Here is a 54,600-nt window from a genome sequence, read left to right as displayed (position 1 = left end):
CGGACAGGGTCGACCTCGACGACGGGACGAGCCTGCCGACGCGGACCGTCATCTGGGCGGGCGGCGAGTCGGCCTCGGCCATCGCGCAGGACGCGGGGCCCAGCACCGGCCGCGGCGGCAGGATCGACGTCCGGTCGGACCTGGGCGTCGAGGGCTTCGCCGGGGTGTGGGCCGTCGGCGACGTGGCGAACATCCCCTCGGGACCGCAGGCCGGGGAGGCGACGCTCCCCCAGCTCGGGTCGGTCGCGCAGCAGTCCGGCCGCTGGGCCGCGCAGAACATCCTGCGCTCCGAGCAGGGCGACGACGTGGCGCCGTTCCACTACAAGGACAAGGGCATCATGGCGATGATCGGCCGCAACGCCGCCGTCGCCGAGGTCGGTGCGCACCGCCACGAGGTGGACGGTCCGCTCGCGTTCGCCGCCTGGCTCGGGGTCCACGCGATGCTGCTCAGCGGCGTGCACAGCCGCACCGACGCGTTCCTCAGCTGGGCGTGGGACTACTTCGACCGCGACCATGCCGCGACCGTCGAGTCGCACGACTCGCCGCGCCGGATCGCGTGGGGCGACGACACCGACGACGTCCCGCACATCGACCTGGCTGCCCCCACGCCGGACTGACCGGGAGCCGCCTCCTTGTGCGTAGGGTGCCCGGGGGTAGCGTGACCCGGTGTGGGGGAACGTCACGTTTGGTCCGTTTCGTCCGCGCGGGTTCGTCGAGCGGCGTCCGGGCGGGAGACGGACCCCGTCGACACGGGTCGACCTCGCGCGCACGCAGGCGTCGTGCCCCGCGCCGCGCTGGTCGACCAGCTCATGGCCTCGCGTGCGCGGGTGGTCGCCATCGTCGCTCCACCCGGGTACGGCAAGTCGGCCGTGCTCGCCCAGTGGGCGGAGCGCCTGGCAGGGGCCGCGGTGTGGCACACCTGCACCGAGGCCGACAACGACCCCGTCGCCCTCCTGACCGCTCTCGGCCGCGCGGCGGGTCCGGGACCCGGCGTCGTGTCCGTCGCGGGACTGGTGTCCACCCTCGCCGCTCACCCACCGCGCACCCTGCTCCTCGACGACCTGCAGGCCATCACCCACGCGGGCAGCATCAACGTGCTCACCGACGTCGTCGACCGGCTGCCCGAGACCTGGCGCGTGGGTTTCACCTCCCGGGCCCGGCCCCGCCTGCCCGTCGCCCGGCTCCGCGCCTCCGGCCAGCTCCTCGAGATGGGGTCGGCCGAGCTCGCGCTGCGCGACGACGAGGTCGCCGACGTGCTCGCGCGCACAGGCATCACGCTGGCGCCCGCCGCGGCGACCGACCTCCTGCGCCGGACGGAAGGGTGGCCGGTGAGCGTCTGGCTCGCCGCCCTGGCGTTGCACGCCGGCGGCGACCCGGGAGCGGGCAGCTTCACGGGGGACGACGCGTACATGCGCGAGTACCTGCGGACCGAGGTGCTCGCCGGGCTGAGTGCGCGCGAGACCGCCCTGCTCGTCCGCTGCTCGATCCTCGACGAGCTGTCGGGCCCGGTCTGCGACGCGGTGCTGCGCGCCCGCTCCTCGGGCGCGGCCCTGGAGCACCTGGCCGCGCACGGGGTCGTGCAGCCGGTGGACCGCGGGGGTGAGCGGTACAGGTGCCACCCCCTCCTGCAGGAGCTGCTCGCCGCGGAGCTGCACCGCAAGGAGCCCGAGCTCGTCCCTGAGCTCCACCGTCGCGCGGGACTCTGGTACGCGGACGCGGATCGGCCGGGGCCCGCCGTCGCGCACGCACGTCTGAGCCACGACCTCCAGCAGGTGGCCGACCTGGTCCTGAGGTGGGCCCAGCCGACCTGGGCGGCCGGCGGCATCGACATCGTCCGGCAGTGGATGTCCTGGCTGGAGGAGGCCGAGGACGTCGACTCCTTCCCCGCGGTCGCCGCGCACGCCTCGCTGGTCTTCGCCCTGGTCGGCGACTCCGCGAAGGCCGAGCAGTGGTCGGCGCGGGCGAGGGCGACGCGCCGGAGCGGCCCGCTCCCGGACGGCAGCACCGTCGAGGGTGTCCTGGCGTACCTGCACGCGATCGAGGCGCGCCACGGGACCCAGCAGATGCGTCTCGACGCTCGGACCGCGTGGAACGGGCTGTCCCCCGCCAGCCCCTTCCGAGCCACGATGCTGCACACGGAAGGCCTCGCCGCCCTGCTCGAGGGCGACCTCGACGCGGCCGACGACCTGTTCGTCGACGCCATGGACGCGGCGGAGGCGTCGCGTGCGCAGCCGCTCGTGGCCGTCACCCTATGCGAGCGCGCCGCGGTCGCCGTCGCGCGGGACGACTGGCCGGCGGCCCTCGCCATGGTCGACCGGGCCGGGGCGATCGTCGACCGGGAGGGCCACGCCACCTACTGGACCAGCGCGCTCGTGCATGCCTGGGCCGCCCGCGCGGCGCTGCACCGCGGCCTGCGCGACGAGGCGATCGCCCACACGCGTCGCGCCCTGGCCGTGCGCCACCTGCTCACCCCTGCCCTACCCGTGGTCTCCACGCAGGCGCTCCTGGTGACCGCCCGAGCCGCGCTCGGGGTCGGTGACCTCCATGCGGCGGCCTCGGCGGTGCGCCAGGCGGAGGACATCGTGCACCGGCGGCCCGGCCTGGGAGACCTCCCCGACCACGTCGCGGCGCTGGCTGGGCTCGTGCACGAGGCCGCGGCGCTCGGCCGGACCGACCCGCTCACGCCGGCGGAGGTGCGGCTCATGCCGCTGTTGGCGACGCACCTCACGTTCCCTCTGATCGCCGAGCGTCTCGGCGTGTCGCGCAACACTGTGAAGACGCAGGCCATCTCGACCTACCGCAAGCTCGGTGTCTCCTCGCGGAACGAGGCGGTGGCGGTCTGGGAACAGCTCGACGGATCGGCGGGCCGAGGACTGCCCGAGGATGTCGAGATCCCCGACCCGGCTCCGACCACCTGACGAAGGACGCCGGGCACCGGGCCCCGCGTCGCTCACACCGGAGGTACCGCCATGCAGACCATCAGCCCGTTCCTGTGGTTCGACGACGAGGCAGAGCAGGCCGCCGAGCGCTACGTGTCGATCTTCCCGAACTCCCGCATCGTCTCGGTCGCCCGCTACGGCGAGGGCGCCCCGCAGCCGGCCGGCACCGCCTTCACCGTGAGCTTCGTGCTCGACGGCCTGGAGGTCCAGGCGCTCAACGGTGGTCCGATGTACTCCTTCACCGAGGCGTTCTCCATGCAGGTGTCCGTCCAGGACCAGGCGGAGTGCGACCGCGTGTGGGACGCCCTGACCGCGGACGGCGGCGAGCCGGGGGCCTGCGGCTGGCTCAAGGACCGCTGGGGCCTGTCCTGGCAGGTGATCCCGACCGCCCTGCCCGAGCTGCTGAGCAACCCCGACCCCGCCCGCGCAGGCCGCGCCCTGAACGCGATGCTCACCATGAGCAAGCTCGACGTCGCGGCGCTGCGCGCGGCGGCGGACGGGGTCGAGGTCGCGACGGCCTAGACCGTCAGCCGAGGTCCGCGACCGCCGGCACCGCCGGGGCGACCGCGTCCCGCACCCACGCCGACAGGCTGGTGGCCGGCGGTCGCAGGATCACGGTCTCGACGCCGAGCTTCGCGTACGGCGTCATCTGCTCGACGAACGTGTCGACGTCGCCGGTCAGGAGCGTGTCCCCGCCGTGCAGCAGGGTCACCCGGATCTCGGCGGGGTCGCGGCCGACGTCCTCGCAGTGGCCCTTGAGGACGTCGAGCTTGTGGGCGACCTGGTCGGGGGTCGTCGCGAAGAGGTTGCAGGCGTCGCCGTACTGGGCCACCAGGCGCAGCGTCTTGCGCTCACCGCCGCCGCCGATCAGGAGCTCGGGACGCGTCAGCGGCTGGGGCGAGCAGAGAGTCTGCGCCAGCTGGTAGTGCTTGCCGTCGAAGGGTCCGTCGTTCGTCGGGTCCCACATCTGGCGGCTGATCTGGAGCGTCTCCTCGAGCCGCTCGAACCGCTCGGCCAGCGGCGGGTACGGCACGCCGAGCCCGCGGTGCTCCTCCTCGTACCAGGCGGCCCCGATGCCGAGCGTCGCGCGCCCGCCGCTGAGCACGTCGAGCGTGGCGACGATCTTGGCCAGCAGCCCGGGGTGCCGGTACGTCACGCCGGTGACCAGGACGCCGAGCTGCACGTTCGACGTGACACCGGCCAGGTAGCCGAGCGTCGTGTAGGCCTCGAGCATCGGGTCCTCGGCGGGGAACCCGGCCGCGGTCATCTGGAAGTAGTGGTCCATGACGGAGACCCAGGCGAGGCCGGCCTCCTCGGCCGCCGACGCGGTGTCGGCCAGCTCCTGACGCAGGGCGGACGGCTCGACCGAGTCGAACCGCATGAGGTGGACACCGACGCGCACGGCTGCTCCTTGGATCGGGGGTGTCCTTGCACCCTGCCCCTTCGAGTGCGCTCGAAGTCAAGCGGTCAGCCCACCACCCAGTCCGAGAGCACCAGCAGGACGACGTCGACCGCAGCGACACCGATCGCGAACGTGAACGGCAGCCGGCTGCGCCCGCCGCTCAGTGCCAGCACGGTGCCGGCGATCGTCAGCCCGACCGCGAGGACGAGCGCGCCGGCGGCGATCGCGCGCGGAGGACCGGGGGGCGCCAGGACGAGCAGCACCGTCGCGCCGACGAGCGCGAGGGCCGTGCCGATGCTCGTCGCCGTGCCACCCACCCGGTGCGGCAGCCCGCGCACGCCGGTGGCCCGGTCGTCCTGCAGGTCGGGCACCACGTTGGCCCCGTGCGCGCCGACCCCGAGCAGGGCGCCTGCCGCGATCGCCCACCACGCGGCGACCGGTGCGCCGGGCAGGGCCAGCGCGATGGCCAGCGGCAGGAACCCGAACGAGAAGGCGTAGGGCGCCCAGGACCACACCGTGCTCTTCAGGCGCGCGTTGTAGGCCCAGGCCGACGCGACCGTCGCCAGGTGCACCAGGCCCGCCTTCCACCCGAGCGCGAGCGAGAGGACGACGCAGGCGGCGGCGGCCGACAGTGCCGCGGTCCGGACCGTCGAGACGCTCAGGCGGCCCGTGCCGACGGGCTTGTCCGTCCGGCCGACCGCCGCGTCCCGCTCGGCGTCGATCCAGTCGTTCGACCAGCCCACCGAGAGCTGCCCAGCCAGGACCGCCGCGCCGACGAGGGCGGTGGTCAGCGGTGGAGCCCCGGCGCCCGCGGCCATGGCGATCGAGAACGCGGTGACCGCGACGGTCGGGCCCGGGTGGCTCGCCAGCGCGAGGTCACGGGCGCCCTGACGCAATGAGCCCTCGGTCACGGCGCCATCGTCGCAGGTCGCACCTCACGCGTGGGACCTTGCGCCCTGGCGTCCGCATGGCACGATGCCCGAATGGTGCGCATCGCCTCGATCGCCCCCGTCCTCCCCCGGCACGTCCACGCCCAGAGCGAGATCACCGCCACGATCGCCCCGCTGCTCTCGTCGGACCCGCGACGCAGCGCCACGATCGAGCGGATCCACGCCGCGACCGGCATCGAGACGCGCCACCTGGCCCTGCCCCTCGACGAGTACGCCGGGCTCACCACCTTCACGGCCGCCAACGACGCGTTCGTGCGCGAGGGCACGGCGCTCGCGGCCGAGGCGTGCCGGCTGGCCCTGGCCGCGGCCGGTCTGGGCGCCGCCGACGTCGACTTCCTGCTGTTCACCTCCGTCACCGGCATCGCCACGCCGTCGCTCGACGCGCTCCTGGTCGAACGGCTCGGGCTGCGCCCGGACCTCAAGCGGCTCCCCGTGTTCGGGCTCGGCTGCGTCGCGGGCGCCGCCGGGATCGCCCGGGTCCGCGACTACCTGCAGGGCCACCCGCAGGACGTGGCCCTCCTGGTGTCGGTCGAGCTGTGCTCGCTGACGCTCCAGCAGGGGGACGACTCGATGGCGAACATCGTGTCCAGCGGGCTCTTCGGGGACGGCGCCGCGGCGGTCGTCATGGTGGGCAGCGACCGCGCCGCGCAGGTCGAGGGCGGCGTCGACGTCGTGGACTCCCGGAGCGCGCTGTACCCGGACACCACCGACGCGCTGGGCTGGGACATCGGCGGCAGCGGGTTCCGGATCGTGCTCGCGGCGAGCCTGGCCGACCTCGTCGAGCAGCACCTCGGGGCGGGCGTGGTCGACCTGCTGGCGGCGCACCAGCTCAAGGTCGCCGACGTGGGCACGTGGGTGGCGCACACGGGGGGACCGCGCATCCTGCAGGCGGCGGCCCGCGGCCTGGGCCTGCCCGACGAGGCGTTCGCGGCGAGCTGGCGGTCGCTGTCCCGGGTGGGCAACCTCAGCTCGTCGGGCGTGCTGCACGTGCTGGCCGACGAGCTCGCCGCCGGCGGTCAGATCCCCGGGTCCGCGGGAGTCCTGTTCGCCATCGGTCCGGGCGTGTGCACCGAGACCGTCCTGCTGCGCTGGCCCGAGGAGCCGTAGGTGACCTGGTACGACTGGCTGATCGTCGTCGTCGCGCTCGAGCGCCTGGCCGAGCTGGTGGTCTCGCAGAGGCACGTGACCTGGGCGTTCGCGCACGGGGGCGTCGAGACGGGCAAGCGCCACTACCCGCCGATGGTCGCCCTGCACACCGGGCTGCTGGTTGCGTGCCTGGTCGAGGTGCACGTGGCCGACCGGCCGTTCCTGCCCGCGCTGGGCTGGACGGCACTGGCCCTCGTGGTGGCCGCGAACGCGCTGCGCTGGTGGTGCATCGCGACGCTCGGCAACCAGTGGAGCACCCGCGTCATCGTGGTGCCCGGGATCGCCCTGGTGAAGCGCGGTCCGTACCGGTGGCTGAGCCATCCCAACTACGTCGCCGTCGCCGTCGAGGGCGCCGCCCTCCCCCTGGTGCACACCGCCTGGGTCACCGCGGTCGCGTTCACCGTGCTCAACGCCGTGCTGCTGCTCGGTTTCCGGATCCCCACCGAGGAGCGCGCGCTGCGGTCCGTCAGCCAGGCCGCGGCATGACCGACGTCGACCTGCTGGTGATCGGGGGCGGTCCGATCGGGCTCGCGGCCGCGATCGAGGGACGTCTGGCCGGCCTGTCGGTCGTCGTCGTGGAGCCGCGGGCCACCCCCGTGGACAAGGCGTGCGGCGAGGGTCTCCTCCCGGGGGCGGTCGCGGCACTGGCTCGCCTCGGCGTCCACCCCGAGGGACATCCGCTGGCCGGGATCCGGTACCTGCGTGGCACGGTCGTCGCCGACCACCCGTTCGCGACCGCACCGGGCCTCGGGGTCCGCCGGACCGTCCTGCACGCCGCGCTCGCGCGTCGCGCGGCCGAGCTCGGCGCCGTCGTCGTCACCGGCCGGGGCGGCGCGGTCGAGCAGGACGAGTCCTCCGTCTGGTGCGCGGGGATCCGGGGCCGCTGGCTGCTCGCCTGCGACGGCCTGCACTCGACGGTCCGCCGGCAGGTGGACCTCGCGGTCCAGCGCCGCGCGACGGGTCGACGGTTCGGCGTCCGCAAGCACTTCCGGGCGGAGCCGTGGACCGACATGGTCGAGGTGCACTGGGGTCGGTCCGTCGAGGCCTACGTGACACCGGTGGCGGACGACATCGTCGGGGTGGCGCTCCTCGGGCCCGCCCGCCACGACTTCGACAGCACGCTCGAGACGTTCGGCGCCCTGCGCCGCCACTTCGGTGCCGGGCAGACGCTCGGTCCCGCCCGCGGCGCCGGCCCGTTGCACCAGCAGACCCGCCGCCGCACCGCGGGGCGCGTGCGGCTCGTCGGCGACGCGTCCGGCTACGTCGACGCCCTCACCGGCGAGGGTGTCCGCGTCGGGCTGGCGCAGGCCCGCGCCGCCGTCGCCACCCTCGACGACGACGTGCACCGCTCGAACGCGGCCTACGAGAAGGCGTGGACCTCCGCGACCCGGGACTACCGGCTCATCACCAGCGGCCTGCTCGTCGCGGCCGGGTCGCCCCTGCGGCGCGGGATCGTGCCCCTCGCCGCCGCGGCACCGGGGCTCTACGGCGCCGTGGTCGAGCGGCTCGCGCGTTAGCTCAGGCGCCGAACGACGCCGGTCCGTCGGGCGCCAGTGCGCTCTCGATCCGGCGATGCATCTCCGCGGACATCGGCGGGAGCGCGTCGAGCGGGAACCAGGCCGCCTCGGTGTTCTCTCCGTCCTCGGGGAAGGGCTCGCCCGACACGTACCGGAACCGGAACGTGAGGTCGAGATACTGGGCCCGGTCGCCGTTCTCGTACGTCATCGGAGGCAGCGCGTGCACGGAGGCCAGCCGCTCGGGGACGGCGACGACCGACGCCTCCTCCATCACCTCGCGCGCCCCCGCCACCGCCGGCTCCTCGCCGGGGTCGACGATGCCGGTCACGGGCGTCCACGCGCCGTTGTCCGAGCGTTTCACCAGGAGCACCTCGTCGCCGCGCAGGACGACCGCGGTCACGCCCGGCAGCCAGAGCAGGTGGTGCCCGACGGCGGAGCGCAGGTCCAGGACGTACTCGGGGGTCGGCACCGGCCGATCGTACGAGGACCGGTTCGGTCGCACGCGCCGGTCGGGGGACAATGGACGCCTCCGATCGCGAAGGACCTGTGCCGTGAACCAGCCCCGCATGAACGTCGAGTCGTTCAACCTCGACCACCGGACCGTCGTCGCGCCCTACGTGCGCCTGGCCGACACCAAGCAGCTGCCCGCCGGTGACGTCATCCAGAAGTACGACGTCCGCTTCACCCAGCCGAACGTCGCGCACCTGGAGATGCCGACGATCCACTCGCTCGAGCACCTGTTCGCGGAGCACTCGCGCAACCACTCCGAGCGGGTCATCGACTTCTCCCCGATGGGCTGCCAGACCGGGTTCTACCTGATCCTGCAGGGCGAGTGGGCGTACGACGACGTGCTCGGCCTGGTGCAGGACACGCTCACCGACATCACGACGGCCACCGAGGTGCCCGCAGCCAACGAGGTGCAGTGCGGCTGGGGCGCCAACCACACCCTGACCGGGGCGCAGGACGCGGCGCGGACCTTCCTGGGCGCGCGCGAGCAGTGGAGCACGGTCACCGCATGATCGCCGTCGACGCGGTCATCGTCACGGCGATGGCCGACGAGGCCGCCGCCTTCGTGAACCGGGCGGACGTCGCCGGCGACCCGACCCCGATGGGCCACGCCGAGCACCGGCTGCTCACGATCTCGGGTCGGCAGGTGCTGCTCGTGCAGTGCGGCATCGGGCTCGTCAACTCCGCGACCGCGGCCGCCGTGGCCATCCAGGGCACGCACCCGCGTGCGGTGATCAGCGCGGGCAGCGCGGGCGGGCTCGGCACCGGGGTGCGCGTCGGCGACGTCGTGGTGGGGTCCGAGTACCTCTACTCCGGAGCGGACGCGCGGGCGTTCGGGTACGAGCTGGGGCAGGTGCCGGGCATGCCCGAGGTCTACGAGGCCGAGCAGATCCTGCACGACGCCGCGGCGACCGCGACGGTGGACCTGCGCGTCGTGAGCGGCATGATCCTGTCCGGCGACGCGTTCATCGACGCCAGCCGCGTCGACCGCATCCGTACGGCGTTCCCGTCGGCCATGGCCACCGACATGGAGTCCGCCGCGCTGGCGCACACCGCTCACCTGTACGGGGTGCCGTTCCTCTCGGTCCGCGGCATCTCGGACCTGTGCGGTCCGGTGGCGGGCGCCGACTTCCTCACGCACGTCGACGACGCCGCCGACCGCTCGGCCACGGTCGTCATCGAGGTCCTGCGGCGCCTCGCCGTCGGCGACATGGTCCACTCCCGCTGATCCCTGGCAGCGGTCGCCCGACACACCCGATCTGCCCGGTCTTGTCCGATCGCGCACCCGGGGCCCTAGTCTGGCCGGGTGAGGCCTGAGCAATCGGGCGTCCACAGGGGGAACGCGCTCGGCGCGGTGCTGCTGGACGCCAAGCTGGCCGTACCGGCGCATCGGGCCGGCACGGTGAGTCGTGCAGCGCTGGTCGGGTCGGCACGGACGCGCGGCAGGCGGGTCGTCGGCATCACCGCCCCGGCCGGGTACGGCAAGACCACCCTCCTGACGGAGTGGCTGCGGCTGGAGGACCGCCCGGTCGCGTGGGTGTCCCTCGACCGGTTCGACGACGACCCGGCCCGCCTGCTGACTGTGCTGGCCTCCGCGTGCGTCCGGCTGGGGCTGGTCGACCCCGCCGTCGAGGACGAGATGGGTGGCCCCAGGGCCTCCGTCCTGGCCCGCTCCGCTCCCCGGCTCGGCGCTGCGCTGCGGGCGAGCCCGCTCCCGTTCGTGCTCATGCTGGACGACCTCCACGAGATCCGGTCCTCCGCGTGCCACGACGCGCTGGGCGTGGTGATCGCAGGCGTCCCACCCGGATCCCAGCTGGTGGCGGCGAGCCGCGACGAGCAGCCGCACATCCCGCGGCTGCGCGCTCTCGGCGACACGTTCGAGATCGGCCCGCGCGACCTGGCGCTCGACGCGGCCGGCACCCGGACGGTGTTCGCCGCCTCCGACGTCGACCTCTCCCCCGAGGCCGCGAGCGCGGTGACCGCGCGCACCGAGGGCTGGCCGGTCGGCGTGTACCTCGCGTCGCTCATCGCCCGGGACGGCGGCGGCGACGCGGTCGCCATCACCGGTGACGACCGGTACGTGGCCGACTACCTGCAGCGGGAGGCCTTCGGCCGGCTGCCGGCGGACGCCCGGCAGTTCCTGCTGCACACCGCCGTGCTCGAGCACCTCAGCGCGCCCCTGTGCGACGCGGTGCTCGACGAGCCTGGCGCGGACGAGCAGCTGCGCCGGCTCGAGGCGACGAACGTGTTCCTCGTCCCGCTCGACCGCCGGCGCGAGTGGTTCCGGTACCACGCGCTGTTCCGCGAGTTCCTGCTCGCCGAGCTCCAGCGGTGCGAGCCCGACGGGGTGCGCAAGCTCCAGCTGCGCGCCGCGGACTGGTACGAGGCCCACGACTCCCCCGGGCTCGCGGTCGAGCACCTGCTCTCGACCGACGAGCGGGACAGGACCGCGATCCTGGTGGCCACCCTGGCGAACCCCACGTACCAGACCGGGCAGATCGCCACGGTGCAACGATGGATCGACGAGCTGGGTGCCGCCGCGGCCGAGGCCTACCCTCCGCTGGCGCTCATCGCCGGCTACGTGGCCGCGTTCACGGGGCAGACGCAGCAGGCGCAGCGCTGGGCCGCCGTCGTCGACGCCGCGTCGTTCCCGCACGTCCCCCCCGACGGCAGCGCCTCGTTCGACTCCGGTCGGGCCATGTTCCGCGCGCTCCTGTGCGCGCACGGGCCGCAGCAGATGCAGGTGGACGCCGAGCTCGCTCTCCGGCTCGAGCCCGAGTGGAGCGTCTGGCGTGACAACGCACAGGCCCTGGCGGGCGAGGCCGCGCTGCTCGCCGGGGACCTGGACCGTGCCCGGTCGCTGTTCGCGTCGGCGATCGAGTCCCCGACCGGGAACGTCAATGCGGACACCCTCGTGTTCGCGGCCGCCGAGCTCGCCCTGCTGGAGATGGACCACGGCCGGTGGACCGAGGCGGCGACCCTGCTGGCTCCGGGGCTGGGGGTGCTCGAGACCCATCGCATGCAGGACTACGCCACGTGCGTCCTGGCGCTGGCCGCCGCCGCGCGGCTGGCCCTGCACCTCGGCGACACGGAGGAGGCTCAACGGCAGCTGACCCGGGCGATGCGCGCCCGGCCCGTGTGCACCTACGTGCTCCCCTTCATCGCCGTCCGTACTCGCCTCGAGCTGGCCAGGGTGTGCTGGGGACTGGGCGACCAGCCTGCCGCGCGCCACCTGCTGCACGAGATCGACGACCTGCTGCTGCGCCGACCCGAGCTCGGCACGCTGGTGGACGAGGTGGGCGCACTCCGGGGGGCGCTCGCGTCGGCGGCCCCCTCGCGCGCCCAGGGCGTCTCTCCGCTCACCCCGGCCGAGCTGCGCCTCCTGCCGTACCTGCAGACGCACCTGACCATCCGCGAGATCGGCGACCGGCTCTTCGTCTCCCGGAACACGGCGAGCTCGGAGATCGGCTCGATCTACCGCAAGCTCGGGGTCTCGTCCCGGGGCGAGGCGGTCAAGCGGGCGACCGCGATCGGCCTGCTCGGGGCGTAGCGCGCTCAGTCCCCTGCACCGTCCGAGGGCTCGATCACGTCGAACCCCAGGGCGAGCGCGAGCTTGGGTGCCGCCGCGACGACGCAGGGCAGCCCGACGATCGGGATGATCCCCGCCACCACGTCGACGATCTCTCCCGCGGTCGCGCCGGCGCCCACCGCGGCGTCCGCCTCGGCCCCGTAGCTGGGCTGCGCGCCCCCGATGGCGACGAGGGCGGCGATCCGCGCGAGCGCCAGCGTCCGGACGTCGAGCTCCTGCGGCTGCGCCTCCAGGGGGTCGTCGTCCTCGAGGTGCCTGTCGTTGAGTGCCAGCCGACGCAGTCGCTCGATGTAGTCCACGGTCCACCTCCGTCGTCCCATCGACCCATGCCGGGGCGGGCTGCGGCATCACGTAGATGGGATGAAAGGGATCTTCATGCGTTCTGCATGACGACTCGCAGGCCCGCGGCGCCGGAGAGTGGCGATGTCCCCCAGCGGGGACCGACGACGAGGACGCCCCACACGAGGGGGCAGGAGAGGCGGCGGACGATGACGGAGGACACCACCGATCTCGAGGAGATCGGTCCGATCGACTACCTGGTGATCGAGCTCCCGACCGCGAGCATGGACGGGTCCGCGTTCGAGCACCTGCTCGACCTGGTGGGCCGCGGGCTGATCCGCGTCCTGGACCTCGCCTTCCTGAGCAAGGCAGCGGACGGCAGCGTGTCCGGGGTCTCGCTCGACGAGGTGCCCGGGGGCGTCAACCTGACGTTCTTCGAGGGAGCGTCCTCCGGCCTGCTGGGCGACGACGACCTCGACGAGGCGGGCACGGCCATCGAGCCGGGGACGACCGCCGCGCTGCTCGTCTACGAGAACGTCTGGGCAGCGCCGTTCGCGACCGCGTTGCGTCGCAACGGCGCCCAGCTGGTCGCCAGCGGGCGCATCCCCGTGCAGGCGCTCCTCGCCGCCATCGACGCCACCGAGCCCGTCGCCTGACGGGCGATCGACAGCACACCGAGAGGACGAGACCGATGCCAGGACTCATCCGCGGGGTCGCCCGCACCGCCGCCATCGCCGGGACCGCCACGGCGGTCTCCAACCGCGTCTCGCGCCGCCAGGCGGGGCGCTGGGCCGCCCAAGAGGCCCCGCAGGAGGCCGCTCCGGCCCCCACGTACGCCGCCCCGCCTCCGCCTCCGCCGCCGGCCGCCGCAGCGGCACCGGCGATGGACGACAGGCTCGCCCAGCTCGCGCAGCTCGGCACCCTGCGCGACGCGGGAGTCCTGACCGACGCCGAGTTCGAGGTCCAGAAGGCCCGCATCCTCGGCGGGTACTGACCTCCGAGTTTCCGACACACCGAGAGAGACGAGACGTCCGTGGACACGTTCGCGCAGTGGTTCTGGCTGATGGTCTGGTGGTTCCTCTTCTTCGCCTACCTGGTGATCCTCTTCCAGATCATCGGCGACCTGTTCCGCGACAAGGAGCTCAGCGGGTGGCTCAAGGCGGTCTGGATGATCGCCCTCGTGTTCCTGCCCTTCCTCACCGCGTTCATCTACGTGGTGTCCCGCGGTCGGAGCATGGCCGAGCGACAGACGGCGGCGATGGTCCAGGCCAAGGAGGACACCGACACCTACATCCGGGGGGTGGCGGGCAAGTCGCCGGCCAGCCAGATCAGCGACGCGAAGGCGCTGCTCGACCAGGGGGCGATCGACGAGCAGGAGTTCGCCACGCTCAAGGCCAGGGCACTGGCCTGACCTCGGGCGCCCGGGTGGTCGGAGGGGACCACCCGGGACCGCCCGGGGGCCGACGAGGACGGTGAGCCGTGGACGACGCGCAGGACGACCACCCCACGGGCTGGCATCGGCATCTCGAGCTCGTCGCGACGATCCTGCTGGCCGTCGCGACCGTGACGACGGCGTGGTCGGCGTTCCAGAGCAGCAAGTGGGGCGGCTACTCGACGGCCTCCTACAGCGCCGCGACGGCGGGCCGCACGCTCTCGAACCGGTCGGCCACCCTGGCCGGGCAGCAGACGATCATCGACGTCACGCTGTTCACGGACTGGCTGGCCGCGGTGAACGAGGAGCAGGGTCAGGTCCTTCCCCCGTCGTACGTGCCGGACCCGACGACGTACTCGGGGTTCCTGTACGAGCGGTTCCGTCCCGAGTTCCGGCCGGCCCTGCACGCCTGGCTCGCCGAGGACCCGGCGACCGATCCCGACGCGCCGCCGAGCCCGTTCGCGATGGACGAGTACGTCCTCGCCGCCGCGCAGGAGTCCCAGCGGCTCGAGTCGTCCGCCGACGCGTCTGCCACGATCGCTCGTGAGGCGAACCAGCGGAAGGACAACTATGTGCTCGCCACCGTCATGTGCGCGTCGGTGCTCTTCTTCTGCGGGATCGGCGGCAAGCTCAGCTCCGTCCGGAGCCGCACGGCGATGATCGCGCTCGCGGGTGTGTTCCTCCTCGCGACCATCGGCGTGCTCGCCACCTTCCCGGTGCGCTTCGGATGAGCGTGCTCGCGTCGGGCACGCTCGCCCTCGCGATCACCGCGCTCACCGTGGTCGCGATGCTGCTCGTCCGACGTCGCTCCCCCGAGGGCAGCTGGTTCAGCGACGGCGACCGCGCGTCGGGCGTGTTCGGCGTCCTGGCCACCGGGTTCTCGGTGCTCCTCGGCTTCATCATCTTCCTGGCGTTCCAGTCCTACGACGAGGCCCGGTCCGGCGCGCAGCTCGAGGCCGAGCTCGTGGCCCAGCAGCTGCAGACCGCGCAGCTGATGCCCGAGGACGTGCGCGACGAGCTCACCGGCGAGCTGGTCTGCTACGCCCGGACGGTGGTCCGGACGGAGTGGCCCGCCATGGTGGCCGGGACGATCGGCGACTCCGTGAACCCGTGGGGCGTCGCGATGTTCCAGACGTTCCGCGACGTCGACCCGCAGACGAACGCGGAGCAGTCGGCGTACGACCGGTGGGCCGACGAGACCGCCGACCGGCAGCAGGCGCGTCAGTCGCGGGTGCACGGCGCCGAGGGCCTCATCCCGCTGCCCCTCTGGATCGTGCTGTACATCGTCGCGGCCGTGATCTTCGTCTACATGCTGTTCTTCGCCGACTCGGCGGAGCGGGCGCCTACCCAGGCCGTCCTCATGGGCAGCGTGACGCTCGTCATCACCCTCCTCCTGCTGCTCATCGGCTTCTTCGACCATCCGCACGGGCCCGGCGTCGGCAAGCTGCAGCCGATCGCGATGGAGCGCACCCTCGCGCTCATGGACACGCAGGGGGCCGCCATCGGTCTCGTCCTCGACCCGCCGTGCGACGCCGACGGCCGGGCCGGCTGACCCGCCACCCTCGCAGGACGGGCGACACCGGCGGAGCGCACTACCCTCGGTCCGTGGTCGTGCGACGCCGGACGACCGACGCACCGAGAGGCAGGAACGGATGACCCAGACGCACGCCGTGCGCATCCACCCCAGCGCGGACCGGCTGGCCCGGACCGACCAGCTCGCGTGGAAGATCGCCGAGGTCGCCGCCGACCCGGTCGAGGTCCCGGACGCCGTGGTCGACATGATCATCAACCGGGTCATCGACAACGCCGCCGTCACGGTCGCGTCGCTGACGCGCACCCCCCCGTCCACCGCCCGGGCGCAGGCGCTCGCGCACCCGTACGCGGGGCCCAGGCACGGCGCGACCATCTCCGGCGTCGCGCCCACCACCCGCGTCAGCCCCGAGTGGGCGGCCTGGGCCAACGGCGTCGCCGTGCGTGAGCTCGACTACCACGACACGTTCCTCGCGGCCGACTACTCCCACCCGGGCGACAACATCCCGCCGATCGTCGCGGTCGCGCAGCACACCGGTCGCGACGGGGCGGCGCTGGTCCGGGCGATCGCCACCGGCTACGAGATCCAGGTCGACCTGGTGCGCGCGATCAGCCTGCACCAGCACAAGATCGACCACGTCGCGCACCTCGGCCCGTCGGTCGCCGCCGGCCTGGGCACGCTGCTCGGGCTGTCTCCCGAGGTGATCTTCCACGCGGTCGGCCAGGCACTGCACACGACGACGGCCACGCGGCAGTCGCGCAAGGGCGAGATCTCGTCGTGGAAGGCCTACGCCCCGGCGTTCGCGGGCAAGGTCGCCATCGAGGCGGTCGACCGGGCGATGCGCGGCGAGACGTCGCCGACCCCCATCTACGAGGGCGAGGACGGGGTGATCGCCTGGATGCTCGACGGTCCCGACGCCGCGTACGACGTGCCGCTGCCGGCGCCCGGCGAGCCCAAGACGGCGATCCTCGACACCTATACCAAGGAGCACTCGGCGGAGTACCAGTCGCAGGCGCTCATCGACCTGGCGCGCAGCCTGCACCGCGAGCGTCCGGACCTGACCAACCCGAACAACGTGGCGTCGATCGTCATCCACACGTCGCACCACACGCACTACGTGATCGGTTCCGGCGCGAACGACCCGCAGAAGTACGACCCGACGGCGTCACGCGAGACGCTCGACCACTCGATCCCGTACATCTTCACCGTCGCGCTGCAGGACGGAGTGTGGGACCACGTCGCCTCCTACGCACCCGACCGCGCCGCTCGACCGGACACCGTGGAGCTGTGGCAGAAGGTCACGACCACCGAGGACCCCGCCTGGACCGCCCGGTACCACTCGAGCGACCCCGCGCAGAAGGCGTTCGGTGGCCGCGTCGAGATCACGACCACCGGCGGCGAGGTCGTCGTCGCCGAGCTCGCCGTGGCCGACGCCCACCCGCTGGGCGCCCGGCCGTTCGCCCGCGCGCAGTACGTGGCGAAGTTCCGCTCCCTCGCCGCGGGGGTGCTGGACCAGGCCGAGATCGAGCGGTTCCTCGACGTCGCCCAGCGGCTGCCGTCCCTGAGCGCCGACGAGCTGGCCGGCCTGACGGTCGTCGCGCCCGCCGGCCTGCTGGAGTCGGTCGTCACCCCGGAAGGACTGTTCTGATGCTCTACGCGACCGCCACACCGGCGGACAAGCGCGTCGCCCTGCGCGAGGGTCTGGCCTCGGGTCGGCTGCTGCAGCTGCCCGGCGCGTTCAACCCGCTGTCGGCGCGGCTCATCGAGGCCAAGGGCTTCGACGGGGTCTACGTCTCCGGCGCCGTGCTGTCCGCGGACCTGGGCCTGCCGGACATCGGCCTGACGACCGCCACCGAGGTCACCCAGCGCGCCGGCCAGATCGCCCGGATGACCGCGCTGCCCTCGATCGTCGACGCGGACACCGGCTTCGGTGAGCCCATGAACGTCGCGCGCACCATCCAGGGGCTCGAGGACGCGGGCTTGGCCGGCTGCCACATCGAGGACCAGGTCAACCCCAAGCGCTGCGGGCACCTGGACGGCAAGGCCGTGGTCGACGAGGACACCGCGCTCAAGCGGATCCGCGCAGCCGTCGACGGACGCCGCGACCCGAACTTCCTGGTCATCGCCCGCACCGACATCCGCGCGGTCGACGGTCTGGCCGCCACGGTGGACCGGGCCAAGGCGCTGGTCGACGCGGGCGCGGACGCGATCTTCCCCGAGGCGATGACAGGACCCGACGAGTTCGCCGCCGTGCGCGCCGCCGTCGACGTGCCCCTGCTGGCCAACATGACGGAGTTCGGCAAGGGCGAGCTGCTCACGGCCCGCCAGCTCGAGGACATCGGCATGAACATCGTGATCTACCCGGTCACCCTGCTGCGCCTGGCGATGGGCGCCGCGATGGCCGGCCTGGACACCATCCGCGCGGAGGGCACGCAAGCCGGTCTGCTGGACCGCATGCAGACGCGCGCCGAGCTGTACGAGCTCCTGGACTACGAGGCATACGGCACCTTCGACGCGAATGTGTTCAACTTCAAGCTCTGACCAGCAGGAACGTCCCGTCAACGACGATGGAGGCAGACCGTATGACCGAGTCCGACACCCAGATCCACAAGGGCCTCGCCGGCGTGGTCGTCGACACCACCGAGATCTCCTCGGTCGACGCCGAGAGCAACTCGCTGCTCTACCGCGGCTACCCCGTCCAGCAGCTCGCCGCGCAGCGTTCCTTCGAGGAGGTCGCGTACCTCTTGTGGCACGGCGAGCTGCCCGACGCCGCGCAGCTGGCCGAGCTGCAGACCTCCGGGCGGTCGCAGCGCGTGCTGGACGGAGCGGTGGTGGACGCCGTGCTCGCGCTGCCGACCACCTGCCACCCGATGGACGTCGTCCGCACGGCGGTCAGCGTGATCGGTGCGCACGACCCGACCGAGCAGGACTCGTCGCGCGAGGCCAACCTGGCCAAGTCCGTGCACCTCCTGGCCCAGATCCCCGGGATCGTGGCGCTCGACCAGCGCCGCCGTCGCGGTCAGGACCCGGTCGCGCCCCGTGACGACCTCGGGTTCGCGGAGAACTTCCTCTGGATGACGTTCGGCGAGGTGCCCGACCCCGTCGTGGTGCACGCGTTCGAGGTGTCGATGATCCTGTACGCCGAGCACTCGTTCAACGCGTCCACGTTCACCGCCCGGGTCATCGCGTCCACCCTGTCGGACCTGCACTCCGCGGTCGTCGGCGCGATCGGCGCCCTCAAGGGTCCGCTGCACGGGGGGGCCAACGAGGCGGTCATGGCGACGTTCGCCGAGATCGGCACGGCCGACAAGGCCGCCGCCTGGCTGGACGACGCGCTGGCGCACAAGCGCAAGATCATGGGCTTCGGCCACCGCGTCTACAAGCACGGCGACTCCCGGGTCCCGACGATGCACGAGTCGCTGGTGACCCTCGTCGAGCACTACGACCGGCCCGACCTGCTGGCCCTGTACGCCGCCCTCGAGAGCGCGATGACCGAGCGCAAGAACATCCTGCCCAACCTCGACTACCCCACCGGGCCCGCGTACCACCTGATGGGCTTCGACACCCCCACGTTCACGCCGCTGTTCGTCGCCAGCCGGGTCACGGGGTGGACGGCGCACGTGATGGAGCAGCTGAGTGCGAACTCGCTGATCCGGCCGCTGAGCCGGTACGTGGGGCCGGCGCGGCGGGACGTGCCGTAGGCGCGGCGAACACCACCGTCCGCTGCAGCTGGTAGCTGGCCGCGAACAGGGCCACCTCGGTGAGCACCTTCGCGGGCAGCAGGGCGACGCCGAGGCCCGTCAGGGCGGTGAGGATGCCGAAGTTCGCGGCGAGCATCGTGGCCGCGAGCACGCCGTACTGGGTGGCGGCCGCGCGCAGGGACTTCGCGCGGCCGCCGGCGAAGACGAGACGACGGTTGGCCGCGAAGTTGACCGACGAGCTCAGCACGCGCGCCGCGACCACGGATGGGAGCAAAGCGCCGGTGACCGCGAACAGGGCGAGCAGCGTGACCGTGTCGACGAGGAACGACCCGAACGACGACAGCGAGAACCGCAGCAGGGGCGCGTACACCCGGGCGGAGTCGATCACCGGCCGGAAGTGTGACGACGCGTTCTCGTCGAGGTAGACCGTCTGGATCTCGACCTCCTCGACGGCGAACCCGTCCTGCGACGCGCGCAGCAGCAGGTCCAGCTCGTACTCGAACCGCTCGCCGCCCACCGTCTGCAGCCACCCGAGCATCGACGCCGGATAGCCGCGAAGGCCTGTCTGGGTGTCGCGCACGGGCAGCCCCGTGGCCGTCCGCACCAGCACGCCGGTGATCGCGTTGCCCCACCGGCTGCGCAGCGGCACGTGGCCGGTGAAGCGTCGCGCCCCGAGCACCATCGCGCCGTCCGCCTCGGCCACCCGCTCCGCCACGCGCACGACGTCCCGGACCAGGTGCTGGCCGTCGCAGTCGGCACACACGACGTCGCTGCCCGGCCGGTGCTCGGCCAGCCACGCGAACCCAGCCTTGAGCGCGTGCCCCTTGCCCCGGTTCGTGGCGTGCTCGAGCACCGTCGCGCCCAGCGCGCGGACCTCGTCGAAGGTCGCGGCGTAGCCGGGTCCGCTGCCGTCGTCGACCACGAGGACCTCGAGGTCGGCGCAGCGCAGGGCGGCGACCAGGGACACCAGCCGGTCGTCGGGTTCGTAGGCCGGGATCAGTACGTACATCGTCATCAGCCCGCGATGTACAGGATGTCGGACGTGCCGCGCTCCTGGCCCTTGCCGAGCGGGTCGTTCACGAGCGCCCCGTCGAAGTACATGGTCGACGAGCCTCCGCCGTCGATGTTGTACGCGGTCGTCGCCCCGAGGTCCTGCATGATCTCGGCCAGCCCGGTGAGCGTCACCCCGGCGCTGTACCCGGGACTGCGCCCGTCGACGACGACGAACACCAGGTGGTTGTCGTCGATCACCCCGATCGCGGTCCGCGGCTGCTCGCCCTGGATCGAGTGGTTGCCCACGTTCGTGTCGACCTCGACGTCCTCGATCCCGTCGACCACCTGCCCGTCCTCGAGCAGCGCCGGCCCGAACGACAGGGTGTTCCAGACGCCGGCGGCCACCAGCTCGTCGGCGCTCGTGGCGGTCTCGTCGTACACCTCGACGTGCCCGTCGGTGGAGAAGGCGAGGCCCTCGCGGGCGCCCTCGTCGCGGTAGACCACCCCGTTGCGGATGACGATCCCCGTGTCGCGGAACCCGTAGTAGTCGCCGTTGATCGCGAACACCGCTCCGTTGTCCGCGGCGATGTCCGAGGTGTCCTCGGTGATGTTCAGGCCGAAGCTGTTCTGCGCGAACGCCGACCGCAGGGCCGTCGCGTCGGTGAGCGTGACGTCGGCGACGTAGTAGGTCACGGTGTCGTCGCCCGATCCGGTGGTGACGGTGGAGATCGAGATGGCGGACGACGAGGACTCGTAGGACGTGTCGGTGATCACGGCGTCGGCCGACGACGAACCAGCGGACGCCGTCGTGCCCTGGCTGGCCTCGTACGCCTGCACGTCGGAGATCTCGACGTGCTCGATCACGAACCGGTCGAGGGCCCAGGCGCCCGCACCGACGACGGACAACGAGAGCGTCAGGACACCGACCAGGACGGTGCGACGGAGGGGGTGCGCTTCTTCATGCCCCTTGTCTAGGGAGCGGGACTGTCGCCCGTCGTTGCGCCCGCTGTGCGGCTCCTGTGCGGTCAGTCCTCGGCGATGGGCCGACCCACCGTCAGCGCCTCACGAAGCGGCGCGCCCAGCTCCCGGTACGCGGCGTCGGGCTGCGCACCGACCGCGTCCAGAACCGTGCTGAAGAAGCACCGGGCTGCTGCGGCAAGCACCACGTCGAGGATCTCGTCGTCGGCGAACCCGAGGGTGCGCAGCTCGTCGAGATCCTCCGGACGCATGTCGGCGGCGCCCGCCGCCACCGTGCCGGCCAGCCGCGCGACAGCGCGGTCCACCTCCGTCAGCTCGTCCGACTCGCCGCCCTGCGCCAGCGCCCGCACCGCGTCGGGGCTCATGTGCGTCGACGCGAGGACGTCACCGTGCGCCAGCGCGCAGTAGCTCGACCGCAGACGCAGCGCCGCCGCGGTCGTCGCCACCTCGTAGCGCCGCGGGTCCATCCCCTTGATCGCCCGGTTCAGCCCCTGCCACCCGCGCAGGACCTCCGGCCGGTGCGCGAACACCCGGGTGTAGTTGGCGACGTGCCCGAGCGCTGCCCGGTCCTTCTCGAACGCCGCGGCCACCTCGCCGGCCGGGTCGTCGTCCGTCGTCGCGCCGCTGATCCATGCCATGCGTCGTCCTCCTCGCGGGTGGGGCGTGCCGTGCCGATCATCGCGCTCCGCGGTGCGGCCCGACAGGATGAACGCTCATGGACGCCTCCTCGGCCGCCGCCAACAACGCCGCATGGTGCGATCTGGTCTGCCACACGGCCGGACTGCCGACGAGGACCCGCGCGGGGCTCTGGTCGACGCCGACCCGCTCCCCCGAGGCGTACCCGGACGGGGTCACGCTGCGCCCGGGGGTGCCGGCCCACGAGGTGCTGGGCTCCGTCGACGACTCCGCGGGCGCCTCGGTCAAGGACTCGTTCGCGGACCTCGACCTGGCGCCGCACGGGTACACCGTGCTGTTCGAGGCCCGCTGGCTGGCCCGCGCCGCGGCGCAGCCGGGAGCACCCCGGCTGCCGTGGCGGTCGGTCGAGGCGACGACGCTCCCGCGATGGTGGGCTGCGCATGGCTCGCGGGTCGTCGGTGCGGCCGTGCTCGACGACCCCGGGGTGCGCCTCGTGCTCGCCGAGGACGACGAGGGGCCGGTCGCGGTCGCCGCGCTCAACCGCTCGGGCGACGGGCCGCGGACGGTGGTCGGGGTCTCGAACGTGCGGGTGCTGCGCGCGGACCCCGAGGCCGTCTGGGCCGATCTCGCCGTGGTCGCCCGTCGAGAGCTGGGCGCGCACCCGCTGGTCGGCTACGAGTCGGGCGCCGACCTGGCGCCGCCGATCGCGACCGGCTTCGAGACCGTCGGCCCGCTGCGGGTCTGGATCCGCTGACCTCCTACGGCTCGATCGTGAAGCGGGCCAGCCCCTCGGGCGCCTCCTCGGTGACGTCGACGCGCGACACGTCGGCGCCCCGGGGGCCCGAGCGGCACCACGCGACGAGGGAGTCGACGGCATCCTCGGCCCCTTCGAACGCGGCCTCCACGGTCCCGTCGGCCCGGTTGCGCGTCCAGCCGCGCACGCCGAGCCGACGGGCCTCGTGGGACAGGGACCAGCGATAGCCGACGCCCTGCACGAACCCGTGGACGACGACGTGGCGGCGGATCACCGTTCCAGTGTGCCCGTCAACCCACGGTTGACGATCGACGATCCGTCAACCTAGGGTTGACGCATGACGACAACCCGCGTCCAGAACCCCGTCCGGCTCGACGACCTCATCGACGCCATCACCACCTCCCAGCCCACCGTGCTCCACCAGCTGTCGACCGCGGTGCTCACCGCGCAGGCGCTCGGCGACGTCGCCGACCACCTCATCGGCCACTTCGTCGACCAGGCGCGGCGGTCCGGCGCGTCGTGGACGGAGATCGGAGCCAACATGGGGGTGACCAAGCAGGCCGCGCAGAAGCGGTTCGTCGCCAAGGACCCCGGGGCCCCCGACACGAGCCAGGGCTTCGGGCGCTACACCGAGGCCGCCCGCAACGTCGTCGTGGCCGCGCAGAACGAGGCGCACACGGCCGGCAACACCGAGATCACGACGGCCCACCTCGCCCTCGGCCTGCTCGCGGCCCCCGACGACGTCGCCGCCCAGGCCGTCGCGGCGCAGGTCACCTCGCTGGACGACGCCCGCCGGACGCTCACAGCCGGCCTGGCGCCCTCGGTCGCCCCCGTCCCCGACCTCGTGCCCTTCGACGCCGGTGCCAAGAAGGCGCTGGAGCTGACGTTCCGCGAGGCCGTGCGGCTGGACGACGAGCACGTCGACACCGGCCACGTGCTGCTCGCGCTCCTGGAGGCCGACGACGGCACCGGTCCCGTGGCGACGCTGGGGCTCGACAAGGCCGTCGTGGAGGCGTTCGTCGTCGCCGCGCGGGACGAGGCCGACACCGCGGAGTGAGGTGCGCGGTACGCATCCGTCCCCCAGAGCAGGGAAGATGCTCGGGTGACCTCCCCGAGCGTGACCCCTGCCGACCGGACGGATGCGGGCCGCCGCTTTCGCACCGCCATGTTCGTCGACTTCGACAACGTCTACATCGGGCTGCAGCGCCTGGACCCCGTGGCCGCGGAGGCGTTCGCCACCAACCCGGCCCACTGGCTCAGCGAGCTGGAGACCGGCACCGACTCCGAGGGCGAGTTCAGCCGCCGCTTCCTGATCCGCGCCTGCTACCTGAACCCGTCGCGGTTCTCGCAGTTCCGGCCCAACTTCACGCGCGCCGGCTTCCAGGTGGTCGACTGCCCGTCGCTGACCCAGCAGGGCAAGAGCAGCGCCGACATCAACCTCGTCCTCGACGCCGTCGACGCCCTGGCCGCGTCCACGCAGTACGAGGAGTTCGTCATCGTGTCGGCCGACGCCGACTTCACTCCCCTGGCGCTGCGCTGCCGCGCCGCGGACCGCCGGGTCACCATCATCACCGCCAGCCCGGCCGCGGCGGCCTACCGGTCGGTGGCCGACACCGTCATCACGGCCGACGACCTCGCGGAGCTGGTGACCCACACGGCGTCGACGCTGGACGTCGAGACCGTGGTCGAGGAGGTCGCGGCCGCCGTCGAGGCACCCGCGGAGGCTCCCGCGAAGGCGCCGACCAAGAAGACCGCCGCCGCCACGCCTCCCCCGAGCTCGGCCGCGCGCAAGGCCGTGCTCCAGCGCGTGCAGGCCGCGGACCGCCCGGTGCCGCTGGGCACCATCGCGCAGCTGGCGCAGAAGACCGAGCCGACCCTGCCCGAGACCCGGTGGGGCGGCGCCGGTGGCTTCCTGCCCTGGCTGGCCCGCAACGTCCCGGAGGTCGGTGTCTCGTCGCGACCGCCCGGGTTCGTCTGGGACGCCAACCGCTTCGGCGAGGCCGACCTGCCCGGCGCCGTCGCGGACACGTCGTCGAGCGCGCTCCAGCGCCAGGTCGTCGCGGTTACCGACACCCCCGGGCTCAGTGCCTCGAACTACCGGGTGCTCCTCACCGCGCTGGCCGCCGACCTCAAGGCCCACCCGTTCGACCGCGCCGAGACGTCCCGGCGCGTGCGCGACGCGTGCCGGAAGGCGGGCGCGCAGGTGGGCCGCTCCACCGTGAACTTCGTCATCGGCGGCATCATCTTCGCCGGCCTCGAGCTGAAGCCGACCACCAAGGCGTCCGACCTGGCGCTGGCGTGGGCGGACAACGTGGTCGGCCTGTGCCGCGGCGCCCGGATGCAGCTGAGCCCCAGCGACGCGGCCGCCATCGGCGCCTGGGTGGGCGGCGGGCTGCTGGAGAGCTGACTCAGCGGTCGTAGTCGAACCGCAGCCGCATCCGGTCCCCGCGGAACACGATCGACGAGTACTCGAACGGACGCGCGAGCGCGTCGGAGATCACGTCCTGCAGCTGCAGGGCGGGGTCTCCGCGGCGCATGCCCAGGTGCTTGGCGTCGGCGGTGCTCACCGCGACGGCCTCGAGCTCCTCGTGCACCCGCTTCATGGGCAGCCCGTAGTGCTCCTCGAGCACGACGCAGAGCTGGTTGGCCACGACGTCGTGCTGGTCGAGCGCGGGCGCCAGCCGGGCCGGGACGTAGGAGTGGTGGAGGCTGATCGGCTCACCCTGGACGGACCGGACCCGGACGATCACGTATGTCTCGTCGCCCTCGCCGAGCGCCAGCCGTTCGCGCACACCGGACGACGGCGTCTCGAGCGCCAGGGACACCAGCCGCGTGGACGTCTCGTAGCCGAGGCCCTCCAGCTGCTCGCGCACGCCGCGGTAGGCCGGTGAGACCGCGCTGATCTTCGGCGTGGCCACGTAGGTGCCCTTGCCCGGCACGCGGACCAGCAGGCCGTCGCCGACGAGCTTGGTCAGCACGCCACGCACGGTCATGCGGCTGAGGCCGTAGATGCGGTTGAGCTCGTTCTCCGACGGGATCCGCTGGCCGGGCACCCACTCGCCGCTGGTGATCCGGGCGTGCAGGATCTGCTCGAGCTGCGCGTAGAGCGGCACGGCCGACTCCCGCGCCAGGACCTCCGTCATGAGGCCAAGACTTCCATGCTCTGGTCTGCCATGAGTAGACCTGTCTAGACTGCGGACAGATCGGGACGATGCGGTCCTGGTCACGCAGGGTCGCTCCCCGGGGAGGGCTGAGCATGATCTCGTCGACGCTGACGATGACGCGTGCCGCGCGCGAGCAGGGGTACGCGGTGCCGGCGGTGAACATCCTCGACGACCTGAGCCTGCGCGCCGTGATCGCCGCCGCGGTGGCCGCGAGCTCGCCGATGATCATCCAGATCTCCGTCAAGACGGTCCGCTCGATCGGCACCGACCTGATCACCACGATGTTCCGGCACGCCGCGGCGGACGTCCCCGTGCCCGTCGCCCTGCACCTCGACCATTGCCCCGACCGTGCGGTCATCTCCGACGTGGTCCGCGCCGGGTGGTCGTCGGTGCTGTTCGATGCCTCCGACCGGGACCTGGAGACCGCCGAGAAGGAGACCGCCGAGGTGGTCGCGGAGGCCCACGCGGCGGGCGTCGACGTCGAGTCGGAGATCGAGAACATCATCGGCGTGGAGGACGGCGTCGGCTCCGACGTCAGCCTGCACTCCTACGACGTCGCCACGCTCGCCGCGGTCGCCGAGCGCACCGGCGTCGACCTGCTGGCTCCCCAGCTGGGCACCGCGCACGGCGAGTACAAGGCGCAGCCGGTCCTGCTGCCCGGACGCGTCCGCGAGCTGGCCGCCCTCACCGACCGCTCGATCGTGCTGCACGGCGGCACCGGGCTGTCGGCCGAGGACTTCGCGACGTTCATCGCCGCCGGGGTCTCCAAGATCAACATCTCGACCGGCGTCAAGGTCGCCTACATGCGGTCCGCCGAGAAGCACCTGGCCGAGGCGCGCGCGCGCGACAAGTGGGACCCGCCGTCGATGTTCCGGGACATCTCGCAGGCCGTGCAGGCCGCGATCGCCGTGCACATCGAGGAGTTCGGCGCGGCCGGGAAGGCGTCGTCGTGAGCCCCGCGCTGGTGTTCGACTGCGACGGCGTGCTGGCCGACACCGAGCGGGACGGGCACCTGCCGGCGTTCAACCGGACGTTCGAGGAGGCCGGCCTCCCGATCCACTGGAGCGAGGAGGAGTACGGGCACCTGCTCGCGATCGGCGGGGGCAAGGAGCGGCTGGCGACCGTGTTCACGCCGGCGTTCGTCGAGACCGCGCACCTGCCCACCGACCCCGACGAGCAGCGGGACCTGGTCGCCCGCTGGCACAAGGCGAAGACGGCGCACTACACGGAGATGGTCGCGGCCGGGGTGATGCCCGGGCGACCCGGCATCGCGCGCATCGTGGCGGAGGTGTCCGCGGCGGGCTGGCGGCTCGCAGTCGCGTCCACGTCGGCGGAGGCGTCGGTCCGGGCGGTGCTGGAGCACGCGGTCGGCGCGGACCAGGCGAGCCGGTTCGCCGTGTTCGCCGGCGACGTGGTGCCCGCCAAGAAGCCCGCGCCCGACATCTACCTGCTGGCCCTGCGCGAGCTCGGCGTCGGTCCCGAGGAGGTGATCGTCGTCGAGGACAGCGCCAACGGCCTGCGCGCCGCGCTCGGTGCCGGCCTGCGCACCGTCGTCACCGTCAGCAGCTACACCGCCGACGAGGACTTCACCGGCGCGTCGCTCGTCGTCAGCTCGCTCGGCGACCTCCCCGACCAGCCGGCCACCGTGCTGGCCAACCCTCACCACCTCGTCGTCGACGGCGAGGTCACCCTGCCCCACCTCGACCAGCTCCTCACCACTCCCTGAGAGGTCCCGCCCGTGTCCGATGCCCGCGTCGAGTCCGTCGTCCGCACCATCACGCAGACCTGCATCGAGAACGAGAAGTACTTCGGGGAGCTCGACTCCGTCGTCGGCGACGGGGACTTCGGCTTCTCGCTCGCGCGCGGCTTCGAGAACGTGCTGGCCCAGTGGGACGACTTCGACCGCACCGACACCGGCACGTTCCTGCAGAAGGTGGCCGTCGTGATGAGCGGGCGGATCGGCGGGACGTCCGGGCCGATCTGGGGCACCGCGTTCCTGCGGGCGGCGGGGCAGGTCAAGGGCAAGCAGGAGATCACCGGCGACGACGTCGTCGCGATGCTGCGCGCCGCGATCGAGGGGATCAAGGCGCGCGGCGGCGCAGACCTGGGCGAGAAGACCCTGCTCGACGCCCTGGCGCCGATGACCGACACCATCGAGCGCGAGCTCGGGGCCGGCACCGCGCCCGCGGACATCGCGAAGGCCGCGGCCGTCACCGCGCGCGAGGCCGCCGAGGCGACCCGGCCGATGCAGGCCCGACGCGGCCGCGCGTCGTACACCGGCGAGCGCAGCATCGGCTCGCTCGACCCGGGTGCGGTCGCGGTCGCCGTGCTGGCCGAGCGCGTCGCCGACACCTGGTGACACCCCCACGTCCGCGCTCCGGGGGCGGCGCGGCGACAGGTCTGGACAACACGACGATGTGGAGGAACGACTGATGAAGAAGTTCGTCAACGACCCGAAGAACTTCGTCCCCGAGATGCTCAAGGGCATCGCGCTGGCCAACCCCGACACCCTGCGCTACGTGCCCGAGTACAACCTGATCATGCGGGCGGACGCCCCCCGCCACGACAAGGTGTCGATCATCCAGGGGTCCGGGTCGGGGCACGAGCCCGCGCACGTCATGGTGGTCGGAAGGGGCATGCTCGACGGCGCGTGTCCCGGTGACGTGTTCGCGGCGCCGCCCATGGAGTACGTGCTGGAGACCGCCAAGCTGCTGGCCTCGGACAAGGGCGTCCTGCTGCTGGTCAACAACTACACCGGCGACAAGATGGCGTTCGAGATGGCCGCCGAGCTGGCCGAGGCCGAGGGGCTGAACGTCAGGACGCTGTTCATCAACGACGACGTCGCGGTCAAGGACTCGACGTGGACGGTGGGCCGACGAGGCGTCGCGGGGAACTTCTTCGTCATGAAGGCCGTCGGCGCCGCCTCCGAGAACGGTGCGTCGCTGGAGGAGCTGGTGCGGATCGGCGAAAAGGTCAACTCCGTCACGCGGACCATGGGCATCGCCCTGACCCCGTGCACGCCGCCTGCCAAGGGCTCCCCCCTGTTCGAGCTGGCCGACGACGAGATGGAGGTCGGTGTCGGCATCCACGGCGAGCCCGGCCGCCGACGCGCCAAGCTGGTGAGCGCCGACGAGATCGTCGACGAGCTGCTGGGCGCGGTCGTCCCGGACCTGCCGTACTCCTCGGGCGACACGGTCGCGCTCATGATCAACGGCCTCGGCGGCACCCCGATCAGCGAGCTGTACCTGCTGTACGGGCTGGCGCACGAGAAGCTGGCTGCGCAGGGCATCACCGTGGGCCGCAGCTACGTGGGCGAGTACTGCACGTCGCTCGACATGGCAGGTGCGTCGCTCACGCTGGTCAAGCTCGACGACGAGATCACGGACCTGCTGATGGCACCCGCGGAGATCGCGAACCGCGTGTTCTGAGCACCGACGGCCACGCGCGGCGACACCCGCATCTCGTCGCGCGTGGTCCTTTCCTTACCGGTACACCTTGTGCGCGGCCGTCCGAATTGTCATGCTCTCAGGGACGGCCAACACGCCCGTTGCACGCGAACGGTCATCCGACAACGACGTAGGAGACTCCGTGTCCAGATCCCTGTCCCGCACGCGCTCGATGCTGCTCGCTGCCGCCAGTGTGGTAGCGCTCTCACTGGCCGTTGCCGCGCCCGCCGCGGCCCACGACGGCCGCGGTCACCACCATCCGGCCCCCGCCACCCGGCTGTTCACGCCCCCGCCGAACGACGGTGCGGTCGCGCAGATCAAGCAGCTGGTGAAGGCCCGCCAGTGGTCGGACGCGGCGGCGATCACGAAGATGGTCGCCACCCCGCAGGCCGTGTGGTTCACCTCCGGGACGCCCGCCGAGGTGACGAAGTCGGTCAAGAAGACGATGAAGCAGGCGCGGATCACCCGCTCGACGCCCGTGCTGGTCGCCTACGACCTGCCGTTCCGCGACTGTGCGCAGTACTCCGCCGGCGGCGCGCTCGACACCGAGGCGTACCTGGCGTGGATCGACGGCTTCGCCGCCGGTATCGGGGACGGCAAGGCGATCGTCCTGCTGGAGCCCGACGGCCTCGGGATCATCCCCTGGTACACCTCGATCAACGGGGCCCAGGAGTGGTGCCAGCCCGCGGACCTCGACCCCGCGACGGCGGCGGCCGACCGGTTCGCGCAGCTGAACGGCGCCGTCGACCGGTTGGCCGCGCTGCCGAACGTGTCCCTCTACCTCGACGGGACGCACAGCGGCTGGCTCGGTACCGGGGACATCGCCGACCGGCTGCACAAGGCCGGGGTCGAGAAGACCGACGGGTTCTTCCTCAACGTGTCCAACTACGAGACCACCGAGCGTCAGGCGAAGTTCGCGTCCTGGATCTCGCAGTGCCTCTGGTACGGCACCAACACCGCCGAGGGCGGCTGGCGCGTCGGCCACTTCGACTACTGCGCCAGCCAGTACTACCCGGCGAACCCGGCCGACTTCAGCACCTGGGGGCTGACCGACCAGTGGTACCTGGACAACGTCACCAACGCGGCCAACCCGCCCAGCGGGCCGGACGTCCTCGCGCACGCCGTGATCGACACCAGCCGCAACGGCCAGGGCCCGTGGACCGCTCCCCCGGGCAGCCCCGCCGGCGACCCGCAGGTCTGGTGCAACCCGCCGGAGCGCGGCCTCGGCCTGAAGCCGACGCTCAGCACCGGTGACCCGTACGTGGACGCCTACCTCTGGGTGAAGATCCCGGGCGAGTCCGACGGCGAGTGCACGCGGTGGGCACCCGAGGGCGGCATCGACCCCGTGCGCGGCTACGCCGACCCGGCCGCCGGCCAGTGGTTCCCGCAGATGGCCCTGGAGCTCGTGCACAACGCCAACCCGGCGAGCTGACCTGCTCCCGGACCGGTCCTGGGTCCCTGCCGCTCAGGGCCGGTCCGGGGGTGACCACGAAACGACGAGCACGCACACGTCGTCGCGCTCGTCCCCCGCGTGCGTGAGGAGTCCCGTGACCAGCGCGCTCACCGAGCTCTCCCGCAGCGCGGCGCCCGCAGCCGCGAGGTCCTCGAGCCCGCCGAGCAACGGCCGGCCCCGGCGCTCGACCAGACCGTCGGTGTAGAGCATCAGCAGGTCCTCCGGATCGAGGTCGACCTCGGCCTCCGTCCGGACGGAGCGGACACCCAGCGGCGTCGACCGGCCCTCCCACAGGAACTCCGGCGCGCCGTGCGCAGGGAACCTCAGCGGTGGCAGGTGGCCCGCGCACGCGTACCGGACACGACCCGTGGTCAGGTCGATCTCCGCGTAGGCCAAGGTGGCCATGAACCCGACACCGGCCCGGGCGACGAACCTGTCGAGCCGGCGCACCAGCTCCGCGGGACCGACGCCGGGGCCGGCGACCGCGCGGACCGCGCTGCGCAGCTGGCCCATCGCCGTGGCGGCGTGCAGCCCGCGGCCGACGACGTCACCCACCGCCACGGCGAGCACGTCGTCGTCGAGCAGGAACGCGTCGTACCAGTCACCGCCGACCTCGAGGGCCTGCACGCCGGGCCGGTACTCGGTGACGACGGTGAACCGGTCGTCGGGCGGGAGGTTCGTGGTGAGCAGAGCGTGCTGCAGCTCGTGCGCGACCGACGCCTTCTGGTCGAACATCCGCGCGCGCTCCAGCGCCAATCCCGCCTGCTGACCCACCGCCGTGAGGACCCCCACGTCCAGCGGGTCGTCGCCCTCCCCCGCTCGCGGAGCCAGCACCAGGATGCCCAGCGGCGCACCCGGATCACCCAGCGCGACGACGACCACCCCTCCGGCATGCACCTCGACGGCCTCGACCGGCCTCGGGGGCGGCCCGGCTGCCACGTGCGGACCGGGCGCCCAGGGCTCGTCGGGCGGATCGGCGGCGTGCTGGCCCGCGGACCCCGAGGATGCCGTGCGCACCAGCCTGCCGTCCTCCGCCGCGATCCACACGGTCGCCGTCGAGGCCCCGAGCCCCGCCACCGCCGTCTGGACCAGTGCCCGGGCCACGCCGTCCGCGCCCACGCCCCGGGACAGCGCCGCTGTGGTGGCCTGCAGGGCGCGGAGCTGGTCCGTCGACCGCTCGGCGGCCGCCCGCGCGGCGAGCAGCTCGCGCTCGTACCGCGAGCGTTCCGTGGCCCTGGACAGGGCGACGTCGACGATCCGGCGGTCGCCGCCGAGCGTCCGCACCACCGCGGACAGGAGCACCGGGAGACGGCCGGCATCGCCGCGCAGCTCCACGGCGACCTCGTCGACCCGCCCCTGCATGTGCAGCAGCGGCGAGAGGTGCGTCTCCCAGTAGATCCGGCCGCCCACCGAGAGCAGCTCGCTCAGCCGCACGCCGGCGAGCACGTCCTGCGGCCCGCGACCGACCCACTCCAGCAGGACCAGGTTGGCGTCGACGATGACGCCGTCGCCGTCGAGCCGCAGCAGCGCGACGGGCGCGACGTCCCAGGCTTCGCTACGACCGGGCGGCGGCATGCGACAGGTAGGCGCTGATGGCGGCGATCACCTGGTCGGGCGCGCTGAGGTTGGGGCAGTGCCCGACGGCGTCGAGGAGCACGAGCTCGCTGGCCGCCAGGTGCTCGTGCACGAACTGGCCCACCTCGGGCGGCGCGATGACGTCCTCGCGGCACTGCAGGACCAGCGCCGGGGTGAGCACCCGGGCGAGGTCCGCGCGGTTGTCCGACAGGAACGTGGTCCGCGCGAACCGGCGCGCGATGGCCGGGTCGGTACGGCAGAACGAGTTGGTCAGCTCCTCGCCCAGCTCAGGGCGTCCGGGGTTGCCCATGATCACCGGCGCGATGAACGCCGACCATCCGAGGTAGTTGTCGTCCATCGTCTCGAGCAGCTCGTCGATCTCCGCCGCGCTGAACCCACCGCGGTAGCCCGCGTCGTCGATGTACCGCGGGCTCGGACCCACGAGCACCAGCCGGTCGAACAGGTCCGGCCGCTCGGCCGCCGCGAGCGCCCCGACCATCGAGCTCACCGAGTGACCCACGAAGACCACGGGCCCCAGGTCCAGCTCGTCCAGGAGCTGCACGACGTCCTGCGCATAGCCGTCGAGCGAGCCGTACCGCTGCGGGTCGTAGGCGGTCAGGTCCGACCCGCCGGCGCCCACGTGGTCGAACAGGACCACCCGGTGGCTCGCCTCGAACGCCGGCGCGACGAACCGCCACATGCTCTGGTCGCAGCCGAACCCGTGGGCGAACACCATCGGCGGCGCACCGGGGGTGCCCGAGAGCACGACGTTGTTCCTGGTGAGCACGGTCATGCCACGAGACTAGGCCGCGGAGGTCGCCGTGCCGTTCGTGGACGCGGCCGGGACCACCACGGTGGACGACGACTCCGTGAGCTGCGAGACGATCTGCGTCAGGTCCAGCCCGGTGGTCGACTTGATGAGCTCCTGCAGCTGCAGGAAGTTCCCCGCGACCGCCTTGGGCAGCGCGGACGCGCCGTCGGTGGACACGACGGTGAGGGTGTCGATGTTCCCCATCGGTGCCGCGAGCTGCTTGGCGATCTCCGGGAGCGTCTCCAGGAGCCGGTCGAACACGGCCGCCTGGTTGAACTCCTTGTAGGCCTCGGCCCGCTTCTGCAGCGCCTCGGCCTCCGCCTTGCCGCGGGCGAGGACCGCCGCGGCCTCGGCCGCACCCTCGAGCTCGGTGGCCTTGGCCTGCGCCGACCGGAGCGCGAGCTCGCCCGCACCGCGCAGCTCGTTCTCCGACTTGGCCGCCTCGGCCGCCTTGACCGCGGTCACGCGCTGCGCCTCGGCCTGCTGCTCGAGCCGGTAGCGCTCGGCGTCGGCGGGCCGACGCACGGTGGTGTCCAGCTGGCTCTCGGTCAGCGCGGCCTGCCTCTGGGCCACCAGCTCCTCCTGCGCGAGGATCTCCTGCTGCCGGGCGGCCGCCTCGAGCGGGCCCGCCGACGCCGACAACGCCTTCGCGCGGTCGGTCTCGGCGAGGATCTCGGCCTGTCGCAGGTCGAGCGAGCGCTGGTAGTTGGCCACCTGCGTCTCGGCGTCGATCCGCTTCTCCTCGGACAGCCGGCGTGCCTCGGCCTCCGCGATCTCGGCCTCTCGGCGGATCGCTGCGGCGGACGCGCGGCCCATGTCGAGGATGTACGTGCCGCCGCCGTGGTCCGTGACCTCCTGGATGGTGAACGCGTCGAGGCTCAGGCCCTGCGCGGTCAGCGAGCCGGTCACCGACTCGAGCACCTGCTGCGAGAACGACTCGCGGTCGCGGATGACCTGCTCCACCGTGAGGTTGCCGACGATGGCTCGCAGCGCACCGGAGAGCTGGTTCGTCGTGAAGCTGTCGATCTCCTCCTGCTGGCTGCCGAACCGCTGGGCGGCCGCGCGGATGGACACGTCCTCGTTGTGCACCTTGACGATCGCGACGCCGGAGACGTTGAGCGCGATGCCCTGCGAGGACGGCGCCCCGTTGACCTCGACGGTGATCCGGCGGGAGGACATGTCGAGCACCGAGAGCTGCTGGACGAACGGCAGGACGAACACCCCGCCGCCGGTCACCACCTTCTGCCCGGACAGGTCACCCGACGTCTTGCCCTTGCGGCCGGTCACGATGAACGCCTCGTTGGGCTTGGCGACGCGGTACCGCTTCGCGATCGCGATTCCGACGACGAGGACGACGAGGACGAGACCTGCCACGCCGAGGACGGGCAGCCAGCTGTCGGGCACGGAGAGCTCCTAGTTCGGTTCGTTCGATGAGACAGGGGTGGAGGTGACCTTGACGACGCCCGGTCCGAGGTTGGACACGACGGTGACGCCGGACCCGGTGGGCAGCGGACCGTCGGCGCGTGCGGCGAGCGCGGTGCTCTGGCCGGCGACGACGAGCGAGATCTGACCGAGCCCGTCGGACGGGATCGACGTGGTGACCGTGGCGGACTGGCCCACGTAGTCGCTGCTGGTGATCTGGTGCGCGGTCGGACCGTTCGTCAGGGCGCGCGTGGCGGCCCCCGCACCGACACCGACCACGGCGCCGGCGACGACACCGCCCAGCGACGCGACCAGCACGCTGACGTCCGTCGTCGCGAGGAGCAGGCCTCCCACGATGCCGAACGTGGCGAGGAACGACAGGACCGCCGTGGACGACAGGTACCCGCCGGTGAAGTCCAGCGCGTCGACCACGCCGTCGAGGAAGTCGCCGACGGTGACGGTGAGGACCAGCAGCAGGAGCGCGACCCCGGCGATCACCCAGAAGATCAGCATGCCGTGGAGTCCTCGGGGTCGGCGGAGAGATCAGCGCACCGGTTATACCGCGTGGCGGGGTCCCCGCGGGGGCGAATCGCAGGCGAACGGGTGACGAACGGCCGTTCAGGGGCGCACGTAGCCCCGCACCCGGTCGACGACGAGCTCGGGCACCGCACCGGCGTCGTCGCCGACGGACCTCTCGGGGAAGTCGAAGACGGCGAGCATCAGCTGCATCGGGTACGACGGAGGACGCGCGCACCGCCGGACCACCACACCGTCGACCAGGAACGTGGCCTCCTCCGGCGACCAGTCGACCGCGTAGGTGTGGTGCGCGGCGAGGTCGAGCGGGAGCCGGACCGCCGCGAAGTCCTCGACGACGGCCGGGTCCCGGAAGGGGTGCAGACCGGTGCCCACCGCGGCGGACCCCGGCTCGACGGCGTCCCCGAACATCTCCGCGACGCAGATCTCCGCCGACCGCTGCGGCTCGTCCTCCAGCCCCACCAGCCAGAACGCGACCATCGACCGCGGCGTCACCACCGCACGCGCCCGCAGCTCGACGTACCCGCCGGACGGGGTCCACCCCCAGAACGTCTCCTGCTCCTCGCGGACGCGCACCCCGTCGCGGTACGGCTGCTGGCCGCGCGTGCCGCCCACCGGCCCGGACCAGCTGCCGGACTGGATGCCCGACACGCGCATCGGGGGCGTGTGGTCGTCCGCGCACCAGAGGCCCCGGTCGGGCGGGATGCGCAGGTGCAGGCACGAGTCGCGCAGCTCGTAGGACGCCGCGGTGGCCGCGCGCGAGCTCCACGCCGGCAGGTAGTGCGGCAGCCACACGGCAGGATCGAGGTCGGGGCCGTCGAAGTCGTCCTCGAAGGCCAGCACCCATCCGTCGGGGTGGTCGGTCACGAACCCCAGTCTCCGACAGGACCCGAGCAGAAGGCAGCCCCTCCATGACCGTCCCCCGCTGGGCGCTCGCGTCCGCGATCACCGCACCCGTCGCCATGATCGGCGGCTGGACGCTCGCCGCGGCACGGCAGCCCTCGTTCGACCCGGTGCAGGAGACGATCAGTGCGCTCGCGGCCTCGACCGCGACCGACCCGTGGATCATGACGGCCGGCCTGGCGCTCACCGGCGTCGCGCACATGGTGACGGCTGCCGGGCTGCGGCCGGTCCCCCGGCGCGCCCGCGTGCTGCACGCGCTCGGCGGAGCGGCCACGCTCGCCGTGGCGCTCCTGCCGGTCGACTCCGCGCCGCGGGCGCACGGGATCGCGGCCGGCATCGGGTTCGGCGCGCTCGCGCTCTGGCCCGCGCTGGCGGGGCGCCGCGGTGCGACCGGCATCCTGCGGCCGGTCGTCACCGTCGGCGCCTCGGTGGGGCTCGTGGGGCTGCTCGGCTGGTTCGTCGTGGAGCTTCAGGGCTCCGGTGACCTGACCGGGCTCAGCGAACGGGCCGTCGCCGGGGCGCAGGCCGCCTGGCCCCTGGTGGTGGTCGTCGCTCTGCGACGTGCCAGTCAGCCGAGGCGTTCGACCAGGATGTCGAGCGCCTGGTCCCACCCGTCGTAGACGTTCTCGTCGCCCGGCTGACCGCTGTGGCCGTCCAGGTGGAACGTCATGCGCGTCTGCTCTCCGAGGTCGTCGAAGGTGACCGTGATCAGCGGCGCGTCCGCCTGGGTGTCCCCGGGGTCGGTCCACGTGAAGCTGAGCCGCTCGGGCTCGACGACCTCGCGGTAGACGCCTGCGGTCGGGTAGGTGCTGCCGTCGGGCGCGACCATCGTGTACCGGTAGGAGCCGCCCGGGCGGACGTCGAGCTCGACAGAGTCCCGTGGCGTCACGATCCCGCGCGGGTGCCACCAGGCCGCGGCCTCGTCGGGGTCGGTCCATGCGCGCCAGATCACCGCACGCGGCGCGTCGAAGACTCGGGTGATGGTGAAGGACTTCCGGTCCGTCTCAAGCATGGTCTGCCTCTCCTCGTCTCGTCCGGAGCCGCTCGTCGAGCAGGTCGAACCGCTCGTCCCACAACCGCCGGTGCGTGTCCACCCACGTCGCGACCTCGTCGAGCGGCTCGGTGCGCAGGACGCACGTGCGCCACTGCGCGGTCACGGTCCGCTCGATCAGACCGGCGTCCTCGAGCACCCGCAGATGCTGCGAGACGGCGGACCGGCTCATGGCGAACGGTGCAGCCACGTCGCCGGCGGTCGCCGGGCCGTGCTGGAGGTGCGTGAGGATCGCGCGCCTCGTGGGATCGGCGAGCGCCGCGAACACGACGCTCAACGGGTCCCGAGCTGGCATGTGAGCAACTCCTTAATTAAGGAACACCTTCAATGTAAACCCCGAACCCAGCGACGACAAGGGGGCACCACCACCCCTACCGTGTCCGGCATGGGGATCGTGCGGGTGAGCTCGTCCGTGTCGCTCGACGGGTTCAGTGCCGGCCCGGACGTCTCGGCGGACGCACCGATGGGCGTGGGCGGCGAACGTCTGCACCGCTGGCTCTTCGGCGGCGGGGGCGACCGCGAGGTGGCTGCAGACGGCACGACACCTGGCGGCGACGACGCCGCCGTCTCCGCGGATCTGTACGCCCGCACCGGCGCGGTGGTCGTCGGGCGCCGGACCTACGACATCGGCGTCGACCTGTGGGGGGACACCCCGTTCCCGGTGCCCACCTTCGTGGTGACGCACAGGGCGCAGGAGCCGCGCCCGATGACCAGCGCGTCGTTCACGTTCGTCACCGACGGCGTCGCGAGCGCGGTGGCGCAGGCCGTGACGGCGGCGGGCGACCGGGACGTCCTCGTCATGGGCGGCGCGGAGGTGGTGCGGCAGGCGCTGGCCGCGGGCGTGGTCGACGAGCTCACCCTCAACGTGGTGCCCGTGCTCCTGCACCGGGGCTCCCGGCTGCTCGACGTCGCGAGCGACCGGCACACCGAGCTCGAGCGCACGGGGCTCGTCGCCACGGCCGAGGCCACGCACCTGACGTTCCGCGTGGTGCGCTGACGAGCTACCCGCGGCTGATCGCGCGCGCGATCCGCTCGGCGTCGATCCCGAGCTCGCGGAACATCCCGCTGATCGGGTTGGTGTACCCCGTGAAGTACAGCCCGGGGGCGGAGGTCGACGTCCGCGGACCGTGCACCCGGGGAAGACCGCGGTCGTCGAGCACGTCGAGGTCACCCACCAGCGGCTCGAGCCCGCGGCGGTACCCGGTCGCCGCGATGATCACCTCGGGCGTGATCCGCGACCCGTCGGCCAGCACCACCGCGCCGTCGTCGAACGTCTCCACCGCCGCGACCGGCTCCACCCGCCGAGCCTGCACCGCCGCGATCAAGCCGACGTCCTGCAGCGGCACCGATCCCTGCCTCACCCGCGAGTACAGGCCGGTGGTCGGCCGCGGCAGGCCGAACTCCGACAGGTCGGGCACCTCGACGCGCGCGACCGCGGCGGCGACCCGGTCCACCACGGGGACGGGCAGGTGCCGCACCACGATCCCGGTGCCCTGCGCCGGCCACCCGAGGTTCGATCGTCGGACGATGTGCGGGGCCGAGCGGATGGCGAGCCGCACCCGTGCGGCCCCGCCCTCCGTGAGGTCCACGGCGATCTCCGACCCGGTGTTCCCGGCACCGACCACGAGCACGTCCTTGCCGCGGTACGGCTCGGGGTTCCGGTACGCCGAGGCGTGCACGAGCTCGCCGAGGAACGTCTCCACGCCTGGCCAGCCCGGCGGCACCGGGGTGTGGTTGTAGCCGGTCGCCACGACCACGGTGGACCCGGCGAGCTCCTCGCCCGTGGTCGACTCCAGCACCCAGCGCCCGTAGCCGGCGCGCGCGATGCGCTTGATCTCGACGCCGGTCCGCACGTCGATCCGGTGGTGCGCGGTGTAGAGCTCGAGATAGCGCACCACGTCGTCGCGGGCCACCCAGCGGCCGAACTCCCGAGGGATCGGCAGCCCCGGCAGGCTCGACCAGCGCCGGGTGGTGTGCAGGTGCAGCCGCTCGTAGTGCCGCCGCCACGACGCGCCGACGTCGTCGGACCGCTCCAGGACCAGGGAGGCGACGCCCTCCCGACGCAGTGCGGCCGCGACCGCGAGACCGCCGGGTCCGGCACCGATGACGAGGACGGCCGCGTTGCTCATGGCTCTTCCTACCGTCTCGGACGCCCGTCCAACAGCCAGTTTCAACTGAACAGTTGGTACTGTCGAATCATGGATCCGATCTCCACGGACGCGGCACGCGCCGCCCGCGACCTGCGCGTGCTGCTCGGGCGGCTCGTGCGGCGGCTCCGCGAGGTCTACGACACCAGCGCGCTCACGCCGTCGCAGCTGAGCGTGCTCAGCCGGCTCGGCACGGCCGGGCCTGCGTCGGCCAGCGACCTGGCGACCGCGGAGGGCGTGCGACCCCAGTCCGTGGCGACGATCCTGACCGCCCTCGACGCGCAGGGGCTCGTGGACCGGACCCCCGACCCGCACGACGGCCGCCGCCAGCTGGTCTCGCTGACGCCCGCCGGCCGCGAGCGCGCGGAAGGCGTCCGTCAGGTGCGCGAGGAGTGGCTGGCCCGCGCCTTCCAGGACCGCTTCACCCCCGCCGAACGCGCCACCGTGCTCGACGCCCTGACCCTGCTGGACCGGCTCACCCTCGAAAGGCCCACCCCGTGACCCTCACGACCCTCGACCCGATCACCGCCCTGGTCGTCGTCGACCTGCAGAACGCGGTGGTCGCCCTCCCCTCCGCGCACCCCACCGCCGAGGTCGTCGCACGCTCCGCCCGGCTGGCCGACGCGTTCCGCCGCAGCGGCCTGCCGGTGGTGCTGGTGCAGGCGCTCGGCAGCGCACCCGGCCGGACCGAGTCACCGCGGCGCGCAGGCGGCGGACCGGTCCCTCAGGGTGCCGCCGACCTCGTCGCGGAGCTGACCCCGCAGCCAGGCGACCACCTGATCACCAAGCGGACCCTCAGCGCGTTCCACCGCACGGGCCTCGCGGAGCTGCTGGACCGTCACGGCGTGACGCAGGTCGTCGTCGTCGGCATCGCCACGACCATGGGGGTCGAGTCGACCGCCCGCGCGGCCTACGAGCACGGGCTGAACGTCACGCTCGCGGTCGACGCGATGACGGACGGGAGCGCCGCGGCGCACGAGAACAGCGTGACGCGGATCTTCCCCCGGCTGGGTGAGACCGGGACGACCGACGAGGTCATCGCCCTGCTCGACGCCGTTCGAGCAGGGTGAGCACCTCGTAGTGCGTGGTCTGCGGGAACATGTCGAGCACCTGCGCCCGGCGGGGCCGCAGCGACGGCATCGCCTCCAGGTCCCGGGTCAGCGACGCGGCGTTGCAGCTGGAGTAGACGACGTGCCGCACGCCCGAGGTCTCCAGCCACCGGCTCAGCGCGTCGCCGATCCCCCGCCGCGGCGGGTTGACGACCACCAGGTCCGGCGCGGCGTCGGCACCCAGCGCGAACGCGGTCGCGTCGCCGGCCGCGAAACGCACGCCCGACAGGCCGAGGTCACGCGCGCTGAGCGTGGCGCTGGCGATCGCCTCGGTGCTGGTCTCGATGCCGACCACCTCGCGCCCGGGCGCCGCCACGTGCAGCGCGAACCCGCCGACCCCGCAGTACAGGTCCCACACGGACGCCGGCGCGAGCTCCTCGATCCACGCGGAGGCGTGCCGGTAGAGCGCGGCGGCCACCTCGGTGTTCGTCTGGAAGAAGCTCTGCGGGCGCAGGTGCAGGTCGATCCCGTTGACGCGCATCCGCAGGGTCTCGGTGGCGGTGAGCAGGATCTCCCGGTCACCCTCGAGCACCGCCTTGTGGTCGGGCAGGAGGTTCACGGAGGCCACGCGCAGCTGCGGCAGGGCGTCGAGGAGCCACGGCAGGTGCTTGCGGATCCGGGCGACGGGCTCCTGCGACCGCAGCACGAACCGGAGCAGGAGCTCCCCGTCCGGCGACTGCGTGACCAGCAGGTTCTTCAGCTCGCCCGTGCGCGCCGGCACGTCGTAGGGCGTGAGGGTCGCGCGGGTGACGAATGCCGCGAGCACGGGGAACGTCGCGGCCAGCGACGGGGGGTAGAGGCCGCAGCCCTGCAGGTCGACGCCGTGGCCACCGGCGTCGAGGATGCCCAGCGTGGGGTGCTCGACCGTCCCGCCGACGACCATCTTCGCCTTGTTGCGATACCCCGACTCCGGCCCGGTCACCGGCGGCAGCCACACGAGGTCGTCGCGCTCGCCGAGCAGGTTCAGGCAGTGCCGCTCCTTGTCCGCGACCTGCTCACCGTGCGGGCGTCCCATCCAGGTGCACGAGCGACAGACCCCCGCATCGAAGTAGTCGCACTGCATGCGCCGGAGCCTACGTCTCGAACGGCTCCAGCAGTCCGCGCACGTAGGACGCCTGGCCGGCATGCTGCAGGCTGTCGCCGACGATGCTGACCAGCCGCACCCCGAGCGTCACGGGCGGGTCCCAGCGCACGTCGACGACGCGGTCGAGATCCTCCGCGGTGAGCCGCCCCAGGTAGGTCTCCGTCTCGACGGCGACCGCGCGGTAGTAGCCGAGCAGCAGCTCACCCGATGCCTTGACGCGGCCCACCTCGTCGGCGCTGTGCCCGTACCCGGTGGCGGACGGGTCGAACGGCAGCGCGAACCGGTCCGCCCACCCCTGGGCCGTCCACACCTGCTCGACCCCCGCCACGTCGGCGACCTGCGCGTCCTGCCCGCGCCCCGCGTGCCAGGCGAGCCAGGCGATGGAGTTGGCCTCCGGGTAGGGCCGCAGGGCCAGCTGGTCCTCGGTCAACCCGCCCACCGCGCGGTCCAGCACCCCCTCCACGCGTCCGAACGACTCGATCAGCAGTGCGGCGACATCCATCCCTCGACGCTACGTCGCGCGTGGGTGGCACGCGCGACGATAGCCCGATGGAGTTCGATGCCCCGCTGTGGCTCTGGAGCGCGCGACGCACCGACGCCTGGACCTTCGTGAGCCTGCCGACCGAGCTCGCCGACGACGTGCTCGACCTCGTCGGCGACGGCGCCCGCGGGTTCGGGTCGGTGCGCGTCGACGTCTCGGTCGGTGCGACGACCTGGCGGACCTCGATCTTCCCGTCGACGGACACGTACGTGCTGCCCGTGAAGAAGGCGGTCCGCCGGGCCGAGCACCTCGACGTCGGCGACACCGTGCACGTGCGCCTGACGCTGGTGGACTTCTAGAGCAGGTCCGCCAGCATCGCCGCCGCCCGCGCCGCACCGTCCGTCGCGACCGGCCGGTACCGCACGTCGCGGCTGGCCTCCTTGACGATCGCCTCCGCGAGCGCGTCGGGGTCGAGCGCGTCCTCGTACGCCAGGTGGCGGCCGGCCTCGTACCGGTCGAGCCGCTTGCGCACGTGCAGGTTCTGCTCGAAGTGGTGCCGCAGCGGGACGTACACGAACGGCTTGTTCAGCGCGGTGAGCTCCATGGTCGTCGTCAGGCCGCCCTGGACCACCGCCACGTCGCACGCTGCGAGGTGGCGGAACAGGTCCGGCACGTACCCGAGCACCGTCGACCCCTCCCACGCCGGCAGCGACCCCGGGTCGATCCGCGGGCCGGTGACGAAGGCGAACCGCAGCTCCGGCGCGAGCTGGCGGACCAGCGGCACGACGTCCATGACGCGCCGCAGCAACGATGTCCCGACGCCGGACCCACCGACCGTCACCAGGCAGAGCTTCTCCTGCGGCCCGACGCCGAGCTCGGCGCGCAACCGCTCCGTGCCCTCCAGCTCCGCGGGGTCGAACCCCGTGACGTAGCCGGCGAAGTCGAAGTTCTCCTGCGTCCACGTGCGGATGCTGGGCAGCCCCGGACCGAAGTCGTCCTCGACGATGTCGTCGGGGTCGCCGACGAACACCGAGCGGTCCCGCACGCGCGCGAACCGGGCGCGGTGCTCGATCATCTCCGCGTTGTAGTCCGCCGTCAGCGCGGCCTCGCGCGGACCGCCGTCGGACATCGGGAGCCAACCGACGAAGTCCGTCATCCACGCGAACGAGAACCGCTTGAGCTCGGGGTTCTCGTGCAGGAAGTAGTCGACGTCCCACGCCTCGTCGCCGATCACCAGGTCGTAGCCGCCGTCGGCCACCACCTCGTCGAACACCATGAAGTTGTGCACCAGGATCTCGTCCATCCGGCGGATGGCCTGGAACGCGTGCAGGTCGTGCTCGCCGGCCTCGTGCTCGATATGGCCGGACTCGTTGCGCAGCCACGCCGACGCGGGGTGCAGCGTCTCGCCGTGCTGCGCTAGCACCTTCGTCACCGGGTTCTGGGCGAGCCAGTCGATCTGCAGCTCGGGCTTGCGGGCCCGCAGCTCGGCCGCGACCGCGACGTCGCGCTGCGCGTGGCCGAGACCGATCGGCGACGAGAGGTACAGCGCGCGCATCGGCCGACGGGCGGCGCGCACCCACGCCCGCCGCGGGCTCGGTGGCGTGAACCGGTCGACGAACTGCGCGATGAGGTGGTTGACCTTCACCGGGTCGCGCGCCGACGGTCCGTGCCCGGCGTGCTCCAGCAGGACCAGCTCGCCACGGGTGAGCTCGGCCAGCCGCTCGCCGAACGCGTGCGGCCGGATGCGGTCGTCGGTGCCGTGCACGACGACCACCGGGCACGTCACCTGGCGGGCCAGCGGCGCGACCGGCTCACACACCGCGCCCTCGCAGCCGAGCCGGCCCGCGGTGGTGTCCGCCAGGGTCTCCGGCGTGATCTCGTGGGCCCAGCCGATGCAGTCCTCGATCTGCTTGGTCGAGTGCGGCTCGGAGAACATCTTGTGGAAGAAGAACTCGGTGAAGTCGTCGTACCCGCCGCCGGTCCAGTAGTGCTTGTTGTACTTGGCCCAGCCCTGCGACGTGTCCAGCGGCTCGTCCCACGGCACGTGGTCGCGACCCGGGGTGGCCACGTCGAGACCGCACGACGGGGCGATCGCCATGATCCCGAGCACCCGGTCCGGGTCGCCCGCCGCCACGTGCACCGCCCACGACGCCCCGCAGGACTCGGTGACCAGCACCGCGCGGTCCGTCCCCGTGGCGTCCAGCACAGCGAGGATGTCGTCGGCGTACTGCCGGTCGGTGTACTCGGCGGCGCCCTCTGGTCGACCCGACCGACCGCTCCCGCGGCCGTCGAACGTGATCACCCGGTAGTGCCGGGCGAGGAACCCGATCTGCGCCTTCCAGAACCGCGACGGCACGATCGACCAGGTGGGGACGAGCACGACGGTCAGGGGGTGGTCCTGGTGGAACACCTCGTACGCCAGCTCGACCCCGTCGCGCGCGGTCACACCGACCACGTCGGGGTCGGCAGACCTGCTCGGGTGGATTCCCACCCGAGCAGTGTCCGCCTGGAGGCGATCCCGAGTCACGGGCGTACCTCGAACACGTTGTTGAACGGCGTGTTCGCCGCGGTGCGGAACGCCGTGAACCCGGCGGCGGTCGAGACGTCGCGGATCTTGGCCGGTCCGGCCTGCGTGCCGAGCGCCAGCCCCACGTCCTGGCTCAGGGACGCCGGCGTGCACAGCAGCGTCGAGAAGCCGTAGTACGCGCGTCCGACGGTGTTGAGGTTGTCCTCGACGCGGTCGCCCGCCATCGGCTCGACCACCATCCACGTGCCGTCCGCGGCGATCGCGTTGCGCACGTGCCGGGCAGCGCCCACCGGGTCGCCCATGTCGTGCAGGCAGTCGAACATCGCGATCAGGTCGTACCCGGAGCCGCTGAACGCCGTCGCGGGGGCCACCTCGAACGTCACGCGGTCGTCCACCCCGGCGGCCCGGGCGCGCTCGCGGGCGATGTCGATCGACGCCGCGTGGTAGTCCGAGCCGACGAAGGTGGAGTTCGGGAACGCCTTGGCCAGCAGGATCGTGGACGCGCCGTGCCCGCAGCCCACGTCCGCGACCTTGGCGCCGGCCTCCAGCTTGGCGGTGACCCCCTCGAGTGCGGGGATCCACTCCGTGAGCAGGTGCCCGTTGTACATGGTGCGGAAGAAGCGCTCACAGCCGTGGTGCACGTCGGTGTGGTGCTCGTGCCAGCCGAGGCCGTCGCCGTCGCGGGCCGCCTGGAAGATGTCGTCGGAGCCGTGCACGGTGCCCAGAGCCAGCTGGAAGAAGCCGGCCAGGTAGGCCGGGCTCGTCGGGTCCGCGAGCGCCACGGCGTGCTCGGCGGGAAGCGTGTAGCGGCGGGACGCGGCGTCGTACTCGACGTAGCCGCCGGCCGCCTGGTTGTTCAGCCACTCGCGGGCGTAGTGCTCGCTGGTCCCGGTCTGCGCGGCCAGCTCTCCGGGCGTGACGGGCGCGCCGTCCGCCATCGCGCTGTAGTAGCCCAGCTTGTCGCCCATCACCACCAGCGCGGTGTTCAGGGTGGCGCCGACCTCGTCGACGGCGCGGAACACGAAGGACATGAGCTTGTCGGGGTCGATGGTCCGCTCGGTGAACGGCAGGGTCTGGGTCATGGTGGTGCGTCTCCTCGGGAGGATGTCGGATCTGTCGGTTCCGACCCTGTCGCTGGCGTGGTGGCGGTCGCATCAGGGGACCCCCCTGGTGTGCTCCCTAGACTCGGGTGGGTGCTGGTCGGCCGGGAGCAGGAGCGTCACGTCATCGGGAAGCTGGTGGCCTCCGCGCGCGTGGGCGAGAGCGGCACGCTGGTGCTCTCCGGCGAGGCGGGGATCGGCAAGAGCGCCCTGCTCGAGGACGCCACCGCGGCCGTGACCGAGGCGGGCATGCGCGTGCTGCGGGCGGCCGGCATCGACGCCGAGCGCGAGGTGCCGTTCGGGGGTCTGCTGCAGCTGCTGCGCCCGGTGCTGGGGCACCTCGACGCGATCCCCGCACCGCAGGCGGAGGCGCTCGGCTCGGCGCTCGCCCTGGTGCCCGGGTCCGGCGGAGAACGGTTCGCGGTCGGCGCGGCCGTGCTGAGCCTGCTCAGCCGCGTGGCCGACGACGGCCCGGTCGCGGTGGTCGTCGACGACGCGCACCTCCTCGACCCCCCGTCGGCCCAGGCACTGTGCTTCGCCGCCCGACGACTCACGGCCGACCCGGTCGTCGTCCTGCTCGCGGTGCGCGACGAGGCGCCGTCGGTCGTCAGCTCGGCAGGGCTGCCCATGCTCATGCTCGGCGGGCTCGCCGACGCCGACGCCGCGGAACTGGCGGGGTCGCTGGGCCGACGCCTGCCGGACGAGGCCCGGGCCCGGTTGCTGTCAGCGACCGGCGGCAACCCGCTCGCCCTCCTGGAGCTCACGGACGAGGGGTTCGACGCGCTGCCGCCCGGTGCGCCCGTCCCCGTGCCGGCGTCGCTGGCCCGGACGTTCGCCCGCCGCGCCGACGCGCTCTCCGAGAGGGCCCGGACCGCCATGCTGGTGGCCGCGGCGGCGGGCGGCGACCTCGCGGCGATCACCGGCGCGTGCGCCCGGCTCGGTGTCTCGGTCGGCGACCTGGACGAGGCAGCGCGCGAGCAGCTGCTCACCGTCGACGCCCACCGCGTCACCTTCCGGCACGACCTGGTCCGTTCCGGCATCTACGCCGAGGCCGCCCCCGCCGCCCGGCGCGCGGTGCATGCCGCGCTCGCGCAGGCCGTACCCGCGGACGACGTGGACCGGCGCGCCTGGCACCTCGGCGAGGCCACGGCCACCCCGGACGCGTCGGTGGCCGCCGTGCTCGACGAGGCCGCCTCCCGCTCACGGGAGCGGGGCGCGTGGGCCGTCGCCGCGGCGGGGTTCGAGCGTGCCGCGCGCGTGAGCCCCGACCCGTCGGACCGTGCCCGACGACTCGTGTCGGCGGCGGAGAGCGCGTGGCGCGCAGGACTGCCGGACTCCGCCACCGACCTGCTCGACCGCGCGTCCGAGCTCCCCCAGTCCCCCGCGCTGCGGACCCGCGCCGCCGCCCTCGACGGGTCCGTCGCCGCGCGGACCGGATCGGTCGAGCGAGCCCGGGACGTCTTCGTCGCCGCCGGCACGCGGGCCGCCGACGAGGACCCCGACACCGCCGTCACCCTGCTCTCCGACGCCATCCAGGCCTGCCAGTTCGCCGGCGACGTCGCGACCGCCGGATCGGCGGCCGCGCTCATCGCCGAGCTCGAGCCGCGGACCGCGCGGGCACGATGGGTCGGGTCGATGGCGACCGCCGTGGCCGACATCCTCGCCGGCCACGGCGGCCCGGACCTGCTGCGCGCCGCGATGGCGGACGTCGACCAGTACCTCGACGACCCGCAGCTGGCGCCGTGGCTCGTCGTCCTGCCGCTCTACCTGCGCGAGAGCGCGGTGGGACGGGACGTCATCCCCACGGTCGTCGCCCACTCCCGGCGCCGCAGCGACATCGGCGGGCTGCCGATCCTGTTGTTCTACGTCGCGCGCGACCAGGCGACGACGGACCGGTGGGACGACGCCGTCGCGGGGTACACCGAAGGGATCCAGCTCGCCCGGGAGGCCGGCCAGGCCACCGACCTCACCGCGTGCCTCGCGGGGCTGTCCTGGCTGGAGGCTCGGCGGGGCGACGCGGACGCCTGCCTGGCCCACGCCGAGGAGGCCCTGGCGATCGCCGGCGAGCACCACCTCGGCTTCTTCCAGACCTGGGCGATGACCGCGCTGGCCGAGCGCGAGCTGGGCCTCGGGCGGACCGATGCCGCGCTGGACCGGTTCCGGGCGCTCGACTCGGTGCTGGACGACCTCGGTCTGGTGGACGTCGACGCCTCCCCCGCGGCGGACATGGTCGAGGCGATGGTGCGCCTGGGGATGACCGACGAGGCGGGCGCCCTGGCGGCGTCGCTGACCGAGCGCGCGGAGGTCAAGGGTCAGCCGTGGTCGCTGGCCCGTGCCGCCCGCGCGGCAGGCCTGACGTGCCCGGACACCGACGTGGACGTCTGCTTCTCGGTCGCCCTCGCCTATCACCAGCACACGCCCGACGCGTTCGAGGCCGCGCGCACCGAGCTGGCGTACGGGTCCCGGCTGCGCCGGATGAAGCGTCGCGTGGACTCACGGCCGCACCTGCGGTCCGCGCTCGCGACCTTCGAGCGCCTCGGTGCGGTCCCGTGGGCCGACCAGGCAGCCTCCGAGCTGCGTGCGACCGGGGAGACGGCTCAGCGGCGCAGCGCGACCGGCCTCGACCACCTGACGCCGCAGGAGCTGCAGGTGGCCAGCATGCTGGCCGGCGGGCGCACCACCCGGGAGGCCGCCGCCGCGCTGTTCCTGTCCCCGAAGACCATCGAGTACCACCTGCGCAACGTGTACCTGAAGCTCGGGATCCGGTCCCGCGCGGAGCTGGCCGGGGCGGTCCCGGGCTGAGGCTCAGCCCGCGACCACCACGCGGATCTCGTTGTTCCACGGGTCCTCGAACGCGAGCACCCGGCCGTCGTCGCGCGTGGCGATCCCCCGGCCGGCCAGCCGGGCGCCCAGCGCGCCGCGCTCGTCGTCGGTGGGCAGCTCGATGGTGACCTCGCCCAGTCCGAGCGCCGGCCACCGGCCCTGCGCGCCGCGGCTCTGCCACGTGTTCATCGCCAGGTGGTGGTGGTAGCCGCCGGCCGACACGAACAGTGCCTGGGTGCCGTACTCCGCGGTCACCTCGAAGCCGACCGTGTCCACGTAGAACTGCTGGGCGGTGGCGATGTCGCCGACCTTGAGGTGCACGTGCCCCACCGCGGCGGCGCCGTCGAGCGCGTCGGGGTCGGTGAGGTTCTCGCGCAGGAACCCGTTCGGGTCCAGGTAGTTCGTGGCCATCGCGACGCGGCCGTTCTTCCAGCCCCACTGCTCGCGCGGCCGGTCCCAGTAGAGCTCCACGCCGTTGCCCTCGGGGTCGTCGAAGTAGAGCGCCTTGGACACCAGGTGGTCCGAGCTGCCCGTGAACGAGGACGGGAAGTGCTGCGCGACCGAGTACACCGAGGACGCGAGAGAGCTCTGCTCGTCGAACAGGATCGCGGTATGGAAGAGCCCCGCGGCCGTCGAGGGGGCGTGCTTGAGCAGCGGTGTGTGCTCGAGCACGACGGCCGGGACTCCCAGCCTGCCGAGGGTGACGCGGTCACCCTCGGCCTCCAGGACCGTCAGGCCGATGCCGCGCGAGTAGTAGTCCGTCATCCCGTCGAGGTCGCCCACCTTGAGGGTGACGGCCCCGACGTCGGTGCGGGCGTCGAGGATCTCGGTCATGCCGTCAGCCCGAACCCGCCGGTCCACGACGTCTTCTCCGCCGCGGCGAGGGTCAGCTGCAGGAACCCGAGGGCCTCGAGCTCGTGGGCGCGCTTGAGGGAGCCGGCGTCGACGGCGCGCAGGCCGCCGGCCTCGACGACCGCAGCGAGGGCCTCCTTGGCGTTCGTGTCGTCGCCCGCGATGAGGACGGAGGTGCGCTCGGAACCCACCTCACCCGTGCTGAGCGTCGCCGCGAACGTGGTGTTGAACGCCTTGAGCACCGACGCGGCCGGCACGCTCTGCGCGATGACCTCGGCGGCGGAGCTGCCCACCGGCACGACGAGGGAGTCGAAGGTCGCGAAGTCGAGGGGGTTGGTCAGGTCCACGAGCACCTTGCCGTCCAGCTGGCCCTCGTACTGGCCGAGCACCTCGGGCACGGCGCCGTACGGCAGGGCCAGAACGACGATGTCGCCCGCGATCGGGTCACCGACGGTGCCGTGCTTCGCGCCGGGGATGGCGACCTTGACCGGCTCCCGGGTCAGCACCTGCGCCTCGTTGCCGCCGGCGATGACCCGCCACGCGATGGCCGAGCCCATGTTGCCTGCTCCGATGACGGTGACCGTGCTCATGGTGTCCTCCTTGATTGGTTGTTGCTACAACTACTGTACCTCTAATAGTTGTCGCGTCAAGTTTTTGCTAGCATGTCTCGCATGACGGAACCGCGCTGGCTCACCCCGGAGCAGCTGTGCGCCTGGAAGAAGCTCATCGCCGTGGTCGAGCTGCTGCCGGGCACGCTGGAGTCCCAGCTGCAGCGCGACTCCGGCCTGAGCCACTTCGAGTACTTCACGCTCGCGATGCTCTCCGAGGCACCGGAGCGCACGCTGCGGATGACGTCGCTCGCCGCGCAGACCAACGCCACCCTCGCACGCCTGTCCCACGTGGTCACCCGGCTGGAGAAGCGCGGGCTGGTGCGGCGCGAGGCGTGCGCCGAGGACCGCAGGGCGACGAACGCGATCCTCACCCCCGCCGGCTGGACCACGGTCGAGGCCGCCGCGCCCGGGCACGTCGGTACCGTCCTGGCCACCGTGATCGACCCCCTCACCGCGACCGACATCGCGGACCTCGACCGCGTGATGGGTCGCATCCTCGAGGTCCTCGACGCGTCGCACGTCATGGTCGGGGCCTCGCCGACCGATGACTGAGGTGTGCTCCTCGCCCTCGGCTTGATCGGATTCCTCGCCCTGACGGCGAGCATCGTCGTGCGCTGGATGAACCGACGCGTCGACTCCCTCGGGCGGATCGCGCCCTTCCCCCGGATCAGCGTGGGCCTCTCGCTCGGCCTGGCGTTGTGCTTCGGGATCCCGATGCTCGTCGAGGCCCGGGTCGAGCACCAGCTCGAGGAGGCCGCCGGCGAGATCGCCGGCGAGTCGGTGCAGGTCAACTGCCAGAGCCTCGGGCAGGCGTTCGTCGACGTCGGCCCCGAGCTCGGCTTCGTCGCCTGGGGACCGGACGGCGTCCCCGAGCGATCGACGCTCATCAAGTTCGGCGCCTGCGGGAACCTGCGCGCGTGGCTGGGCTCGACCAAGGCGAGCCCGTCGCTGGACCAGGTCATCGCCGTGCACGTGGTCACCCACGAGACCATGCACATGGTCGGGATCACCGACGAGGCCCACGCCGAGTGCGCCGCCGTGCAGCGCGACGCCGCGATGGCCGAGGCGCTCGGGGCGTCGCCGCAGGAGGCTCAAGCCCTGGCCCGCCGGTACTGGATCGAGGTGTACCCGCGGATGCCCGACAACTACGTGGGCGGGTGCGGACCGGGCGGCACGTACGACGAACGCCTCCCGACACCGCCCTGGTGACGCGCGTTGACCGCCGGTGGTGCCCGGCGGACGATGAGGGTCGTGGACCGACCCGCGACACCGGTCGACGTCGTCCGGGGTGCCCTGCTCGAGCGTGACGACGAGCTGGCGCTGCTCACCGGCCTGCTCGACGGCGTCCGGACCACCTCGCGCGGCGCGGTGGTCCTGGTCCGCGGCGAGGCCGGCGCGGGCAAGACGACCCTGGTGCGAGAGCTCTGCGCGCGCAGCGGTGCGCGGGTCCTCGCGGGCGCGTGCGACCCGCTGTTCACGCCCCGCCCGCTGGGTCCGCTGCTCGACGTCGCCGAGGCGGCCGGCGGCGAGCTGGCGGAGGCCGTCTCGGCGCACCCGACACCGCACGACCTCGTGCAGACGCTCCTGCGCGACCTCCGCTCGGCGGACGTCACGGTCCTCGTGCTCGAGGACCTGCACTGGGCGGACGAGGCGACGCTCGACGTCGTGCGGTTGCTGGCCCGGAAGATCGCGGACGCCCCGGCCCTGGTGGTGGGCACCTACCGCGACGACCAGCTGGACCGGGACCACGCGCTGCACACGCTCGTCGGGGAGCTGGCGACGCACCGGTCGATGCGCCGGGTGACGCTCGCACCGCTGTCCCGGGACGCCGTCGCCGCGCTCGCCCGCTCCGCGGGGGTCGACCCCGACGAGCTCTACCGCAGGACGGCGGGCAACCCATTCTTCGTCGTCGAGACGCTGGCCGCCGGCACCGACGACATCCCCGACACCGTCCGGGAGGTCGTGCTGGCGCGCGCGTCCCGGCTGGGCCCGGAGGCGCGGCTGCTCCTCGACGCCGTGGCGGTCGTCCCGCCGCAGGCCGACCTGGCCCTGCTCGCCGCGCTGGTCCCCGGGTCGGTGGACGTGCTCGACGAGGCGCTCGCCTCGGGCATGCTCGTGCCGCGGGGACGCGCGGTCGCGTTCCGGCACGAGCTGGCCCGGCTGGCCGTCGAGGAGGCGATCCCGCCCCACCGGCGCGCCGAGCTCCACCGCCTCGCGCTGGCCGAGCTCGCGGAGCGGACGCCGGACCTGGCCCTCCTCGCGCACCACGCCGACGCGGCAGGGGACGCCGACGCCGTCCTGCGGTACGCACCCGCCGCCGCGCAGGACGCCGCACAGCTGGGCGCCCACCGCGAGGCCGCGGCGCAGTACGCCCGCACGCTCCGGTACGGCGCCGGGCTGCCCGCCGCGGAGCGCGTGCGGCTGCGGGTTCGGCAGGCCGAGTCCTGCTACGTCACCGACCAGTACGACGACGGGATCGCCGCGCTGCAGGACGCGCTCCTGGTCTGCGAGGACGTGACCGTCCGCGGAGACGTCCTGCGGCGGCTGTCCGAGTTTCTCTGGTGCCCGGGACGCACCGCGGAGGCCCAGAGCGCGGCGCGCGAGGCGGTCACCCTGCTCGAGTCGGTGCCGCCGGGCCGCGAGCTGGCGGCGGCCTACGCGAACCTCGCGGCGGTGTGCCTGGGTGACGCCCGCCCGGAGACGGTCGAGTGGGCGCAACGGGGGGGCCAGCTCGCCGACGACCTCGGCGACAGACCGATCGCGATGCACACGCTCGCGACGCTCGGGCGGGTCGGCATCGCTGCCGACGGCGGGGCCGCGCTGCTTGCCAGCCTCGAGGGTGCACGGGGCACCGACCGACCGGTGCTCGTCGGCCGCACCTACGTGCTGCTCGCCGGGGGCGCCGTGGAGACGCGGCAGCGCACGCTCGCGCGCCGGTACCTCGACGAGGGCACCGCGTTCTGCAGCGATCGCGGGATCGAGCTCGACCGGCTCTACCTGATGGCCTACGGCGCGCGCCTGGCGCTCGACGAGGGTCGGTGGTCCGAGGCCGCCGACGCCGCCCAGGAGGTCATCGGGATCCGGCGGACCTCGACGACGCCCCGCATCGTCGCGCTCGTCGTCCTCGGGCTCGTGCGTGCGCGGCGGGGCGACCCCGGTCATCGGGAGCCTCTCGAGGAGGCGTGGGCGCTCGCCGCACCGACGGGCGAGCTCTCCCGGCTCGGGCAGGTCGCGCTCGCGCGGGCCGAGGCGGCGTGGCTCGAGGGCCGGCCGGACGCCGTGGTCGCCGCCGTCGACGCGGCGCTGCCGATCGCCGTCGACCGGGGTGCGCAGTCGTTCGTCGACCAGCTGGGCACCTGGAGGCGCCGGGCGGCCGGCGACCACGTCGGGTCGGACGCCCAGGCGTGGGCGGAGCGCGGGTGCCCCTACGAGGAGGCCCTGGCGCTGGCCGACGCCGACGAGGTCGACCCGCTGCGCCGCGCCGTCGACCTGCTGCAGGGCCTGGGAGCCCGGCCCGCGGCCGCGATCGTGGCCCAGCGGCTGCGGGACCGCGGCGTGCGGGGCATCCCCCGCGGACACCGCGCCACGACGCGGGCCAACCCGGCGCTCCTCACCGACCGCGAGCTCGAGGTGCTGACGCTGGTCGGCGACGGCCTGCGCAACGCGGAGATCGGCGAGCGCCTGTTCGTCTCCCGCCGCACGGTCGACCACCACCTGGGGTCCATCCTGCGCAAGCTGTCCGTGCAGACCCGCACCCAGGCGAGCGCCGAGGCGCGCCGGCTCGGCCTCACGACCTAGGCAGCGTGCCCGCGCAACGTGGGCAGTCCTGCCGATGCCCGCGTCCGGGCGGCATTCGTAGCGTCGACGGCATCAACCACCCCGAATGAGAGGGCACTGAGATGCCGCGCTACATCGTCGAACGCACCTTCCCGACCGGCCTGCACATCCCCACCGACCCTGGCGGGGCGGCGACCTGCCTGACCGTGGTCGACACCAACGCCGAGGACGGGGTCACCTGGGTCCACTCCTACGTCAGCGACGACAGGGCCAAGTCCTTCTGCGTCTACGACGGGCCGAACCCCGAGGCGATCCGCGCGGTCGCCGTGCGCAACTCGCTCCCGGTCGACCGGATCACGCAGGTCCGGGTCCTCGACCCCTACTTCTACGTCTGAGGGTGGTCACCATGGTCACTCCCGTGATGGCTGCGCTCGCCGCGGTCGCGCTCGTCGGGTCCGGCTTCGGGTTCGGCGGGGACCACGGCCACGATCCCGGGCACCCGACGCTCGCGCACGCCCGGCACGCGATCGGCCCGTTCCACCGGGTCGACGTCGCGAAGGCCGCCGGGTACGGCGTGCTCAGCGACGCCGCCGGCATCCAGTGCATCGACAACCCGGGCGTGGGTGGGATGGGGGTCCACCTCGTCGACGGCGACCTCGTCGGCGACGGGACCGTCCGGGCGACCACGCCCGAGGCCCTCGTGTACGAGCCGAACCGTCGCGGCGGGTTGCGTCTGGTGGCCGCCGAGTACGTGGTCCTCCAGGCCGACTGGGACGCCACGCACACCTCCCCGCCGCGGCTGTTCGGCCGGACGTTCGAGCTGGTCCCCGCGGGCAACCGCTACGGGCTGCCCGCGTTCTACGAGCTGCACGCGTGGCTGTTCCGGTCCAACCCGCTCGGCATGTTCCAGGACTGGAACCCGCGCGTCACCTGCGCCCGGTCCACCGAGTCGTACTGACACCAGCTGCGGTCCCGGGTGCAGACATCCGGGACCGCAGGTGGTGTGCTTGGTGGACAGCCGCACGGGCAAGGAGGCCGAGATGTGTCGCTGGCTCGCCTACACCGGGTCGCCCGTGCTCCTGGACGACCTGATCTACAAGCCGACCAACTCGCTCGTGGTGCAGAGCCTGCACAGCCGGCTCGGCGCGGAGGCCACCAACGGCGACGGGTTCGGCGTCGGCTGGTACGACGAGCACGCGCCCACGCCGGGGGTGTTCCGCAGCATCGAGCCGGCGTGGAGCGACCGGAACCTGCGCGAGCTGGCCGAGCACGTCCGCGCCGGGGTGGTGCTCGCACACATCCGCGCGACCAGCGGGACCGCCGTGCAGCAGACCAACTGCCACCCCTTCCGGCACGGGAAGTGGCTCTGGATGCAC

60 protein-coding genes (2 of these 60 only partly in view) are annotated in these 54,600 nt (G+C 73.0%); 37 read left to right on the top strand and 23 right to left on the bottom strand.

Features of this window, described 5'->3' with window-relative positions; genetic code table 11:
• From AC1DXT_RS07760 to AC1DXT_RS07750, 3 genes are all read left to right on the top strand, one after another.
• A protein-coding gene (locus AC1DXT_RS07760; RefSeq protein ID WP_477060746.1) for an NAD(P)/FAD-dependent oxidoreductase crosses the window boundary here: on the top strand, positions 1–617 show its end. Its footprint begins 697 nt before the window's first position; 617 of the gene's 1,314 nt are visible here — the last part of the coding sequence; its start codon lies off the left edge, out of view; it ends in the stop codon at positions 615–617.
• 162 nt (positions 618–779) lie between these two features.
• Positions 780–2,918, top strand: coding sequence for a winged helix-turn-helix domain-containing protein (locus AC1DXT_RS07755; RefSeq protein ID WP_477060745.1), 2,139 nt, complete (start codon positions 780–782; stop codon positions 2,916–2,918).
• Between the two features lie 51 nt (positions 2,919–2,969).
• A complete protein-coding gene (locus AC1DXT_RS07750; RefSeq protein WP_477060744.1) occupies positions 2,970–3,461 on the top strand; it encodes a VOC family protein in 492 nt (163 codons plus the stop codon).
• A 4-nt stretch (positions 3,462–3,465) separates the two neighbouring features.
• Here AC1DXT_RS07750 and AC1DXT_RS07745 read toward each other — a convergent pair whose 3' ends face one another.
• Positions 3,466–4,341 (bottom strand): LLM class F420-dependent oxidoreductase, encoded by an 876-nt coding sequence (locus AC1DXT_RS07745; RefSeq protein WP_477060743.1) that lies wholly within the window; start codon positions 4,339–4,341, stop codon positions 3,466–3,468.
• A gap of 65 nt (positions 4,342–4,406) precedes the next feature.
• Positions 4,407–5,252: a UbiA family prenyltransferase gene (locus tag AC1DXT_RS07740; RefSeq protein ID WP_477060742.1), complete on the bottom strand. Its 846-nt coding sequence runs from the start codon at positions 5,250–5,252 to the stop codon at positions 4,407–4,409.
• A 72-nt stretch (positions 5,253–5,324) separates the two neighbouring features.
• Here AC1DXT_RS07740 and AC1DXT_RS07735 point away from each other — a divergent pair, with 72 nt between their 5' ends.
• From AC1DXT_RS07735 to AC1DXT_RS07725, 3 genes are read left to right on the top strand one after another with little or no spacing between them, the layout of a single operon-like run.
• Entirely contained in the window at positions 5,325–6,398 is a 1,074-nt protein-coding gene (locus AC1DXT_RS07735) for a type III polyketide synthase (RefSeq protein WP_477060741.1), read from the top strand.
• The gene (locus AC1DXT_RS07730; protein WP_477060740.1) at positions 6,399–6,923 is read left to right on the top strand and encodes an isoprenylcysteine carboxyl methyltransferase family protein; all 525 of its coding nucleotides are present in this window, start codon (positions 6,399–6,401) and stop codon (positions 6,921–6,923) included.
• Complete coding sequence (locus AC1DXT_RS07725) at positions 6,920–7,954, top strand: NAD(P)/FAD-dependent oxidoreductase (RefSeq protein WP_477060739.1); 1,035 nt, start codon at positions 6,920–6,922, stop codon at positions 7,952–7,954. The genes AC1DXT_RS07730 and AC1DXT_RS07725 overlap by 4 nt, the downstream gene beginning before the upstream one ends.
• 1 nt (position 7,955) lies before the next feature.
• Here the strand turns inward: AC1DXT_RS07725 and AC1DXT_RS07720 are convergent, their stop codons facing one another.
• Positions 7,956–8,423, bottom strand: a complete 468-nt coding sequence (locus AC1DXT_RS07720; protein ID WP_477060738.1) for an NUDIX hydrolase — start codon at positions 8,421–8,423, stop codon at positions 7,956–7,958.
• A gap of 97 nt (positions 8,424–8,520) precedes the next feature.
• On the opposite strand from AC1DXT_RS07720, the gene AC1DXT_RS07715 reads away from it, so the two are divergent.
• From AC1DXT_RS07715 to AC1DXT_RS07705, 3 genes are all read left to right on the top strand, one after another.
• On the top strand, positions 8,521–8,973 hold the full coding sequence (locus tag AC1DXT_RS07715; protein ID WP_477060829.1) for an S-ribosylhomocysteine lyase: 453 nt from the start codon (positions 8,521–8,523) through the stop codon (positions 8,971–8,973).
• Positions 8,970–9,689 carry a 5'-methylthioadenosine/adenosylhomocysteine nucleosidase gene (locus AC1DXT_RS07710; RefSeq protein WP_477060737.1) on the top strand — a complete coding sequence of 240 codons (720 nt, stop codon included), beginning with the start codon at positions 8,970–8,972 and terminating at the stop codon, positions 9,687–9,689. The genes AC1DXT_RS07715 and AC1DXT_RS07710 overlap by 4 nt, the downstream gene beginning before the upstream one ends.
• Positions 9,690–9,767: 78 nt before the next feature.
• A complete protein-coding gene (locus tag AC1DXT_RS07705; protein WP_477060736.1) occupies positions 9,768–12,011 on the top strand; it encodes a winged helix-turn-helix domain-containing protein in 2,244 nt (747 codons plus the stop codon).
• 5 nt (positions 12,012–12,016) lie between these two features.
• Here the strand turns inward: AC1DXT_RS07705 and AC1DXT_RS07700 are convergent, their stop codons facing one another.
• Positions 12,017–12,349, bottom strand: coding sequence for a carboxymuconolactone decarboxylase family protein (locus AC1DXT_RS07700; protein WP_421733064.1), 333 nt, complete (start codon positions 12,347–12,349; stop codon positions 12,017–12,019).
• 189 nt (positions 12,350–12,538) lie between these two features.
• Between AC1DXT_RS07700 and AC1DXT_RS07695 the strand changes: the two genes are divergently transcribed.
• The 8 genes from AC1DXT_RS07695 (at position 12,539) to AC1DXT_RS07660 (ending at position 18,993) form a co-directional block, all read left to right on the top strand.
• A complete protein-coding gene (locus tag AC1DXT_RS07695; protein WP_477060735.1) occupies positions 12,539–12,985 on the top strand; it encodes a DUF6325 family protein in 447 nt (148 codons plus the stop codon).
• A gap of 35 nt (positions 12,986–13,020) precedes the next feature.
• Positions 13,021–13,323, top strand: a complete 303-nt coding sequence (locus AC1DXT_RS07690) for an SHOCT domain-containing protein (protein ID WP_477060734.1) — start codon at positions 13,021–13,023, stop codon at positions 13,321–13,323.
• Between the two features lie 39 nt (positions 13,324–13,362).
• Positions 13,363–13,740, top strand: a complete 378-nt coding sequence (locus AC1DXT_RS07685; protein ID WP_421740215.1) for an SHOCT domain-containing protein — start codon at positions 13,363–13,365, stop codon at positions 13,738–13,740.
• A gap of 68 nt (positions 13,741–13,808) precedes the next feature.
• Positions 13,809–14,492, top strand: a complete 684-nt coding sequence (locus AC1DXT_RS07680; protein WP_477060733.1) for a hypothetical protein — start codon at positions 13,809–13,811, stop codon at positions 14,490–14,492.
• Positions 14,489–15,313 carry a bestrophin-like domain gene (locus tag AC1DXT_RS07675; RefSeq protein ID WP_477060732.1) on the top strand — a complete coding sequence of 275 codons (825 nt, stop codon included), beginning with the start codon at positions 14,489–14,491 and terminating at the stop codon, positions 15,311–15,313. The genes AC1DXT_RS07680 and AC1DXT_RS07675 overlap by 4 nt, the downstream gene beginning before the upstream one ends.
• Positions 15,314–15,413: 100 nt before the next feature.
• Complete coding sequence (locus AC1DXT_RS07670; protein WP_477060731.1) at positions 15,414–16,940, top strand: MmgE/PrpD family protein; 1,527 nt, start codon at positions 15,414–15,416, stop codon at positions 16,938–16,940.
• Entirely contained in the window at positions 16,940–17,833 is an 894-nt protein-coding gene (gene prpB, locus AC1DXT_RS07665) for a methylisocitrate lyase (protein ID WP_477060730.1), read from the top strand. The genes AC1DXT_RS07670 and prpB overlap by 1 nt, the downstream gene beginning before the upstream one ends.
• A 41-nt stretch (positions 17,834–17,874) precedes the next feature.
• Positions 17,875–18,993: a bifunctional 2-methylcitrate synthase/citrate synthase gene (locus tag AC1DXT_RS07660; protein ID WP_477060729.1), complete on the top strand. Its 1,119-nt coding sequence runs from the start codon at positions 17,875–17,877 to the stop codon at positions 18,991–18,993.
• Here the strand turns inward: AC1DXT_RS07660 and AC1DXT_RS07655 are convergent.
• The 3 genes from AC1DXT_RS07655 to AC1DXT_RS07645 form a co-directional block, all read right to left on the bottom strand.
• The gene (locus AC1DXT_RS07655; protein ID WP_477060728.1) at positions 18,893–20,008 is read right to left on the bottom strand and encodes a glycosyltransferase; all 1,116 of its coding nucleotides are present in this window, start codon (positions 20,006–20,008) and stop codon (positions 18,893–18,895) included. The genes AC1DXT_RS07660 and AC1DXT_RS07655 overlap by 101 nt on opposite strands.
• Positions 20,008–20,892: a phosphodiester glycosidase family protein gene (locus tag AC1DXT_RS07650; protein WP_477060727.1), complete on the bottom strand. Its 885-nt coding sequence runs from the start codon at positions 20,890–20,892 to the stop codon at positions 20,008–20,010. The genes AC1DXT_RS07655 and AC1DXT_RS07650 overlap by 1 nt, the downstream gene beginning before the upstream one ends.
• A gap of 119 nt (positions 20,893–21,011) precedes the next feature.
• Positions 21,012–21,602: a carboxymuconolactone decarboxylase family protein gene (locus AC1DXT_RS07645; RefSeq protein WP_477060726.1), complete on the bottom strand. Its 591-nt coding sequence runs from the start codon at positions 21,600–21,602 to the stop codon at positions 21,012–21,014.
• Positions 21,603–21,679: 77 nt separating this feature from the next.
• Between AC1DXT_RS07645 and AC1DXT_RS07640 the strand changes: the two genes are divergently transcribed.
• Positions 21,680–22,354 carry a hypothetical protein gene (locus tag AC1DXT_RS07640; protein ID WP_477060725.1) on the top strand — a complete coding sequence of 225 codons (675 nt, stop codon included), beginning with the start codon at positions 21,680–21,682 and terminating at the stop codon, positions 22,352–22,354.
• A gap of 4 nt (positions 22,355–22,358) precedes the next feature.
• On the opposite strand, the gene AC1DXT_RS07635 is transcribed toward AC1DXT_RS07640, so the two are convergent.
• Complete coding sequence (locus tag AC1DXT_RS07635) at positions 22,359–22,628, bottom strand: acylphosphatase (protein ID WP_477060724.1); 270 nt, start codon at positions 22,626–22,628, stop codon at positions 22,359–22,361.
• 63 nt (positions 22,629–22,691) lie between these two features.
• Between AC1DXT_RS07635 and AC1DXT_RS07630 the strand changes: the two genes are divergently transcribed.
• Both AC1DXT_RS07630 and AC1DXT_RS07625 read left to right on the top strand, forming a co-directional pair.
• Complete coding sequence (locus AC1DXT_RS07630) at positions 22,692–23,411, top strand: Clp protease N-terminal domain-containing protein (RefSeq protein ID WP_477060723.1); 720 nt, start codon at positions 22,692–22,694, stop codon at positions 23,409–23,411.
• 45 nt (positions 23,412–23,456) lie between these two features.
• Positions 23,457–24,761: an NYN domain-containing protein gene (locus AC1DXT_RS07625; protein WP_477060722.1), complete on the top strand. Its 1,305-nt coding sequence runs from the start codon at positions 23,457–23,459 to the stop codon at positions 24,759–24,761.
• Position 24,762: 1 nt separating this feature from the next.
• On the opposite strand, the gene AC1DXT_RS07620 is transcribed toward AC1DXT_RS07625, so the two are convergent.
• The gene (locus AC1DXT_RS07620; RefSeq protein WP_477060721.1) at positions 24,763–25,497 is read right to left on the bottom strand and encodes a GntR family transcriptional regulator; all 735 of its coding nucleotides are present in this window, start codon (positions 25,495–25,497) and stop codon (positions 24,763–24,765) included.
• Positions 25,498–25,610: 113 nt separating this feature from the next.
• On the opposite strand from AC1DXT_RS07620, the gene AC1DXT_RS07615 reads away from it, so the two are divergent.
• The 5 genes from AC1DXT_RS07615 to AC1DXT_RS07595 all read left to right on the top strand — a co-directional run bounded on the left by AC1DXT_RS07615 (position 25,611) and on the right by AC1DXT_RS07595 (position 30,396).
• Complete coding sequence (locus tag AC1DXT_RS07615) at positions 25,611–26,471, top strand: class II fructose-bisphosphate aldolase (RefSeq protein ID WP_477060720.1); 861 nt, start codon at positions 25,611–25,613, stop codon at positions 26,469–26,471.
• On the top strand, positions 26,468–27,244 hold the full coding sequence (locus tag AC1DXT_RS07610) for an HAD-IA family hydrolase (RefSeq protein WP_477060719.1): 777 nt from the start codon (positions 26,468–26,470) through the stop codon (positions 27,242–27,244). Before AC1DXT_RS07615 ends, AC1DXT_RS07610 begins: the two co-directional genes overlap by 4 nt.
• Positions 27,245–27,256: 12 nt before the next feature.
• Entirely contained in the window at positions 27,257–27,877 is a 621-nt protein-coding gene (gene dhaL, locus AC1DXT_RS07605) for a dihydroxyacetone kinase subunit DhaL (RefSeq protein WP_477060718.1), read from the top strand.
• Positions 27,878–27,950: 73 nt separating this feature from the next.
• The gene (gene dhaK, locus AC1DXT_RS07600) at positions 27,951–28,946 is read left to right on the top strand and encodes a dihydroxyacetone kinase subunit DhaK (RefSeq protein ID WP_477060717.1); all 996 of its coding nucleotides are present in this window, start codon (positions 27,951–27,953) and stop codon (positions 28,944–28,946) included.
• A 160-nt stretch (positions 28,947–29,106) separates the two neighbouring features.
• Entirely contained in the window at positions 29,107–30,396 is a 1,290-nt protein-coding gene (locus AC1DXT_RS07595; protein WP_477060716.1) for a glycoside hydrolase family 6 protein, read from the top strand.
• Positions 30,397–30,429: 33 nt separating this feature from the next.
• On the opposite strand, the gene AC1DXT_RS07590 is transcribed toward AC1DXT_RS07595, so the two are convergent.
• From AC1DXT_RS07590 to AC1DXT_RS07570, 5 genes are all read right to left on the bottom strand, one after another.
• A complete protein-coding gene (locus AC1DXT_RS07590) occupies positions 30,430–31,992 on the bottom strand; it encodes a SpoIIE family protein phosphatase (RefSeq protein ID WP_477060715.1) in 1,563 nt (520 codons plus the stop codon).
• Entirely contained in the window at positions 31,973–32,785 is an 813-nt protein-coding gene (locus AC1DXT_RS07585; RefSeq protein ID WP_477060714.1) for an alpha/beta fold hydrolase, read from the bottom strand. Before AC1DXT_RS07585 ends, AC1DXT_RS07590 begins: the two co-directional genes overlap by 20 nt.
• A gap of 9 nt (positions 32,786–32,794) precedes the next feature.
• On the bottom strand, positions 32,795–34,207 hold the full coding sequence (locus AC1DXT_RS07580) for a flotillin family protein (RefSeq protein ID WP_477060713.1): 1,413 nt from the start codon (positions 34,205–34,207) through the stop codon (positions 32,795–32,797).
• 9 nt (positions 34,208–34,216) lie between these two features.
• Positions 34,217–34,738, bottom strand: coding sequence for a hypothetical protein (locus AC1DXT_RS07575; protein ID WP_477060712.1), 522 nt, complete (start codon positions 34,736–34,738; stop codon positions 34,217–34,219).
• A 105-nt stretch (positions 34,739–34,843) separates the two neighbouring features.
• On the bottom strand, positions 34,844–35,626 hold the full coding sequence (locus AC1DXT_RS07570; RefSeq protein ID WP_477060711.1) for a glycoside hydrolase family 16 protein: 783 nt from the start codon (positions 35,624–35,626) through the stop codon (positions 34,844–34,846).
• Between the two features lie 44 nt (positions 35,627–35,670).
• Here AC1DXT_RS07570 and AC1DXT_RS07565 point away from each other — a divergent pair, with 44 nt between their 5' ends.
• Positions 35,671–36,282, top strand: a complete 612-nt coding sequence (locus tag AC1DXT_RS07565; RefSeq protein WP_477060710.1) for a DUF998 domain-containing protein — start codon at positions 35,671–35,673, stop codon at positions 36,280–36,282.
• Here AC1DXT_RS07565 and AC1DXT_RS07560 read toward each other — a convergent pair.
• Positions 36,231–36,674, bottom strand: a complete 444-nt coding sequence (locus AC1DXT_RS07560; protein WP_477060709.1) for an SRPBCC family protein — start codon at positions 36,672–36,674, stop codon at positions 36,231–36,233. The two genes, AC1DXT_RS07565 and AC1DXT_RS07560, sit on opposite strands and share 52 nt — an antisense overlap.
• Positions 36,667–37,008 (bottom strand): ArsR/SmtB family transcription factor, encoded by a 342-nt coding sequence (locus tag AC1DXT_RS07555; protein ID WP_175348501.1) that lies wholly within the window; start codon positions 37,006–37,008, stop codon positions 36,667–36,669. The genes AC1DXT_RS07560 and AC1DXT_RS07555 overlap by 8 nt, the downstream gene beginning before the upstream one ends.
• 90 nt (positions 37,009–37,098) lie before the next feature.
• Here AC1DXT_RS07555 and AC1DXT_RS07550 point away from each other — a divergent pair, with 90 nt between their 5' ends.
• Complete coding sequence (locus tag AC1DXT_RS07550) at positions 37,099–37,710, top strand: dihydrofolate reductase family protein (protein WP_477060708.1); 612 nt, start codon at positions 37,099–37,101, stop codon at positions 37,708–37,710.
• A 4-nt stretch (positions 37,711–37,714) separates the two neighbouring features.
• Here the strand turns inward: AC1DXT_RS07550 and AC1DXT_RS07545 are convergent, their stop codons facing one another.
• The gene (locus AC1DXT_RS07545; protein WP_477060707.1) at positions 37,715–38,842 is read right to left on the bottom strand and encodes a flavin-containing monooxygenase; all 1,128 of its coding nucleotides are present in this window, start codon (positions 38,840–38,842) and stop codon (positions 37,715–37,717) included.
• A 69-nt stretch (positions 38,843–38,911) separates the two neighbouring features.
• Here AC1DXT_RS07545 and AC1DXT_RS07540 point away from each other — a divergent pair, with 69 nt between their 5' ends.
• Positions 38,912–39,361 (top strand): MarR family winged helix-turn-helix transcriptional regulator, encoded by a 450-nt coding sequence (locus tag AC1DXT_RS07540; RefSeq protein WP_477060706.1) that lies wholly within the window; start codon positions 38,912–38,914, stop codon positions 39,359–39,361.
• The gene (locus AC1DXT_RS07535) at positions 39,358–39,930 is read left to right on the top strand and encodes an isochorismatase family protein (protein ID WP_477060705.1); all 573 of its coding nucleotides are present in this window, start codon (positions 39,358–39,360) and stop codon (positions 39,928–39,930) included. The genes AC1DXT_RS07540 and AC1DXT_RS07535 overlap by 4 nt, the downstream gene beginning before the upstream one ends.
• On the opposite strand, the gene rlmC is transcribed toward AC1DXT_RS07535, so the two are convergent.
• Together rlmC and AC1DXT_RS07525 are read right to left on the bottom strand one after the other, a co-directional pair.
• Positions 39,896–41,032, bottom strand: a complete 1,137-nt coding sequence (gene rlmC / locus AC1DXT_RS07530; RefSeq protein ID WP_477060704.1) for a 23S rRNA (uracil(747)-C(5))-methyltransferase RlmC — start codon at positions 41,030–41,032, stop codon at positions 39,896–39,898. The genes AC1DXT_RS07535 and rlmC overlap by 35 nt on opposite strands.
• Positions 41,033–41,042: 10 nt before the next feature.
• Positions 41,043–41,555, bottom strand: coding sequence for a mycothiol transferase (locus AC1DXT_RS07525; protein ID WP_477060703.1), 513 nt, complete (start codon positions 41,553–41,555; stop codon positions 41,043–41,045).
• 47 nt (positions 41,556–41,602) lie between these two features.
• Between AC1DXT_RS07525 and AC1DXT_RS07520 the strand changes: the two genes are divergently transcribed.
• Positions 41,603–41,893 carry a DUF1905 domain-containing protein gene (locus AC1DXT_RS07520; RefSeq protein WP_477060702.1) on the top strand — a complete coding sequence of 97 codons (291 nt, stop codon included), beginning with the start codon at positions 41,603–41,605 and terminating at the stop codon, positions 41,891–41,893.
• Here the strand turns inward: AC1DXT_RS07520 and AC1DXT_RS07515 are convergent.
• The gene (locus AC1DXT_RS07515; protein WP_477060701.1) at positions 41,890–44,025 is read right to left on the bottom strand and encodes an alpha/beta fold hydrolase; all 2,136 of its coding nucleotides are present in this window, start codon (positions 44,023–44,025) and stop codon (positions 41,890–41,892) included. The two genes, AC1DXT_RS07520 and AC1DXT_RS07515, sit on opposite strands and share 4 nt — an antisense overlap.
• 32 nt (positions 44,026–44,057) lie before the next feature.
• Entirely contained in the window at positions 44,058–45,143 is a 1,086-nt protein-coding gene (locus AC1DXT_RS07510) for a class I SAM-dependent methyltransferase (protein WP_477060700.1), read from the bottom strand.
• A 111-nt stretch (positions 45,144–45,254) separates the two neighbouring features.
• Here AC1DXT_RS07510 and AC1DXT_RS07505 point away from each other — a divergent pair, with 111 nt between their 5' ends.
• On the top strand, positions 45,255–47,963 hold the full coding sequence (locus AC1DXT_RS07505; protein WP_477060699.1) for an AAA family ATPase: 2,709 nt from the start codon (positions 45,255–45,257) through the stop codon (positions 47,961–47,963).
• Between the two features lie 3 nt (positions 47,964–47,966).
• Here AC1DXT_RS07505 and AC1DXT_RS07500 read toward each other — a convergent pair whose 3' ends face one another.
• Together AC1DXT_RS07500 and AC1DXT_RS07495 are read right to left on the bottom strand one after the other, a co-directional pair.
• Complete coding sequence (locus tag AC1DXT_RS07500; protein WP_477060698.1) at positions 47,967–48,818, bottom strand: VOC family protein; 852 nt, start codon at positions 48,816–48,818, stop codon at positions 47,967–47,969.
• Entirely contained in the window at positions 48,815–49,426 is a 612-nt protein-coding gene (locus tag AC1DXT_RS07495) for an NADPH-dependent F420 reductase (protein WP_477060697.1), read from the bottom strand. The genes AC1DXT_RS07500 and AC1DXT_RS07495 overlap by 4 nt, the downstream gene beginning before the upstream one ends.
• 81 nt (positions 49,427–49,507) lie before the next feature.
• On the opposite strand from AC1DXT_RS07495, the gene AC1DXT_RS07490 reads away from it, so the two are divergent.
• From AC1DXT_RS07490 to AC1DXT_RS07465, 6 genes are all read left to right on the top strand, one after another.
• Entirely contained in the window at positions 49,508–49,999 is a 492-nt protein-coding gene (locus AC1DXT_RS07490) for a MarR family winged helix-turn-helix transcriptional regulator (protein ID WP_477060696.1), read from the top strand.
• A 3-nt stretch (positions 50,000–50,002) separates the two neighbouring features.
• On the top strand, positions 50,003–50,656 hold the full coding sequence (locus tag AC1DXT_RS07485) for a hypothetical protein (protein WP_477060695.1): 654 nt from the start codon (positions 50,003–50,005) through the stop codon (positions 50,654–50,656).
• Positions 50,657–50,698: 42 nt separating this feature from the next.
• Positions 50,699–53,245, top strand: coding sequence for an ATP-binding protein (locus AC1DXT_RS07480; RefSeq protein WP_477060694.1), 2,547 nt, complete (start codon positions 50,699–50,701; stop codon positions 53,243–53,245).
• Between the two features lie 101 nt (positions 53,246–53,346).
• Positions 53,347–53,619, top strand: coding sequence for a DUF4242 domain-containing protein (locus tag AC1DXT_RS07475; protein WP_477060693.1), 273 nt, complete (start codon positions 53,347–53,349; stop codon positions 53,617–53,619).
• Positions 53,620–53,630: 11 nt separating this feature from the next.
• A complete protein-coding gene (locus AC1DXT_RS07470; protein ID WP_477060692.1) occupies positions 53,631–54,182 on the top strand; it encodes a hypothetical protein in 552 nt (183 codons plus the stop codon).
• An 82-nt stretch (positions 54,183–54,264) separates the two neighbouring features.
• On the top strand, positions 54,265–54,600 hold the 5' end (the start) of the coding sequence (locus tag AC1DXT_RS07465; protein ID WP_477060828.1) for a class II glutamine amidotransferase. It continues 495 nt past the right edge of the window; 336 of the gene's 831 nt are visible here — the first part of the coding sequence; its start codon is at positions 54,265–54,267; its stop codon lies off the right edge, out of view.

The organism is Cellulomonas sp. P1_G12_2, assembly GCF_056405535.1.
Note: the sequence above shows the minus strand (reverse complement) of the source record. Positions and strands in the feature narration are given on the sequence as shown.

Excerpts from the sequence above, each read along its gene's own strand:
- AC1DXT_RS07750 (WP_477060744.1), top strand. The coding sequence starts at position 2,970 with ATGCAGACCATCAGCCCGTTCCTGTGGTTCGACGACGAGGCAGAGCAG.
- AC1DXT_RS07735 (WP_477060741.1), top strand. The coding sequence starts at position 5,325 with ATGGTGCGCATCGCCTCGATCGCCCCCGTCCTCCCCCGGCACGTCCAC.
- AC1DXT_RS07725 (WP_477060739.1), top strand. The coding sequence starts at position 6,920 with ATGACCGACGTCGACCTGCTGGTGATCGGGGGCGGTCCGATCGGGCTC.
- AC1DXT_RS07715 (WP_477060829.1), top strand. The coding sequence starts at position 8,521 with ATGAACGTCGAGTCGTTCAACCTCGACCACCGGACCGTCGTCGCGCCC.
- AC1DXT_RS07710 (WP_477060737.1), top strand. The coding sequence starts at position 8,970 with ATGATCGCCGTCGACGCGGTCATCGTCACGGCGATGGCCGACGAGGCC.
- AC1DXT_RS07695 (WP_477060735.1), top strand. The coding sequence starts at position 12,539 with ATGACGGAGGACACCACCGATCTCGAGGAGATCGGTCCGATCGACTAC.
- AC1DXT_RS07690 (WP_477060734.1), top strand. The coding sequence starts at position 13,021 with ATGCCAGGACTCATCCGCGGGGTCGCCCGCACCGCCGCCATCGCCGGG.
- AC1DXT_RS07675 (WP_477060732.1), top strand. The coding sequence starts at position 14,489 with ATGAGCGTGCTCGCGTCGGGCACGCTCGCCCTCGCGATCACCGCGCTC.
- AC1DXT_RS07670 (WP_477060731.1), top strand. The coding sequence starts at position 15,414 with ATGACCCAGACGCACGCCGTGCGCATCCACCCCAGCGCGGACCGGCTG.
- prpB (WP_477060730.1), top strand. The coding sequence starts at position 16,940 with ATGCTCTACGCGACCGCCACACCGGCGGACAAGCGCGTCGCCCTGCGC.
- AC1DXT_RS07660 (WP_477060729.1), top strand. The coding sequence starts at position 17,875 with ATGACCGAGTCCGACACCCAGATCCACAAGGGCCTCGCCGGCGTGGTC.
- AC1DXT_RS07655 (WP_477060728.1), bottom strand. The coding sequence starts at position 20,008 with ATGACGATGTACGTACTGATCCCGGCCTACGAACCCGACGACCGGCTG.
- AC1DXT_RS07645 (WP_477060726.1), bottom strand. The coding sequence starts at position 21,602 with ATGGCATGGATCAGCGGCGCGACGACGGACGACGACCCGGCCGGCGAG.
- AC1DXT_RS07640 (WP_477060725.1), top strand. The coding sequence starts at position 21,680 with ATGGACGCCTCCTCGGCCGCCGCCAACAACGCCGCATGGTGCGATCTG.
- AC1DXT_RS07630 (WP_477060723.1), top strand. The coding sequence starts at position 22,692 with ATGACGACAACCCGCGTCCAGAACCCCGTCCGGCTCGACGACCTCATC.
- AC1DXT_RS07620 (WP_477060721.1), bottom strand. The coding sequence starts at position 25,497 with ATGACGGAGGTCCTGGCGCGGGAGTCGGCCGTGCCGCTCTACGCGCAG.
- AC1DXT_RS07615 (WP_477060720.1), top strand. The coding sequence starts at position 25,611 with ATGATCTCGTCGACGCTGACGATGACGCGTGCCGCGCGCGAGCAGGGG.
- dhaK (WP_477060717.1), top strand. The coding sequence starts at position 27,951 with ATGAAGAAGTTCGTCAACGACCCGAAGAACTTCGTCCCCGAGATGCTC.
- AC1DXT_RS07590 (WP_477060715.1), bottom strand. The coding sequence starts at position 31,992 with ATGCCGCCGCCCGGTCGTAGCGAAGCCTGGGACGTCGCGCCCGTCGCG.
- AC1DXT_RS07585 (WP_477060714.1), bottom strand. The coding sequence starts at position 32,785 with ATGACCGTGCTCACCAGGAACAACGTCGTGCTCTCGGGCACCCCCGGT.
- AC1DXT_RS07575 (WP_477060712.1), bottom strand. The coding sequence starts at position 34,738 with ATGCTGATCTTCTGGGTGATCGCCGGGGTCGCGCTCCTGCTGCTGGTC.
- AC1DXT_RS07565 (WP_477060710.1), top strand. The coding sequence starts at position 35,671 with ATGACCGTCCCCCGCTGGGCGCTCGCGTCCGCGATCACCGCACCCGTC.
- AC1DXT_RS07560 (WP_477060709.1), bottom strand. The coding sequence starts at position 36,674 with ATGCTTGAGACGGACCGGAAGTCCTTCACCATCACCCGAGTCTTCGAC.
- AC1DXT_RS07555 (WP_175348501.1), bottom strand. The coding sequence starts at position 37,008 with ATGCCAGCTCGGGACCCGTTGAGCGTCGTGTTCGCGGCGCTCGCCGAT.
- AC1DXT_RS07550 (WP_477060708.1), top strand. The coding sequence starts at position 37,099 with ATGGGGATCGTGCGGGTGAGCTCGTCCGTGTCGCTCGACGGGTTCAGT.
- AC1DXT_RS07545 (WP_477060707.1), bottom strand. The coding sequence starts at position 38,842 with ATGAGCAACGCGGCCGTCCTCGTCATCGGTGCCGGACCCGGCGGTCTC.
- AC1DXT_RS07540 (WP_477060706.1), top strand. The coding sequence starts at position 38,912 with ATGGATCCGATCTCCACGGACGCGGCACGCGCCGCCCGCGACCTGCGC.
- rlmC (WP_477060704.1), bottom strand. The coding sequence starts at position 41,032 with ATGCAGTGCGACTACTTCGATGCGGGGGTCTGTCGCTCGTGCACCTGG.
- AC1DXT_RS07525 (WP_477060703.1), bottom strand. The coding sequence starts at position 41,555 with ATGGATGTCGCCGCACTGCTGATCGAGTCGTTCGGACGCGTGGAGGGG.
- AC1DXT_RS07520 (WP_477060702.1), top strand. The coding sequence starts at position 41,603 with ATGGAGTTCGATGCCCCGCTGTGGCTCTGGAGCGCGCGACGCACCGAC.
- AC1DXT_RS07510 (WP_477060700.1), bottom strand. The coding sequence starts at position 45,143 with ATGACCCAGACCCTGCCGTTCACCGAGCGGACCATCGACCCCGACAAG.
- AC1DXT_RS07500 (WP_477060698.1), bottom strand. The coding sequence starts at position 48,818 with ATGACCGAGATCCTCGACGCCCGCACCGACGTCGGGGCCGTCACCCTC.
- AC1DXT_RS07495 (WP_477060697.1), bottom strand. The coding sequence starts at position 49,426 with ATGAGCACGGTCACCGTCATCGGAGCAGGCAACATGGGCTCGGCCATC.
- AC1DXT_RS07490 (WP_477060696.1), top strand. The coding sequence starts at position 49,508 with ATGACGGAACCGCGCTGGCTCACCCCGGAGCAGCTGTGCGCCTGGAAG.
- AC1DXT_RS07475 (WP_477060693.1), top strand. The coding sequence starts at position 53,347 with ATGCCGCGCTACATCGTCGAACGCACCTTCCCGACCGGCCTGCACATC.
- AC1DXT_RS07470 (WP_477060692.1), top strand. The coding sequence starts at position 53,631 with ATGGTCACTCCCGTGATGGCTGCGCTCGCCGCGGTCGCGCTCGTCGGG.